Source organism: Deinococcus sp. QL22 (assembly GCF_023370075.1).
GTDB lineage: Bacteria > Deinococcota > Deinococci > Deinococcales > Deinococcaceae > Deinococcus.
The window spans coordinates 2,028,170-2,084,410 of sequence record NZ_CP097149.1 but is presented as its reverse complement, the minus strand read 5'-3'; the positions used below and the strand labels follow the sequence as shown (position 1 = coordinate 2,084,410).

Here is a 56,241-nt window from a genome sequence, read left to right as displayed (position 1 = left end):
CGTCATCAAGGCCGATGTGGGCGTGAAGAATGGGCGTATTAACGCGATTGGCAAGGCAGGCAATCCGGGGACGCAGGACGGCGTCACGGCGGGCTTGACCATCGGGGCCAGCACCGAAATTATTGCGGGTGAGGGCCACATTCTGACGGCGGGCGGCGTGGATACCCATATTCATTTCATTGCGCCGCAGCAGTGTTGGACGGCGCTGGAATCGGGGGTGACCACCATGATCGGTGGCGGCACCGGACCGACGGCGGGTACAAGCGCCACCACCTGCACGCCGGGTGAATGGCACCTGCACCGCATGTTGGAGGCGTTAGACGGCCTGCCGCTTAACTTTGGGCTGCTGGGCAAGGGCAACGCCAGCACGCAGGAACCGCTGGCTGAGCAGATTCGGGCCGGAGCGCTGGGCCTGAAGCTGCACGAGGACTGGGGCACCACGCCCGCCGCCATCCACGCCGCCCTCAGTGTGGCCGAGGAATTTGATGTGCAGGTCGCCATCCACACCGATACCCTGAATGAATCGGGCTTTGTGGAAGACAGCATCCGGGCCTTCGCGGGCCGCACCATTCACACCTTTCATACCGAGGGTGCAGGCGGCGGCCACGCGCCCGACATCATCCGGGTGGCGGGCCTGCCCAACGTGTTGCCGTCCAGCACGAATCCCACCATGCCGTTTACGGTCAATACCATCCACGAGCATCTGGATATGCTGATGGTCTGTCACCACCTCAGCCCGCGCATTCCCGAAGACGTGAGCTTTGCCGAGAGCCGGATTCGGCCCGAAACCATTGCCGCCGAAGACGTGCTGCACGACCTGGGCGTTTTTTCGATGATGAGCAGCGATTCTCAGGCGATGGGGCGGGTGGGCGAGGTGATTACCCGGACGTGGCAGACAGCGCACAAGATGAAGCTTCAGCGCGGCGCACTCGCTCCAGACGGGCGGGCCGACAACTTCCGCGCCCGGCGCTATATCGCCAAATACACCATCAATCCAGCCATTGCACACGGCATCGCCCACGAAGTCGGCAGCATCGAAGTGGGCAAACTGGCCGATCTGGTGCTGTGGAACCCGGCCTTTTTCGGCGCAAAAACGGCCATGATCATCAAGGGCGGTCTGGTGGTGGCCGCGCAGATGGGCGACGCCAACGCCAGTATTCCCACGCCGCAGCCCGTGTATCCGCGCCCCATGTTTGCCGCGCACGGGGGCGGAATGGACGCCACCTGCCTGCATTTCGTGTCGGGCATCAGTCTGGAACTAGGCAATCTGCCGGATGTGGGCCGCCGCTACAGCGCCGTAGCCAACACGCGCACCATCGGCAAAAAAGACATGATTCTGAATGCTGGAACGCCGCAGATAGACGTGAATCCCGAAACCTATGAAGTGCGCGTAGACGGCGAACTGGCAACGTGTGAACCGCTGGACGAACTGCCGCTGGCGCAGAAGTATTTCCTGTTCTGAGGTAAACAAACACATGTCTATTTTTACTGAGCAAGAATTAAACCTACTGGCCCACAGTGCCCATCACAGTCCCCGCCTTGTCGAATGGCTGGAGCGAGTCGTTGTGGAAGGGCCGGGAGACTACGACTGGATGCTGACCGCCGAAGGTTTCTATACGAATGACCAGATTCCATTGTTTGAAAACATCCTGGCGGAAATAGAGGATCAGGGAACGATCTATCCGGCGACCTTTGTGGCTGTGCCTGTCCTCTGTCAATTACCGGAGCGTTTTCCTCAGCAAGATCATTCGGTGTTGCTGGAAACACTCGATAGGCTTGAAGAGGCAAGGGCCGTCGGGAATTTTCATGGAGCGGCTGTTCCTGACACCATTCTCGATAAGTACGTCCAGGCTCTGGCTGATCTCAAGGAGAGTGCGGCTGACCCTGAATCTCCCCTCTCTGGCAGCCTGACCTGAGCCCATGCACGAAGCTTCCATCGCCCTTTCCCTGATTGCCGTTGCGACCGAAACCATGCTGGAACACGGCGGCGGGCGCGTTTCGGCGCTGACGGTGCGGATCGGGCAATGGTCGGCAGTGGTGCCGGAGGCGTTGCAGGCCGCCTTTCCCGCCGCTGCCGAGGGGACGCCACTAGAGGGCGCATGCCTGAGCATCGTGTTTGTGCCGGGTGTCGGAGACTGCCCCACGCACGGCCCCGTCGAATTGGAGTTGCGGCGCGGCCTGCGCTGCCCGGTCTGCGATTTGCCCACGCCCACGCTGCTTCAGGGCGATGAACTGGAGTTGGACGAGCTGGAACTGGACTGACTGGAATTGGACTGAAGGAGAACTATGACTGTGATGACTCCCCGAATCGTGGCCGTGCGCCAGAACATCCTGAAGGACAATGACCGTGTGGCCGCCGAAAACCGCCGCACCTTTGCCGAGGCTGGCGTGCGGGCCATCAACCTGGTGTCCAGCCCCGGCGCGGGCAAAACGGCGCTGCTGGAGCGGACGTTGCAAGACCTGCGGAGGCAAATCGGGATGGCAGTGGCAGTAGGCGACCTCGCCACCGACAACGACGCGGCCCGGCTGAGGCAGTGGGGCGCACAGGCCGAACAGATCGTTACCGGAACCATTTGCCACCTTGACGCCAGCATGGTGCAGACCATCCTCCCGCACTTCGATTTGGCCGCGCTGGACGTACTGTTCCTGGAAAACGTGGGCAATCTGGTTTGCCCCAGCTCCTACGATCTGGGCGAGGCGGCAAGAGTGGTGTTGATTTCGACCACCGAGGGCGAGGACAAGCCGCTGAAATATCCGACCATGTTCAATACCGCCGACGTGGTGGTGATCACCAAAATGGACATTGCCGAGGCGGTGGAATTTGACCTGAGCCTCTGCCGCGAGAACATAGACCGCGCCCGGCCCGGCGTGCGGGTGATCGAGCTGAGCAGCAAACGGGGCGTGGGGCTGGAGCCCTGGTTTGAGTTTGTGCGGGGCGAGCAGCCCTGACCCGCCTGACCGGATTACGCCGCAAGGTGTTGGCGAGCGAGGAAGCCGAATTGGCGGCAGCTTCAGTTCACACCGTTGCCGTGCCGATGACTGCCCTGGACCGCCGCCGGGTGCGCCGCCGCCTGACCGCCCCAGACGGCGTGGAACTGAAACTGGCTTTTGCTACAGGCACCATTTTGGTTCCCGGAAGCGTACTGGACAGCATCGGCGGCGTAACCTACGTGGTGGCCGCCGCGCCGGAAGAGGTGGCCGCCGTTGCCCCGCGCAGCATGGCCGAGGCCGCCAGAGTCGCGCACGCGGTGGGCAACTTGCACCGCGATTTCGTAGAGGCTGAGTTGGAAGACCAGGTGGTGTTTCTGGTGCTGTGGGACGCGCCGATAGAACTGCTGCTGACCCGGTTGGGCGTGCCGTTTTTCCGCCAGACCCGGCCCTTCTTGGGGCGCAGCAGTTGGGAGCATGAAGCGTGAGTCTGCTGAGGCTCCTGCAACTCTCCGATTCAGCCTTTCCCACCGGAGCGTATGCCTTCAGCGACGGCCTGGAAACCCTGACGGTGCGAGGCGAGATTCGCACAGCCACAGACCTCAACGCCTTCCTGTGCGGGCAATTGGCACACGGCTGGGGAAGGCAGGACGCGCCCGCCTGCGCCCTGGCCTGGGCCGCCACGCCCGCTGAACTGGTCGATCTGGACGCGCTCTTGACCCATCTGAAGCTGGTACAGGGGCCGCGTGAAGCCAGCCTGCGCGTCGGGGCCAACTTGCGCCGCGCCGCGCTGCACCTCTGGCCGCAGGAGTTGGCTGACTTGCCCGTTACGCGCCACCACGCCACCAGTTTTGGGGTCATTTCCGCCGCGCTGGGTGTGACTCAGGCCGATGCGGTGGCCGCGTATGTCAGTGCGTGGCTCCTGGGGCGCGTGACTTCGGCCACCCGGCTGATGAAACTGGGCGGGCTGGACGCGCAACGGGCCGCACGGCTGGCAGAGGACGCAGCGCAGGCCTGCATTGAGGCCGCGCTGCACGCCACGCCTGATGATCTGGGCGGCTTCTCTCCGCTTCTCGATATTGCCGCCAGTGAGCAGGCAGGGCTAGAGAGTCGGCTGTTTCAGACGTAAGTTTCAGCGCACGGTAACTCAGCGCACGTAGAACGGTGGCGGCTCGATTCCCAACGCCCGCAGATACACGTAGCCCTGCCCCCGGTGATGCACCTCGTTGTCGATCATGTAAAAAGCGGCAGCGGTGGCTGTCTGGCGGCCAAAAGGCAAGTCTTTTTCGGTGGTCAGAAGCACGGACGACGTGCCGGGAAGCTCGGCATCCAGGCGGGCGGTCAGTGCGTCCCACTCGGCCAGCAGCGCCGTGCGTTCCTGCGGCTTTGGCTCGCGGCTCATGGTTTCCGCGCCCCATTGATCGGTGTGCAGCGCATTCATCAGGTAAGTAGAGATCGTCACCACTTCCCACGCCAGCACGCCAAACGGACGCATTCCGCCCACGCTAAAGCTAAACAGTTGATCTTCGGGGAACGCCTCGATGACGCGGCGGGTGAGACGGCGGTGGCCCTGCCAGTGGGCCAGTAAGGTTGTGGGCGTCAGCAACGTGGGAGCAGATTCGGTCTGGGTCATAGAGCCTCCTGAGGGGAACAGCTTCGGTCAAACGTGTCTTTGGTCACAGGGTAGACCATCAACCACAGTTTGTCTACAGATGAATTTTGAGCGTGATTACGTTCCTATCAAACCAGAACAGCGCCGCCAGAATGCGCCAAACTGGGCGGTGTGACCCTCTCCCCTGCTCCCCTCAAAATTGGTGTCGGTGGCCCGGTGGGTTCGGGCAAAACGGCGCTGCTGGAAGTGCTGTGCCGCACGTTGCGGGAGCGTTATGCCCTGGCCGTGATCACCAACGACATCTACACCTTCGAGGATCAGCGCATCCTGACCGCTGCCGCCGCGCTGCCCGCCGAACGCATCCGGGGCGTGCAGACGGGCGGCTGCCCCCACACCGCCATCCGCGAGGACACGTCGCTGAATCAGGAGGCGGTGGAGTCACTGGAAACCGATTTTCCGGGCGTAGAACTGATTTTTATAGAGTCGGGCGGCGACAATCTGGCGTCCAGTTTTTCACCGGAACTGGTGGACGCCTGGCTGTTCGTGTTAGACGTATCGGGCGGAGAGAAAGTGCCGCGCAAGGGTGGCCCCGGCGTCCGGCATTCCGACTTGCTCGTTATCAATAAAATTGACCTCGCGCCGTATGTGGGGGCCGATTTGCGCGTGATGGACGCCGATGCACGCGCGCAGAGAACGGTTGGCGATGCAGTGAGGCCGTATGTGTTTACCGACCTGAAACGCGGGCTGGGTGTGGCCGAAGTCATCGCGTGGATCGAACACGATCTGCTGTTCAAAGATGTTGCGCCTCCCAGGATTGGCCTACAGGTCAGCCGCTCAGAATGACTCTCGGCCAACGCACCCGCACCGGCCTGCTGCACCTGACTTTTGAAGAACGGCGGGGCAAAACCGTGCTGACCCGCGACCTGCAAAAAGCGCCGCTGATGATTATTCGGCCCTTCGAACTCCCATGCGGCACGCTGATGGTGTTTGTGGTCAACCCCACCGGGGGCGTTCTGGGCGGCGACCACAGCGAAATCGTGGCCGAGGTGGGCGCAGGCGCACAGACTTTGATCCTGACGCAGTCGGCCACACGGCTTCAGCCTTCGCCGTCTGGGGCGGTGGCGACGCAGCACATCCGATTTACGGTGGCGGCAGGTGGGCGGCTGGAATACTACCCGGAGCGTACCTTGCCCTTCGCGGGCAGCGCCTTTCATCAGACTGTGCGGGCCGACCTGGAAGACGGCGCAGAGTTGGGCCTGAGCGAAACACTGTCCTCTGGGCGCGTGCACATGGGCGAGCGGTTGGCCTTTGCCGAATACCGCAGCCGTGTAGAAGTGTGGCGCGGCGGCGAGCGGCTGTATCTGGATCAGGTGAAGGTGGAACCGGGCCAACACACCCGCGCCCCCGGCATCTGGAGTGAGTGGGACTACGCGGCCAGCGGCGTGTGGGTGGGCAGTGGAGAAGTGAGCGACTGGCCCGCCCTGCCCGGTCAACTGGCCTGCGGATACACGGCAGGCGGCGCAGTGTGGCTCCGTGCGGCAGCGGCGCGGGGGCCAGAGCTTGACCGGGCGCTGAGTACGGCGCGGGAAGGTCTGAGGGCGCAACTGTTCGGGGCGCGGCCTTTACAGATACGGCGCTGAATTGGGGGCAGCCACTTCAGGGCGTCTGCGGGTCTAGGACTGAGGATATGAGCAATCTAGCACCCCTACAACAACGTCGGCCCACCGAGTTCATCGGCCAGCCAGACCCGCCCCTTTTCGCGCTTTTTGCCCCTCAGCAGGGCAGTATCGGCACGCAAGAGCAGCAGGTGAGACGCCTCTTCGATCTCTTCTAACTTGGAGGGGGCGGCCACAGTCTGATCATAAAAGACCAGTCCCGCCGTCGCGCCCAATTGATGCGGGACATCGTTGACCGTCATGGGCCGCCGCACGATAGCCTGCATGATTCCCTCGACGCGCAACCGCACGGCCTCGCGGGTCGCGCCGTGCACGATCAGGGCAAATTCGTCGCCGCCCAGCCGCCCAAGGGTATCTCCTACCCGCGCCGCACTCAGCAGACTGGCGCCTACAGCATGCAGCACCTCGTCGCCCACCGCATGACCATACGTGTCGTTCACAGCCTTAAATCCGTCCAGATCAAGGATGACGACCCCCAATTCTCCGGCGTGGGGATTGGTGGCCTTGCGGCGCAAATCCTCGCTGAGTTGGGCCAATAAACTGGCGCGGTTACGAAGACCGGTCAGGGCGTCGGTGGTGGCCTGGCGCTGCAGGGCGGCAAACGGCTGGGTGGCGCTAAAGGCCAGCGGCCACGCGATCAGGGCGCTCAGCACGGCCATCACCGCGATAATGATCAGGTGTTGTTGGAACACGCCGTTCAGTTCTCCGGTAAAGTCGGACTCGGGCGCGTAGACGCCGACCACCCAACTGATGCCCGGCTGCACCTCCACGCGGCGCAGTACGGCAGCGTAAGGTTCTGTGCCCACCAGATAGCGCCGCGTCACCTCGCTGCTGAGGCCTTCTTCTCCCTCTAAGCGCGGCAGACCGCCGCCGTCCAGCAGGGCATGCAGGGCTGGATCGCCCACTTCGGTAAGGGCAGGCACCCGCCCCTGAATTTTGCGCGGCCACGCCCGAGACGCGGCGATAGCGTTCCCATCTGTATCGGTAATAAAGGCCCGGCCACGCGGCGTAAATTTCACCTGCTCCAACATGTGCGTCAGGCCACTGAGCTGCATATCGACCCCGACCACCATCAGGCGGCCATCTAGTCCTTGCTGGGCCGCCGCAACCGTAATGCCGGGCAGCTGCGAGGAGGCAAAGACGTAAGGTGCAGTCCAGACCATTTGACCGGGGCGCGAAGTCGCCAGCATGTACCAAGGCCGCGTACGGGGGTCATAGGAGTCGGCGGGCGTGGTCTGAGAAGTGACGCGGCCCGCCGCATCGAGGTAGGTGATGGTGGTACAGCGTTGCGGCACAGGCTCAATGACCTTGAAGTAGCGCCCCGTTCCGTCCCGGCGCACAAACACAAATCGGCCATCCGGCTGCCCCAACAGCACCGCGTCAAGCTGCGGGGTGGCCTCCAGCAAAGTGCCGAAGGTCAGGCCCAGTGCGCCGGAATCGGCGGTATTGGTCTGGCCGGAAGCGATCATCGTGGTGGTAATCCGCACGATCTGAACTGCCGTTTGCAGGTAAGCGCGGGCATTGTCCCCGGTTACACGCACCAGTTGTTGCAGGCTTTGGCGGGCCTGTGCCTGCACGACGGCCTCACCGCCGCGCCGATTGGCCCAAAGCACTCCCGTGACCGTACCAACCTGGATCAGCAACAAGGCCAGCAAAATGAGAAAGCGAGTCCATGAAAAAGCGCGTGACGCTTGGGCAGGCGTCAGAACAGTCGTGCTGCGATCAGGTTTGGAAACGGTGAATGCCATACGAATGTAGAAAACCTCACGCCATTTTAGATACTCCAACAACACAAACAACTCACAAAATTTCTGTTCGGAGACTCGTCTAGCCTGCTGTAAGCGAAAAAATTAGACTTCTCTCGTTCATTTATCCTCATTCGCTGCCAACATCTGCCAAGCTCCTACATCCAGCAGGCCGCGTGGCGTGAGTTTCAGGGCCGGAATAACGGTCAGGCCCAGAAAGCTGAGGGTGGTGACCGGGTACGGCAAGGTGCAGCCCAGAGCCTGAGCCGCCGCCGTGATCTGGCCCAGCCCTGCTGCTGCCGCGTGAGGATCGGCGTCGGTCATCAGGCCTGCATAGGGCAACGGCAACGAGGCCTGCACCTGCCCGCCCGATACCACGACCACGCCGCCGCCCAACGCCTCCAGCGCCGCGCCCGCTGCACGAATGTCGGCGTCGGTGCCTCCCAAAAAAGCGGCGTTGTGGGCGTCGTGCAAGACACTGATTCCCAACGTCCCCCCGGTTAATCCCGTGCCGGACGTCCAGCAGGTGCTGTGTGCGGTCTGACCGGGCTGGGCGCGTCCGTAGCGGTCAGCCACCACCAGCCGGGTGTCGCCGCTGCCGGGTGCGCCCATGCCCGTCGTGATCTGATCGGGCCGCACCTGCATGACCGGCCAGTGGCCAGGAACCTCGAAGGTGGCGGTGCTCCAGCCTGCGCCCAGATTCACGCCTCCGCCCGGCAACGGCGGCGTTCCCGTTCCGGCCCGCGCCTCCTGCCCGCCCACAAAGGTGTCCAGTACCTCAAAGCCTGCTAAGTCTTTGAGCAACACAAAGTCGGCGTGGTAGCCCGGCGCGACTAGGCCGGAGTCGTGCAGGCCCCAGTATTCGGCGGGGTTGCAGGTGACCAGGGCCACCGCGTCGGCGGGATGCAGGCCGCCTGTCACGCACATTCGCAGCAGGCGATCCAGGTGACCCAGTTCCAGCAGCTCGTCCACGCTCACATCGTCGCTGACCAACATGACGCGGCGCGGGCCTTCCTTCAGCACGGGCAGCAGAGCCGCCAGATTGCGGGCCGCCGAACCCTCGCGCACCATCAGCCACAGGCCCGCCCGCAGGCGCTCGCGGGCTTCTTCCGGGGTGGTGGCCTCGTGGTCGGAGTGCAGGCCCGCCGCCGCGTAGGCGTGCAGGTCGCGCCCCCCCACCCCCGATGCGTGGCCGTCCATGCGCCGCCCCGTCCTATGCCCCGCTTCCAGTACGTCCCACACGCCCGGATCGGCATTCAGTACGCCCGGATAGTTCATCATTTCGGCCAGCCCCAGCACGCCGGGCAGGGCCAGCATCTCGGCAATCTGGGCGGCCCCTACCACCGCTCCGCCCTGTTCGAATTCGCTGGCAGGCACGCACGACGGTGCAGAGGCCCACACGCGCAGGCCAGAGCTTCGGCCCGCCTCCAGCATCCAGCCCAACCCCGCCGCGCCCACCACGTTCACCAGTTCGTGTGGCTCGGCCACGATGCCTGTCGTGCCGCGTGGCAGCACCGCCCGCGCAAAGCCCGCCGGGGTCAGCAGGCTGGATTCGATATGAACGTGGCCGTCTATGAAACCGGGGGCCAGATATGCCCCGCGTGCCTCAATGACCCGCGCCGCGCCGTACCCCGGCCCAAAGGCGGCGATTCGGCCCTCTGCGATCACCACATCGGCCCCGAAGACTTCGCGTGTGGCGGGCTGCACCACCGACGCGCCGCGAATGACCAGATCGCCGTCTTCCTGGCCGCGTGCCACCCGCACCAGCCGTTGCCTCTGCTCTACCGTCAGCGCCGCCGCAATCATGGGGCAGTGTACTGACTCTGGAACCCAGCCGGGGCACACCGAACTCGGTCACCTTGTCAACCCAAGCGCGGCTTCCAAAGAAAGGCGGCGTACAATTCTGGGCGTGACTCTGACTGCGGTTCTGGCTGTCCTGATTTCTTACGCGCTCGGTTCGCTTCCGGCAGCGGCTTGGTTGGCCCGCGCACGCGGCATAGACATTCGCACGGTAGGCAGCGGCAACAGCGGCGCAACCAACATGATGCGGGCGGCAGGCAAAGGCCCAGCAGTGGCCGTGGCGACGTTTGACGTCCTGAAGGGCGTACTGGTGATCTGGATAGCGCGTTGGCTGGGACTCGGTGAAAACGTGGCGGCCCTGTGCGGGATCGCTGCCGTCATCGGCCACAATTTCAGCCCGTTTTTGCAGTTCCGGGGCGGCAAGGGCGCGGCCACCACCTTCGGCGTGATGGTGTCGCTGGTTCCGGTGGTGGGCATCGGCACAGCAGTTATTTTTCTGACGACGGTGTGGCTCACGCGCCTGGTATCGGCAGGGAGCATTCTGGGCGTCATCGCGGGAACCTTGGTGGCTGTGGTCACGGGCCAAAGTGTGTGGCTGTGCCTGGCCATAGCTGCGCTGTCGGCCCTGCTGATCTACCAACACCGCGACAACATCGGGCGGCTGACGAGCGGGAACGAGCGGCGGTTGGGGGAAAAATAGGGCTGTGTGGGCAGGCGAACCCCCAGTTCATCTCCCTCACTGACCCGTTGCGCTATTCTGTAGGGGTCACACAACTGACATATTGCCCGGACGGTGGTCAGCCCGCCCGGCCCGGAGTGGTTCATGCCCGCCAGAATCCGCATTTACGGCAAGGAAGCGACCTTTACGCAGGGCCACTGGTCTTGCGAAGACGACAGCCTGCTCGCCATGTTAGAAGCCCTTGCAGACCCCCGCGCCAACACCGAGGAACAGGAGCAGTTGCACGCGCTGTACGCCGCTGGGCGCTTTGGCGGGGCGGTGGCGACTGCCGAGGGCCAGTGGAAAACTGCCCCGCACCCCGAAGCCGAGATCAAGCTGGAAGATTTTGCACCCGCCACGCCGCGCAGTACGCCGGAAAGCCTGGCAAACAAGGCCGGATGGCTGGGATTTTTAAAGCGCAAGAAATAGCGATTCAGCGTTCTGAGTCAGTCACCAACGCAGCAAGTTGATCCGCGATCTGCTGCACGCTCAGGTCAGAGGTCTTGATTTCTAGCGTGGCCCGCGCCCTCAACAGCGGCTCTACCCAGTTCAGGTGCTGCACAATCTGTTCCCGCTCGGCTTCCGTTTTGCCATACGGATTGTTGGTGCGGGCCGCAATCCGCTCCAGCATGACTTCTGGGGGTGCACTCAGCAGCACGATCTGGTCGAAGTATGGGTAGAACTGGCCCTGATTGGACTTGCAGCCCGACAAGAACAGTGCGGTACCGTGTGGGGCGCTGAGCAACTCCTCTATTCGGTCTGCCCGCCAAATCCAGTCGGTTTCCGCCGCTTCGCCCTCTGTCTGCCATTCGCACCACTCATCGGAATCGGTGTCTATGGCGGCAAATCCACGCGCCGCCAATGCCTCTATCACCGACGATTTGCCCGTGCCCGACATGCCCGTAATCAGGATGCGCCTCATGGGATGCACTTTATGGGGATGCACCGCATGGCGCGAGTGTACCGACCCACCCCCCTAGCCCGCCCGCTTGACCTGCACCCGCCGGGCCGCTACCGTTGAACCATGCGTTGCCCCACCCCTCAGACCATCAGCACTCCGGGAACTCCTACCCCCTGAGCGGCGGTCTGCTGGATTGTTCAAGCCAACAGCACCGCCCCGCGAAGAGTCGTCGGGCGGTTTTTTTTGGAGAGCGAGAAGACGTGTGCAAGACTTTTTTTCTGGGAGGATAGACCTATGAGCGGACTGAAAGTAGCGATCGTTGGAGCCACGGGCGCAGTTGGACACGAGTTGATGAAGGTGCTGGAGAACAGCACGCTGGACTTTAGCGAGTTGCAACTGTACGCCTCGCCCCGTTCGGCGGGCCTGAAATTGCCCTTTAAGGGCCAGGAATTGACGGTGCAGGCCACTCCGGAGGGCGCAATCGACGCCGATGTGATTCTGGCTTCGGCGGGCGGCAGCATCAGCAAGGCGTTGGCCCCGGCGTGGGTGGCGGGCGGCGCACTGGTCATCGACAACTCCAGCGCCTTTCGCTACGACGCAGACGTGCCTCTGGTCGTGCCCGAGGTGAATGGGGAAGCCGCGCTGGGGCACAAGGGCATCATCGCCAACCCGAACTGCACCACCGCCATTGCTGTGGTCGCCGTTGCGCCGCTACACCGCAAGTACGGCGTCAAGCGCATGATCGTTTCTACGTATCAGGCCACCAGCGGGGCAGGCCAGAAGGGAATGGAAGAACTGCTGGAGCAGACGCATATGCAGCTGCACGGCAAGGAAGCCACCGCCAGCGTGTTTGCCCACCCGATTCCTTTCAACGTGATTCCGCACATCGACGCCTTTCAGGACAACGGCTACACCAAAGAGGAAATGAAGGTGGCCTGGGAAACCCGCAAGATTCTGGGCGACGAGAGCCTGATCATCTCCTGTACTGCTGTGCGGATTCCCACGCTCCGCACGCATAGTGAGGCCATTACGCTGGAGCTGGAGCGCCCCGCCACGCCCGACGAAGCCCGCGAACTGTTGCGGAGCGCCGCCGGAGTGGAAGTGCGCGACGACCCCGAAGCCAAGCTGTACCCCATGCCCCTCACCGCCAGCGGCAAATACGACGTGGAAGTGGGCCGAATCCGCGCAAGCCTCGTGTTTGAAGGCGGCCTGGAATTGTTCGTGGCAGGCGACCAATTGCTGAAGGGAGCGGCTCTGAACGCCGTGCAGATCGCGGAGTATTTGCAGGAGCAGGGAGCGCTGAAGCCGAGAGCAGGCGCAGTGTAAGGCCTAGGCAGTGGCTAGACTTGTTCTTCTCGCCTCAGCCCAAAGAACCAAATACAAAGTGCCCCCGACATCATCTGTCAGGGGCACTTTGCTTCCAATGCTGGACTTCTTTTGGCGAAGAGGGTGGGATTCGAACCCACGATACAGTTGCCCGTACTTCAGTTTTCGAGACTGACCCATTCAACCACTCTGGCACCTCTCCGCACTGCCGCCGGGACACATGGCCCCACAAGCAAGAGGGAGTTTACCACAGCTTTTGGCAGGGTGCGAGAGGGCAGGCACGCGGCAAGGCGCTACAGTTGACCGTGTGACCGTCCCGCCTTCTGACCCTCAAAACACTCCCCCAGTCATTCAAATCGACTTTCAGGACGGTACGCCCTCCGATGTTGGGGGGCCAAAAAATGCAGCTCCCCAGAAACCAACCCAGAAGTCGGTGGGCCGAAATACCCTGATTGTGATGGCCGGAACGCTGGGTTCCCGGCTGTCGGGCATAGTGCGGCAGCAGATCATCAATTTGTTTGGCAACACGCTGCTGGACGCCTTTACGGTGGCGGTCAAGATTCCCAACCTCTTGCGCGAACTGCTGGCCGAAGGCGCGCTAGTCAACTCGTTTATCCCGGTATACAAGACGCTAGACGCCGCCGAGCGTAAGGCATTGGCCGCCGCCTTCTCGGGCGTGCTGATCGCCGTGAACCTGCTGCTGATGGCGGCGGGCATCCTGGCCGCACCGTGGATCGTAGACCTGCTGCTGGCCGCCAATTCCAACGTAGACCGGGCGCTGGCCGTGTACATGACGCAACTGGTCATGCCCTTCCTGATGCTGATCAGCCTGTCCAGCATTGCGATGGGCCTGCTGAACGCCGACGAACATTTCCGCGAATCCAGCTTTGCTCCGGTGGCCTTCAATATCGCCAGTATCGTGGCGCTGCTGTTGCTGCCCGATACGGCCACCTGGCTGGCGTTCGGGTGGCTGATTGGCGGCGTGGCGCAGTTGGTGGTGCAGTTGCCTGCGCTGCGGCGTTTTGGGCTGCTGCCCACGCCCGCGCTGAGGCGGCATCCGGCGCTGGGGCGGGTGCTGCGGCAGATGGCTCCGTTTACCCTGACGGCGGGCGCTCGGCAAATTTTGAATGTGTACGTGACCCGCCTGCTCAGCGACGGCACGCTGTTTCGGCCCGGCACACAGAGCGGCTATTCCAACGCCGAGGCCCTGTTTACGATGGTGAACGGACTGTTCGTGGTGTCGCCCGCGCTGGCGCTGTTGCCCCGGTTTTCTCAGCACGCCGCCGAAAAAGACTGGACTGCTTTTCGGGCGCTGACGGTGCAGGCCGTTCGCACCACCACCTTTCTGGCCGCGCCCATGAGCGCCCTGTTGGTCGTTCTTGCGCCCTACGCGGTCAGCCTGTTCAACTTGACTGCCACCATAGATGTGCCCCGCTTCGAGGCCGGAACTGGAATCCTGACCGGCTGGGCGCTGGCGCTGGTGCCCTGGGCCATCGTCACCATTTTGCTGCGAACCTTCTATGCCCGCGAGCGCACCCGCGAAGCCGTGATCATCAGCGCCATCGGCTTCGTGCTGGAAGTGGGGCTGTACCGCCTGCTGGTGCCGCCACTGGGACTCTTGGGCTTTGGTGTCAGCACCACCCTCAGCGGCATTCTGATGGCGGGGGCGTTGGCTCTACTCTACCGCCGCGCTCTGGGCTTTCCGTCGCGCCAGATCGCCTCGCATCTGGCCCGTATCCTGCCGATGGCGGCGGTGGCAGGTGCGTTGGCATGGTTCATCTCCCGCCTGATGCCCGAACCCGGATTCATTTTGCCGGGCATGCTGGGGCTGGCGGTGGCGGGCGGCGCAGGCTTGACGGCTTATCTGCTGCTAGCCGTGGCCCTCAAGATGCCGGAAGTGGCAGGCGTGATGAGGCGATTGAAACGGTCATAGGCTCCAGGCTACAAAAACCAAATGACTACCCGCACCGCCGCGCCCGCGTCCTCATACACGCGGGCGAAGGCTTGCCATGCAGGGAGCGTGATGGGGTCATCGTCTGCTGCGGCCAGCGCCGCCAGCTCCGGCTCCGTGATGAACGTCGCTCCGAAGGCCCCGGCTTCTTGCTGCCCAGCACGTGCACTCATCCCCGACTCTGGTGGCCAGCCGCGCCCAGACAGCATTCCTTCATCCAAGAGGGCAAGCAGATGACGGCCTGAGCCATGCTCAAAGCTTGCCACCTCGTACCAACTGTCCCCCATTCGGGCCTCACAGACGGCGAAGACGAGGGCACTCATAAAAAATTGCCTTGTGTCGAAGACGAATCCGATTGGAAGCAGAAGCAAAAAGGACGGGTGAACGAAGATGGATGAACATGTGGTGGCGTTGCGGATGTTCGGGAATCGTAGATCGCCCGTCTCATTCGATCTGCCACACGATCAGCCTCGCGGGGCGGGCCATCCCCTCAAATGCACGGGTCAGGGCGTGCCATGCCCGGAATTGGGCGGCGAGTTCGGGCGGCGCGTGGCCCAGCAACCGGCCCAGTTCAGAGGCGGCAAAGTAGGTCGGCGCGGCAATCACTTCCTCTTCGAACAGGAGTTCGGCCTCCAGCGAGACGCTGAGGTCGGGGGGATGGCCGCGCCCAGCGATGCCCGCCGAAGCCAGCACAATCAGAAAGTCCTGCACTGCCGCGAGGTGAAAATGCGCTTCCAGACGCCATGCACCCTTGCCGTAGCTTTCACAGGCGACAAAGACGAGGGGCGACATAAACTCTATTGTGACTGCAAGTTAGGTGTCAAAGGACTGAAAGGCTAGAGCAGAGGCTTGAGGAATCTCAAGTTGTTCAGTCTGAAGCGCCTACAGCCCGCGCCGCTTCCGGGTTGGCGTCGGCGCGGTTCAGCACGGCGGCCACATCAGGCCAATCGATGATCTGAAAGCGGCTGTTGCGAATGGCGGGGTCGAACCCAGCGTCTACAGCGATGCGGATCAGTTCGCGCACGGTGGCATGGTGCCGCCCGTGCCCACCCGCCGCGCTGACTACATTTTCTTCCAGCATGGTGGAACCGAGGTCGTTTGCGCCGTAATACAGGGCCGCCTGCGCCACTTTAAAGCCCTGCGCGGGCCACGACGCCTGAATATTCACGATGTTGTCGAGCGCGATTCGGGCGATGGCAAGTTGCTGCAAATACTCGTGCGCCGTAGCCCCCGGAGCCTTGCCGTGCAGCCGGGTATGCTCGGTTTGCAGCGTCCACATGGCAAACCCGCTGAAACCGTTGCCGCCGTAGGCCGCCTGCGCCTTGTCCTGCTGGTCGCGGATTTTAAGCAGGTGGCGGGTGCGCTGGGCATAGGTTTCGCCAAAGCCGATGACCATCGTGGAAATCGTGTACAGGCCTTTTTGCTGCGCCGCGTCCAGAATGCGGAACCAATCGGCGCTGCGAATCCGGGCAGGCGCGGCTTTGGCCCGCACTTCATCTTCCAGAATTTCGCCGCCTGCACCGGGCAAGCCATCCAGTCCAGCCTCGATCAGCGTATTCAGCAACGTATTCAGATCAAGTCCGAAGTTTTTCTCCATAAACAGCACTTCTTCGGGCGAAAAGGCGTCTATACGGATGCTGGGGTGGTGGGCCTTGACGTGGCGCAACAGGCCCAGGTAATAGTCCAATCCCAATTCCGGGTTCACGCCGCCTTGCAGCAAAATGCGCGTGCCGTTCACCGCTTCCAGTTCCCGAATCTTGGCACTGATGGCCTCGTAATCCAGTGTATAGCTGTCTTTCTGGCGGCCCGTTCGGTAAAAGGCGCAGAAGTTGCAGCCCACGTTGCAGATGTTGGTGTAGTTGATATTCCGGTCGATCAGGAACGTGACCGTGTCGGGGTCGCGGCGGGTCAGGCGCAATTCGTGGGCCACCGCCGCCACATCGGGCAGGGGTAGGTGGTACAACGACTCGATTTCTTCGGCGTTCAGGCGCTCGCCCCGTGCGGCCTTGTCCAGCACCGCAAACCGGGCCGCGTCAGGGGTGGGCGCAGTGAGGATGGATGGAGTGGAGACAACTGGGGCCGTCATAGCCCTACGCTAGCACCGGGCGGGGGCTGTGAATGTCCCTTGGGCGGACGTAGAGAGTGCGATGTGGTCGGAAATATGCTTGCGTCTCTAGCGCCCGCTCTCGTCCGGTACCAGCATCAGCACCGTTGCGGCCTTGACGGGCAGGGCTTCCCAGTCATCTGCGGGCGTCAGGCGGTGGGCTTCACTGGCCCGCAGACGCACAAAATCGCCTTCCGAGAGGTCGATCAGAGCTTCTCCGGTCAGGCAGACCAGCCAACCCGACGCTCGGAGGCCAGTTTGCTTGGCGTCCAGTGCCAGCACGCGCACCTCGGCCCCCGGCAGCGTGACCCAGGTTCCGGGCGCACCCGCTGCAAGTCGGGCCAGATTCAGCGGCGGCGGCGCTTCGGGGTGGGCGCGGGACGGCACTCAGCAGCCTGCCTTACTCGGCCCGCGCCGCCTGATTCAGCTTCTTGCTGGCCTGAAGCGCCATGCCTTTAGCCTTCTTCACATCCAGCCCCAGCGTGGGCGCAATGTCCTCTACCTTTTCGCCGCGCTCACGGGTTGCCGTGACCAGTTGGCGTTCCTGTTCGCTGAGAACTGCCAAATGGGGCTTGAGCTCGGCCCAAGTGAGCGGAGTTTTGGTGGGTGCTTTGGCCGCAGCAGCTTTTGAAGCAGGCTTCTTGGCTGGCGCTTTTTTGGTGGCCGCCGTCTTGATTGCACTGGCCTTAGTCGGAGCTTTTTTGGGAGCCGAAGCTGCCTTTTTCGCTCCCGCTTTGGCCGTTCCAGCCGCCCTTTTAGCAGGTTTGGCGGGCTTGCCTTTCGGCTCCTTGCCCCGTTCTTCCAGGATTTCCAGGGCGCGTTCGGCGGTCAGGGTATCCTCTTCTTCCCCTTTGCGGAGCGTGGCGTTGCGCTCGCCATCGGTCAGGTACGGCCCAAAGCGGCCCGACTTGAGCAAGATGGGGGCGCGGCCCTCGAATTCAAAGGTTTGCAGCGGCGCGGCAGCCACCCCACGCGCCCGGAAACGCGGCTGCATAAACAGCGCCTCGGCTTCCATGATGCCCACCGTAAACAGTTGCTCGTGGTTGGTGAGGCTGCGGCTGTCGTTGTCGCGCTTCAGGTACGGGCCGTATTTGCCGTTGAAGGCCCAGACTTCCTCGCCCTCGGATGTGCCCACCAGGCGGGGCAGGCTGAGCAGCCTCAGCGCCCGCTCCAGCGTCAATTCGGCTAAATCGTCGCCGGGAAACAGGCTGGCCGTGCGAACGGGTGGATTGCCCTCACCCAGCGTGACATACGGGCCGTAGCGCCCAGCGCGGGCCACCACCGGATGCCCGCTGGCCTCGTCGGTGCCGATCACGCGGTCTCCACTGGGGCGGCTCAGGATGTCGGCGGCCAGTTCGGCGGTCAGTTCATCGGGGGCCATACCTTCGGGCAGGTTGGCCTTCTGCTCGCCCAGTTGCATGTAAGCGCCGTAGCGCCCCACGCGCACCTCTATGCCCGTGCCTTCCAGTTTGGGAATGCGGATGGTGGCAATGCCGCGTGCATCAATCTCGCCCATCTGCTGCTCGATCAGGGGCCGCAGCGCCATGCCTTCGCCATTGTCGCCTAAAAAGAAGCGGCGCAGGTAGGGCACGCGCTGTGCCCGCCCACCCGCGATGTCGTCCAGATCTTCTTCCATGCGGGCGGTAAAGTCGTAATCCACCAGCTTGCCAAAGTGATGTTCCAGCAGCGCAGACGTGGCAAAAGCCGTCCAGGAGGGCACGAGCGCCTGACCCTTTTTGGCCGCGTAGCCCCGATCTTGAATGGTGCCCAGAATGCTGGCATACGTACTCGGACGCCCGATGCCTGCACCCTCCAGCGACTGCACGAGGCTGGCTTCGGTGTACCGGGCGGGGGGCTGGGTGTCGTGGCCTTCGGGCTTGGCGGCTTGCCCGGTCACGGTTTGCCCGGCCTTCAGCGGGGGCAGGGGCGTTTCGCGGTCTTCGAGGGCGGCGGCGGGGTCATCGCTGCCTTCCACGTAGGCCCGCAGGAAGCCGGGGAAATCGATGGTGCGGCCCGATGCACTCAGGGTTACGTCATCGCCTAAAGCCTGCCCAATCAGGCGCACACGCAGGCCCCGGCCCCGTGCATCAGCCATCTGACAGGCCACCGTGCGCTTCCAGATTAGGTCGTACAAGCGCCATTCGTCGCCGCTCAGTTCCGTCCTCAGTTGGTCGGGCGTACGGAAGGTGCTTCCGGCGGGCCGCACCGCTTCATGGGCTTCTTGCGCGTTTTTGGCCTTCTTGGAATACACGCGGGGCTGAGGACTCAGGTAGTCCGGGCCGTACATTTCCTTCACCTGTGCGCGGGCCGCCGACACTGCCTCACCCGACAGGTTGGTGGAATCGGTACGCATATAGGTGATGTAGCCGCCCTCATACAGGCGTTGCGCGGCCCGCATGGTGCGCGTGGCGGCAAAGCCCAGCTTGCGGCTGCCTTCCTGCTGCAAAGTGGAAGTAATAAATGGCGGGTAAGGTTTTTGCGTAAACGGTTTTTCGTCGGCAGAGGCGACGGTGAGGGTCTGGCCCTTCAGGGCATCGGCCAACGCTACGGCGCGGGCTTCATCCAGTTGCAGTACGCCGGAATCGGGCTTCAACTTGCCTGTCAACGGGTCGAAGTCTTTGCCGGTAGCGAGGCGCACGCCGCCCACATCGGTCAGGCGGGCGGGAAAGGTCGCGCCGTCAGCGGTCTGGGCCGTGACCAACAAATCCCACCACGACGCACTCACGAAACGCATCCGCTCCCGCTCCCGCTCTACCAACATCCGGGTCGCCACCGACTGGACGCGGCCCGCGCTGAGCTTGGGGGCCACCTTTTTCCACAGTACCGGCGAGACTTCGTAGCCGTACAGGCGATCCAGGGCGCGGCGTGTTTCCTGGGCTTCTACCAGATTGGTATCTATAGAGCGTGGGTTGGCAATGGCCGCCAGAATCGCCTCTTTGGTGATCTCGTGAAAGACCATGCGCTTGACCGGCACCTTAGGCTTCAGTTCCTGAAACAGGTGCCACGCGATGCTTTCGCCCTCGCGGTCATCGTCTGTGGCCAGAATAATCTCGTCGGCCTCGCTCGCCATCTTGCGCAGCTTGGCCACATGCGCCCGCTTGTCCGGCGACACCACATAGAGGGGCCGGAAGTCGTCTTCTATGTCCAGTCCCAGTCTGGCCCACGCCTTGCCCTTGTACTTTTCGGGAATGTCGGCGGCGCTTTTGGGCAGATCACGAATATGACCGATGCTCGACTCCACCGAGTATCCCTTGCCGAGATACTTTTCGATGGTGCGGGCCTTGGCGGGCGATTCGACGATCACCAGAGTGTTGGTTGCTGGGGTTTTGGGCATGTTGGTTTGGGGGCGCTCCCTGAGGAAATGATGGGAACTTGCGGGCGAGCCTAGCACAGCGGCGAGGCGTGTAAAGAGGCCGCACTCCGCTTGTCAAGCCCCGGCTCAGCGCCTTTTTCACGTGTACCCCGCCCACTCCCTTATGTTTTCCTTCATGCTAGGCTGCGGCCCTATGCGCTCGCGTGGCTCCACTCTGACCCTTCTGCCGCTGGCTGTCGTCAGTTTGCTGGCATTGGGGTTTTTGTTGCTGCCGGGGCCGCGTGTACCGCACCCACAGCAGCCTTACGCGGCGGTAGTGGTGCTTGGGGCCGCACAATATGCAGGCAAACCCAGCCCCGCCTTTCAGCGCAGGCTCGATCATGCCCTCGCGCTGTACCGGGCGGGCGGCGTGCAAACCATCGTGGTCACGGGTGGCAGGCGTCCGGGCGATCCCCACACCGAGGGCGAAGTAGGCCGCAGCTACCTGACCCGCCTGGGCATTCCGGCGGCACGGGTTCTGGCCGAAACGCGCAGCCGCACAACAATAGAAAATTTGCGTAACGCCCGCGTATATTTGCCGCCTCACACGCCCATTACTCTCGTCACCGATGAGGCCCACGCGCCCCGTGCTTTGGCCCTTGCCCGCGCGCTGGGCTTCCAAGCCAATGCCAGTGCCAGCCCGCTAAGCGCCAACGTCAGCACCAGCTATCTGCTCCGCGAAAAATTGGCGCTGGCGGCGTATGCACTGATCGGGATTCGGGGCTAAGAAGCTGCTGATCCTTTCGATTTCCAAGCCAAAAAGAGTGAAATCAGATTGTCGTGGTGGGGCGAGTCCAATCTGTTTCCTAAATCGGGATCATTTATTACTTCTATCACTCCGCTCTCCAGCATATCGGCGTAGAGAGTTAAGAATTCGCCTAAGCTGTCGGCCAAGACGTACATCACCTGATCGTCTCGCCCGCAGTTGATGACTTGCCCAGAGATTCCCTTGGATGCTGGAGCTAAATCTACGGCCAAATAGGTTCCACCCGGCCCGGCAAAGGCGATCCTGCCGGGATGAGGGAAGACTTTAACGATCTTGTCTCCCTCAAACGATTGAACGTAAAGATCCATCGTTTTATCTGATGAAAAATCTGTGGCCATCGTATGCTCTTGAATGATGAGCCAGCAATCCATGAACTCATAGCCGCCGAAGATGCTACTTGTCTTCCCGGCCTGCCCGTTGTGCAGTCGGTACAGTTGCAACAACTCGGCAGAAAGTACGATGCCTTCTTCCACTAAAAATTCATTCTCTTGATCGGTCAATGGTGGATTCAGATCTTCCAGCATTTCTGGGACTTCGCTCTGCAACCAAGTTTTTATTCGAGTCATCGCAGACTCTATGCTTGATTGTGGGGGTGTAGGCATCGCTAACTGTACGGCAACTTATTAAGAGCGATGATTCTGGGTTCAGTCTCGCCCACCAGATCCCGTACCCAATACCCCCTCGCCGTCAGCCTCAGCTCCGGCCTCCCGGTTGGGCCTGTGCTGCCTTTTCGCCGCCGTCCTTCTCCGATCTACCCGACTCCCCGCCCCCACCCGACGCCAGCGGGTCAAGCGTAGCGGGCGTCCAGCCTTTGCTTTGGGCGCTGTCTTGGTGACTCCGGAGCATAGTTTGGGCCATGCCAATGTCTATACAGGCCGGGCAGATGGGCAGCGGGCCAGACACCTCTAGCGTATGGCCGCAGCGCAGGCAGGCCACAACCCCGCTGTAGGGCAAACCAACATCCAGCGTCAGGGGCCACTGCAAATCCCAGGGCGGCACCACCTGAAGACCGGGGGGCGGGTTGTGTTTGTGGGTAAACACCGTCAGGTTACCGTCCTGCTCAAAGTAGGCCCGCTGCACTTCTCCGAGTTGGCGCACCCCCTGACCCCGCAGGCGCTCGAACAGGTCTTCGCGGCTCAGATTGGCGCGGCCCAACGCGTGTGGCACGACCACGCCGTCCCGCACCAGTTCCACAGGTAAACCCTCTACGAAGGTTTCGACCCGCTCGCTGCGAATGACCAGAAAGGTGAGCAGTCGCTGCAATCCCACCACCAACGCCAGAGTGAGCATGGCGTGCAGCAGCGGCACTTCGGGATAAAACATAGGATCGCCCGCCGCCGACCCCAGCCCGATCACGATGGCGAGTTCCAGCGGGCTGAGTTGCGCCAGACCACGTTTGCCCGTGATGCGGAGCAGCAGCATCAGCCACACGAACATCAGGGTGGTGCGGAAGACGATTTCCAGTAAAAACAGTGGAGGCACGTCGCCCAGAAACATCCGGCCCCAGTCGAAGGGCACGATTTCGGCGCTCATAGTTGGGGGCCAGCATCAGTTCTAGCGTCAGGCACATCTTGTTCTGACAAATCCTGTTCTGATAGGCCCAGCCCAGCCAGAATGCGGGCACGGTTCCAGCCGATTAGGGCCGACAGTTCGGCGAGTGCCTCCTCAAACGCCACTCCTGGCTCTAGCGCCCGCAAGATTGCCCACAGCGCATTGCGCCGCACCAGAAATTCTCGGCCCACAAGCTCCCGGCCTTCCGCAGATTGACCTGACATGATGCCCAGAGTGTAGCCACTTGGCGGCCCAGCGGCGCTTTCAGGCCTGCTCGGTACCCCTGAACCCTAAGCGAGACCTCAACCCCAGCGCTCACGCCACAAAATCAGACGCAGCCACCAAACATGGTTGTCCAACCCAAACACAGTTGTCCAAACAGAGCCGTCAAAACGCAATTTTTAAGCAAGAAAAAGCTAACATGGGGTGAGGAGATGCAGTGAGGACAGAGAGCGCATTGGCCTGAATTGAGCCTGTATAGCTCCCTGATCCCCCCCAAGGTGGGTAGCAGACCGCAGAGCCATTTGCACGAATGCGGTAAGAACTGGCGTGCAAAGATGCACCTACAGAAGCGGGTTTCCTGATCGGTTTCTTTTGGCTGGATACTCTTGGTACAAGTTGATGCTGTTGCCCCGGCTGTGTCCGAGTCACTGCGCCAATCTGCCCGCTTCTTCCAGCCTGTTCTGCCACCACAGCGGTTCTCAGTCTGCCCTAGGCTGCGCCCCTTATTCTCACCCTTTTCCAGAGGTATTGCCCAACGTGACTCTTTCGACTTCTGCCCTCTATACCGCCCTGCGTGACCTGCTGCGTGTGCATGCGCCGGAAGCGACTTTGCTTGCCTCTGTGGGCAAGCAGGTGCTGAGCGTGCGTGCCGACGCCGCGCCCTTCGAGACACCCAGTGGCGAACTGATTCCACCCGACGCCTGGTTAGACCGAGGCCAGTTGTCCTGGCTGACGCGGGACGGGGCGCTGTTGGGCCTGCTGTGGAGCGAAGAAACGGCAGTACCAGAAGGGGCAGTAGAAGTCTTGACGCTGCTGCTGTCGGCGGCCAGTGCCGAGGGAGCCAACCGCGAGGCCGACATGCTGATCACGCAGCTCCCCGCGCCCACCGCGTGGCTGAATGCCGATCTGGTGTTCCGTCAGGTCAGCCGTACCTTTCTGGAACTGTTCGGCTTTCATGGGCCAGACGTGGTGGGGCAACCGCTCCAGACGGTGTTTCCGGGCCGAGAAGACCTGGTGCAGAGCCTCACCCTTGCCGCGTCGGGGCGGGCCAGCCATTTGGCCGACGAATACGCAGTCGTGCCTGACCGGAGCGGCGCCGCAGCAGGCAGCACAGGTGGCGTTCCTACAGCCTCAGGTTCTACAGCGAGTACGGCCACAGGCGTGTGGCTGCGCGGCGAGGCCCGGCCCTATTTTGGCGGCGCATCGGCAGGCGTGCTGTGGACAGTGCAGGACGTGAGCGGCGAGCGCCAGGAAGCGGCCCGGATGACGGCATTGCTGGACGGCCTGGAAACGCCGTTAGCCCTCCTCACCGACACAGGAACGGTCTTGGCGGCCAGCACGGGCCTGTCTGATCTGGCTCCGGCCACCGCGCCCGCCATCCTAGGAACCCCGCTGTGGACTTGGCCCTGTTTTGCCGACTTGCCCTCGGAACTGGTGCGCGATCTGGTGCGCGTGGCAGCCAGTGGCGGCGCGGCCAACGGCGACGTTCCCCTCGTGTCGGGCGGGACTTTACCCCTTGCTCTGCGGCGCAGCACGGCACCGGGGTTGTTGGTGGCGGCGGGCCTCAGCGGGCGTGGAGCGGGCCTGCAGGCGTCCTCTGGCGTGGTGGCGCAGGTCTTGGCGCTCAGCGACGCGGCCACCATTTTGCTCGATCATGCGGGCCGCGCCCAACTGGTCAGCGAGCAGGCCGCCCAACTGGTGGGCCTGGACGCCGCCAAGCTGCTGAACCTGAGCCTGTCGCGGGTACTGGGAGAACTGGGAGTGCGTCTGCACACGCCGGAAGGCGATCCCATTTCTATTCCCGACCTGCGAACACTGAACCTACCCCTGATCCGCGAACTGCTGGTGGTGCGCCCAGACGGGGTGGCCCGCCATATGGAAGTGCGGGCCACGCGGGTCGAAGAAGGCAGCAAACCCGGCACACTGCTGGTGCTGCGCGACCTGACCGCCCTGCGCCGCGCCCAGGCCAAAATGAAGCACGACGCCCGCCACGACGCCCTGACCGGACTGCCCAACCGTCCCGGCTTACGCGAACACCTCGCGGCGGCAGCTACTCCCAAAACGGGCGCTGTGGTGTGCCTCGATGCCGACGGATTCGGCGCACTGAACGCCGCGCTGGGCCGCACCGCCTGCGATCATCTGCTGATTCAGTTGGCCGCCCGCCTGAACGACCTTGCGGGGTTGCACGGCGGACTGGCCGCCCGCCTGGCCGACGATACTTTTGCCGCCCACCTGCCCGACCTCAGTGCCGAGGGAGCGGTGCAGGCGATTCAGGCGACGTTGCAACTGCCGCTCAGGTCGGGCCGCCGCGACGTCTCGCTGACTTTTGCGCTGGGTGTAGCGCACCTGCCCGCCGACATGACCGCTGACGCCGCCCTGGCCGATGCCGAAATTGCCATGCAGCACGCCAAACGGCAGGGCCGCGCCCAGACCAGCGCCTTTCATCCGGGCTTGCGGGCCAGCGTGGCCGAGGCCTACGAACTGGAAGACGCCCTGCGCGGCGCGATTGCGGGCGAGCAGTTTACGCTGCTGTATCAGCCCGCTGTGCGCCTGGAAGACGGACAGCCGTTCAGCGCCGAAGCCCTCCTGCGCTGGCAGCACCCCACCCTGGGCACACTGGCCCCCAGCCGCTTTTTGCCGCTGGCAAGCCGCAGCGACCTGATCATGCAGGTGGGCGACTGGGTGGTTCAGGAAGCCCTGCGGGGACGCGCTGCTATCCGGGCCAGTGTGCCCAAGCACATAGACTGGCGCGTCAGTGTGAACCTGAGCCTTGAAGAACTCCGGCGCAGCGCGGGCCTGGAGCACCTGATGCCCTTACTGGCCCAACAAGGCGCACCCGACATAGAAGTGTCGGCGGGCAGCCTGCTCGATCACAGTCAGGACACCCTGGGCCTGCTGGAGCAACTTCGGACGCACGGCGCACGCCTGATCGTAGACGACTTTGGCGACGGAGCCAGCAGCCTCACCGCTCTGACCCGTTTTCCCCTCAGCGGCCTGAAACTGCACCCGACCCTCACCGCCCGCCTGCCCAACGACGAACGCAGCCTGACACTGGTGCAGGCCACCATTGATCTGGCGCACCGACTGAACCTGCACGTGACGGCAGTAGGTGTAGAAACGCAGGAACAACTGAGCGTGCTGCGCGAACTCGGCTGCGACGCGGCACAGGGCTACGCCATCACCCCGCCCCTGTCGGCTGACGATCTGGGCGTGTGGCTGGCCGAACGGTAAGGGACAACTCATCTGGCAGAGGAGCGAACTGGCCTGACCGGGACACTCCTCTGCTCCTGCTTGTTCATTCGGACACCACAGACCCGTATGCTGCGGCCCGCACCGTGTGTTTCAAACACGATCATCCCCAGGAGCTTCCATGACCCTCAAAGACAGCAACGGCATCACCCTGCAAGACGGCGACAGCGTCATGGTCATCAAAGACCTGAAAGGTGGCACCGACCTCAAACGCGGCAAGACCTTTAAAGGCATTCGTGTCACTGACAGTGAAGACAGCATAGAAGTGAAAGATGGGCGCGGCACGCTGGTGCTGAAGGCCGCATTTTTGAAAAAGGTCTAGCCTCTGCTCCGACCCGTAATCATGCAGAGAGCAACGTCAAGATTTACGACGTTGCTCTCTGGCAGGCAATAACTGTGTGAAAGGGCGTTCAGGGGTACAGGTCGAACCCGCTGTCGTTGAGCAGCTGCTCTAGCTTTTTCTTGGCGTCCTGAATCTGGGACATCTCTTCTGCCTCGAAATACACCTTGGTAGGGCGTCCTGGTCGGCTGCGGGCCAGATCCCACGTGACGCCGGACAGGTCGGCCTCTAGGTCAAACTGTTTGAGGGCAGCCTTGATGGCCTTTTCTGGAACTCCGGCATGAATAGCCATGTCGTCTTTGATCACCCTAACAACGTAGCAGAGACGCCGGCCCTGATTGCGAAGACAACGTTACACCCGTGCGGGCATCGGCAGGATGTTTCAGCCATTTTATTCGTACCAGACACCAAAATCGCACACCTTAACCCCTGATCGGGGAAGGTCGGTGACCTGCCGTAGGTGGGCCTCTGTTCTCTCCTACACACTTGTCATCCCACGGTAAAGCCGAGTTCTTACACTGGAGGTATGTCTCTGACCACTGGCGACCTCGTACCCGACTTCACCGCCCAAACCGATCAAGACCGGCCCTACCAGTTTGCCCAGAACAGCAGCGGCTGGCGCGTGATCTTCTTTTTTCCCCGCGCCAACACAACCCACTGCCAGATGCAGGCGCGGCGGTATCAGGCACTCAGCGGCGAATTTGCAGCGCACGGCGTGTCTGTGTTGGGTATCAGCAGCGATACCCGCAAGCAGCAACTCATCTTCCGGGATATCTGCAAGGTGGATTTCCCCTGATTTCAGACAGCGACCATGCGGTGAGCCGCCGATTTGGCGTACTAGACGACCTCGTGCCCGGTGAGGAAGTGCAGGTCGCCCGGCGCGAAACGTTTCTGATTGACCCGCAAGGCCGGATTGCCCAGCACTGGCAAGGCGTTGATCCGGCGACTGACGCGGCGCTGGTGCTGGAGGAAGTGAAGCAAAGAGGAGCATAGACACTGTGCAGGAGCAGGCCACACAGGACTAGACCACAACACAGAGACAGCGCAAAATGACTGTCTCTGTGTTGTGGTCTACTCGGTTACACCTCTTGAGTGACCAAGCCTTACTTCTCAACCGAAAGCGAAAGCAATTGGCTGTCGTCCACGCCGTTGCCCGTAAAATTCAGTTCCGCCACGTTGCGGCCTAACTCTGCGCCCGGTTCCGCCGTAACTTTCAGAACCACGCGCACGACCTCGGCGTAGCTGACTTCAACGCTAACCGAGTTGTCCTTAGTCCGGCGAATATCTTTGAGCAGGTACGCCTGAGTCAACTCCACATTCACGCCCTTGGGCAAGTCGGAGGCGGTCATTTTCAGCCAGTCCGCGCGGGCTTCAGGAGAAGAAACATCCCCGCCGACAGTCCGCTGATCGAAGCTGATGGTAACGGCATCAAAGAGGTTGTCGTTGACCCCGAGCATGGCGCGGGGGTACTTGATTTGCACGAACACAGTTTGGCCGGGCGCAACCCGCACCGTCGAAAAGGGGGTTTCCAGTGCGACAGGGTTATAGGCCTGACTGCCCATCATGCTGGGAGCGCAGGATGCGAGCAAGGCGGGCAGGGCCAGAGCGAATAGGAACTTTTTCACGCCCAAGAGTTTATCTGAGAATGAGCTTTGCGTGGGGAAGATATGAGGAAAGCCAGCCAAAGTACTTAGACGGGCAGGCTGTCTGGGGCATCGGGCAGGAACGGCGCGGCGGCTTCAAATCCCTCCAGTGCGCCGGGAACCAGCGCCCAGTCGTCGTCGTCCTTGCGGGTCAGGTCTTGCAGCACCATGCGGTTCAGTTCGGCTTCCACCCGTTGGCCCACCCGCCGCAGGGGCATCTCGGCCACTCCCTCCACACCGCGCCAGGCCAGAAACGCCCGGTGGAAGTCGGGCAAGGAGTCCAGACCCACGCGAGTTTCCAGGGTGCGCCAGCGCAATTCGGGGGGAGTCATGCTGTTTGTTTTAGCCCACCCGCACTCCGGCTGCAATGGGGCGCGCGTTAGGGAGAGGTTTGTGCGGTTCATATTGGGCCGGGCGCTTTACAATGGGCCTATGACGGACGCGCCTGACCCGCCCATTCCCGCAGACCTCACCCGGCATCTGGAGTCGCTGGGTGGGCAACTGGTGTGGCGCATGGGCAAGGATGACGTGAGCGACGAGATCGTGGTACGCCTCGGTTTCGCTTCGGCCACGCCGCGTTTTGCCCATCTGCCGCGCCTGCGCAGTGCCAACGACACCGAGCTGCAAGACGCCATGCAAGCGGGCCGCGTGGTGATCGAGTGGGTGGATTGAGCCTGCCTACCGCTCTTGACAAGGCCCCAGCATGATTCTGGAAGCCCAGCAAAGCTTCAGCCTCAGCCACCCGCACGGGCAGGCGGCGGCTTTGGCTTTTGTGCGCGATCCGGCGTTGGCCCTCTCGCGGGTGCGCTTCCTGCGCGGCTTGGCGGGCAATGCCGAAGGGGTACGCGGTGAATTGATCGTGCCTGTGCCCGTGCTGGGAGAGGTGGATTTGCCGTTTTTCAGTCTGCTGCAAGTGCGGCCAGACGGTGCAGCGCTGACGCCCCAGCCCATTGCAGGCGAGCGGGCCTGGGTAGAAGTCAGCGGCACAGCCTCGGCAGACGGCGCGGGCCTGATCGGGTTCCATTTTCACTTTGTGGCCCACCTTGCCACACCAGAAGCCGAGGGTTGGGGCGGCGCGGCCTTCGAGAAAATGGTGCGGGCAGCGGCGGGGCGCACACTGGAACGGGTCGCGCGGGAGTTACCGCAGGGGATTGGAGCGGCGGTAGCAGCGCAGGCCGAAGCCAGGTAGGAAGAGAATCGAGTCAGCCTCAGCAATTGCCCCACTTAGACCCTATGCCCTTAGACGCCCTCCCACCGTCCCGCATTCCTGACCCGCACCGTTCCCCCGAAATTCGTCCCTGTTCTGACCCCTGACCTTGCGTTACCCTGCAAGGCGTCTGGGCTGCCACCGTGCAGGCCGGGCCGGGCGGGGCCGCAGGCGACATCCTCTCCAGGTAGTTTCCTCAGTTCTGTGAGACGCACCCCCGCCCCGTCAGGAGAACGTATGCGGAAGTTTTACACGTCGGAGTCGGTATCGGAAGGACACCCGGACAAGTTGGCAGACTTTATTTCAGACTCGATTCTGGATGAGTTCCTGCGGATGGAGCCGGAAAGTCGCGTGGCTGTGGAAACGCTGGTGACCACAGGCATGGCCGTCGTTGCGGGCGAGGTGCGGGCCACCACCGCGCACGTCGACATTCAAAAAACGGTGCGGGAAGCCGTGAAGCAGGTGGGCTACACCCGCGCCAACTACGGTTTTGATGCCGAGTACAGCGCCGTGCTGGTGGCTATTCATGAACAGTCGCCCGAAATCGCGGAAGGTGTCGATACCTCTGAGGAATGGCGGGCCATGACGCCAGACGAGCGCGAGTTGCCCCAGAACGCTTTTTCTAAGGTTGGGGCCGGGGATCAGGGTCTGATGTTCGGCTACGCCACCGACGAAACGCCGGAGCTGATGCCGCTGCCGATTTCCTTGGCGCACAAGCTGACGCGCCGTTTGGCCGAGTTGCGGAAGGCGGCGATTGCGGCCCAGACCCGTCAGGCCGAACTACAAGAGGGCCAGAGCCTCAGCGACGCCGACACCGCCGCCCTGCACTTTGGCTACCTGCGTCCCGACGCCAAAGCACAGGTAACCGTGGTGCGCGACGGCGAACCGCACGACGCCACCGAAACGCTGGTGGATACGGTTGTCATCAGCACGCAGCACGATGAACACGTGTCGCAGGAGCAGATTCGCGCCGATATGATCGAACAGGTCATTCGCGCCGTGATTCCTGCCGGGTTGCTGAGCGCCGACACCAAGTTTTTCATCAATCCCAGTGGACGTTTTGTGATCGGCGGGCCGCACGGCGATACCGGACTCACGGGCCGCAAAATTATCGTGGATACCTACGGCGGGGCTGTGCCACACGGCGGCGGCGCATTCAGCGGCAAAGACCCCACCAAAGTAGACCGGAGTGCGGCCTATTACGCCCGCTATATCGCCAAAAACATCGTGGCGGCGGGGCTGGCACGGCGGGCTTTGGTGGAGGTGGCCTACGCGATTGGCCGCGCCCACCCGGTCAGCCTGCGCGTGGATACCTACGGCACGGGTACAGTATCTGACGAAACCCTGGCCGCGCTGGTGGCTGCCCACTTTGACGCCCGCCCGCAGGCCATCATTGCCGAACTGGACTTGCGCCGCCCCATCTACGCGCAGACCGCCGCCTACGGTCACTTTGGCCGCGACGGTTTCCCGTGGGAGGCTACTGACAAAGCTGGAAAGCTCAAAGCTGCGGCTGGGGCTGAAGTCGTGCTGGGCTAAGCCCGAAGAAGAAGGGGGCCAGAAACTGGGGAATGCCCGGTGTTCTGGCCCTTTTTTTGGTTTGTTATGAAGCTGTTCTGCTTCTCCCCTACCCCCGCCCCTCCGCCGCCTCATCCACCCGCAACTGAGTCTCCAGCTTCTCGGCCTCGCGTTCAGCGTACACGTCGGCGTGGATGCGGCGCAGGGCGTTGGCACTGGCACGCGGCACCATCTCGCTGATGTCTGCGCCGTAGCTGGCAATTTCGCGCACCATGCTGCTGCTGACAAAGCTCCAGCGGGTCGCGGCCATGATGAACACGGTTTCCACCTCGCCGATCTGACGGTTCAGGTGCGCGATCTGGAGTTCGTATTCGTAGTCGGACACGGCCCGCAGCCCGCGAATGATGATGCCTTTTTGCTGCTGGCGCATGTAATCCACCAACAGGCCGCCAAAACTGTCCACACTGACGTTGCCAAAGTGGGCGGTGGCCTCGCGCAAAATCTCCAACCGTTCTTCGAGCGTAAACAGGTGGCGTCCGGTTTTGCGGGCATTGTGCATCACGGTCACGGTGACATGGTCGAAGATTTTGGCGGCCCGCGTCAGCACGTCCATATGGCCGCTGGTGATGGGGTCGAATGATCCGGGGAACACGGCGTTCATGTGGATTGGATGCTAGCGGGTTTTGAAGCTTCGGTGCTCTCTTCTTGCCCGTCTGCTTCTTGGTCGTTTGCCACTTCTTCCAACTCCCGCCGCTCGTAGATGGTCAGCGAGTTGCTGCCGTACTCGCGCAGTTCCCGCTCAAAGTCGGTGTGTTCGGGCAGATTCAGGGCCACGCGCTCCCAGCGATCCGGGTGCTGGCAGATCAGCAGGCCGCCGCGAGCCACAATTTGGCCCTTCAGGAGCGAGGCAGCGAGGCGCGGAATGTCCTGGGCATAGGGTGGGTCGCTGAAGACCACGTCAAAGCTTCCCAGCGCGGGCAGGAGGCTTTCGGCGTCGCCCTTCAGGATTCGCACCTTCAGTTGGGCCGCACGGGCGTTCTCGTCCAGTGTACGCACGCCGCGCGGGTTCATTTCTATCAGCGTGACCGAGTAGCCCCGGCTGGCGGCTTCCAGTCCAATCGCGCCGCTGCCGCCGTGCAAATCCAGAAAGCGCAGGCCGGGAGGCGGGCCAGCAGGCAAGCGCGACGCCAGCATGTCGAACAGGCTTTTGCGAATGCGGACGTTGGAGGGCCGCGCTCCTTCCGGCACATGTAGTTCTCGGCCTTTGGCGGTGCCGCCCAGAATACGCAGGCTCATAGGTGTGACCTGACAGGCAAGCCGGGGGCTGAAAACGTGAAGTTCATCCGTGCAGGGTAACGCAGCGGGGGCAACGGAACAGGAATAGCCGGAAATCCAGGGCAGAAGTAGGGCAGCCCCCACTTGGAAGGCTGCCCCGGCTGGTGATGGAATCAGAGGAAAACTTAGAGTCGGACGCCCGTGCAGGCCACGCCCGCGTCGGCTGGCGTGCCGTCTGCACCCGTTGCGGTGTGAATGTTGAAATAGGTGGCCGCCGTGACCACGCTGGTCGCCACTTCGCCGTTAAGGGCGAGGTAACCGCTGCTGTCGGTCTTGCCCACGATCTTGCTGGCCATAATCGGTGCGCCGCCGCTCTTGCAAGGATCGGCGCTGGCCGTGCCCTGCACGTGGTAGTGGGCGACGTAGTAGGTATCGGCCTTCAGGCCAGTCACGCGGGCCGCGGTCATGACCATGTCGCCGCGCCGCACGTTCACACCGCCCACCGGGGTCAGCTCGGCGGCGGCGGGCTGCTTGCCCAGCGTGTAGTTGGTGCCCACGCTTCTATCGATCAGGCTGCAAGAAGAAAGGGCGACGGCGGCAGCAGCAGAAAGCATCAGGATTCGTTTCATGGGTAAAACCTCCAGACCGAACCACAACGCGGGGCGCTCTTTGGGTTGGTCTTTAGAATGTGACCCTATGCTGCACTACTGCCGAGTTAGGGAAGAGTAGTCGCGCCTGCAAACTCAAGGGCACGCCAACTAGTTCTAAAGATTGAAACAAGAGAAAGGTTCAACCGAACGCGCCGCCTGCACAGGAGCAAGCGGCGCGACCTCTTCCAGATGCGCGGTTAAGAATTACTCCTCGTCTAAGCTTTCCTCGAAGGTGCTGACATCATCGAGGTACTCGGTCATCCATGCTTTCAGGGCCGTTTTGGTGTAACCGCCCGCAATGACCATAGTCGTATCGAGGTAATAGCTGCCCTCGTAGATGTAGGCCTGGGTGTAGTAGTTGCCGTTCCACTCGTTGGTCAGTTCTACATCCAGGGCGTCTTCATCGTCGCTGTAGTCCCAGTAGGAACTAGCGGTAACACGGGTGCAGACGTTGCCTTTGCAGTTGCTGAACCAGACGTCGATCTCGTAGTCGCCCGCCGTGACGCTCAGGCTAGGGTCTTCGTCTGGGTTGGCCGGATTTACGGTGACCTTGTAACCTGCTTCGCGCAGCGCGGCGGCCACACTGTTAGGCGTCGCGGCCTGAATTTGACCAGTGCTGCCGCCTACGGTGGGTGCGGCAGCTCCCCCGGCAGAGGCCACACCAAGTGCGGAGGTCAGCAGAAGGGCGGCAGAAAGAAGCACCTTATTCACTGGTTTTGTCTTCATAAGGTCACATTACGTCATTTTTGCTGCACCGTTGCTGCACATATTGGGGGAGATGGGGGCAAGACCTTCGGCTTTTCTTACCGTTCAACTCACGCCACTCATTCTTCACATGATAGAGGCTGTGCATTGTGAGGCATGGTGCCCCTCCCAACCGAGTCTGCTGCTGCTCTCGCCCGCGAATCTGCGTCTCCCAGCCGCACCCGCAAACGTACGTTTGGCGTATATATTGGCAGATTCGAACCGCCACATATGGCCCACCTGCTGGTAATGCAAGAAGCGCTGGAAAGCGTGCAAAAGCTGATCGTGGTGATCGGCAGCGCTGAGGCCGCCCGCAACACCAAAAACCCCTTTACAGCCTCGGAGCGGGAAGCGGTACTGACGGCCATGTTGGAAGGCGTGGGCATTAAGAAATCACGCCTCTTGTTCGTGCATGTCCGCGACTATTTTTATAATGAGGGACTGTGGCTGGGGGCCGTACAGCGCGGCGTGCAGGCGCACACGCACGGCAGCAGCGATGTGGCCCTGATCGGCCACGTCAAGGATGAAAGCAGCTACTATCTGCGTTCCTTTCCGGCGTGGGAATTTATTCCGACGCATGTGGTCAGCCCCTTAAGTGCCACCGATGTCCGCAAAGCCTACTTTGAAGACCGTCTGGACGATGTGCGCGGCATGGTTCCGCCCGCCGTCCATGCCTTCCTAGATGCCTTCCGCGCCCTGCCCGAATACACCGAACTGCGTGAGGAATACCAGTATTTGCAGGCCTACCGCGCTGCCTGGAAAGACGCCCCCTTTGCGCCCGTGTTCGTGACCACCGACGCTGTGATTACCCGCAGCGGGCATGTGCTGCTAGTGCGGCGGGCGGGACTACCGGGCCGGGGCCGCCTTGCCATGCCGGGGGGCTTTCTGGAACCCGGAGAAACCCTGCTGCACTGCGCTGTACGCGAGGCCCACGAGGAAACCGGCCTCAGCGAGGGCGTGAATCTGGCCGGAGCCTTACGCGCTCAGGCGGTGTTCGATTACCCAGACCGCAGCCAACGCGGGCGCACGATCACGCACGCCTACCACTTTGATCTAGGAATAGGCCAGTTGCCTGTGTTGCGGGCCGCCAGCGACGCCGCCGAAGCCTTCTGGCTGCCGCTGAGCGAAGCGTTGGCGCACCCGGAACTCTTTTTTGAGGATCACCACGCCATCATCGAACACTTTTTGATGCGGGGATAGGGCAGGAAGTCTGACCAAGAACGGGGCAGCTTGCAGCTCGGTTGCCGTTCTCAAGGGTGAACATGACCAATCCTATGATCTGGCAGCTCAGTCTGGATTCCATCAGCATCAGCGAAATCCGGCGCTGGCCCGAGCGGTCTGGGCCGCACTATCCGCACCGATTGTTGCTGAAGACCAGAGGGCAGGCGTGCGCTGCGGTGGTTCTCAGCGAGTTTATAAATGCCAGCTGGCTGCAAGACCCCGACCTTCAGTTTTTACCCGAACTCCTGAATCTGGCTCCAGACGGCGGCGGTGTGAATCTGCGCGAGGAGGGCACGGCTGTCCGGCAGGGCGAGCGGGTGCACATCTACCCCATGTCGGCGCAGACGCCCGGCGCAGATGCCAGCTACGCAGAGTTGTGCGAGGTGGTGCGGCTTAACCTGCTGTATCTACACCTGCGGCGATTCTGGATGGATGAACCGCTGTCCCAGGCCCTGAACGTGCGTGGCCTGCCCTACTACGAATCTGGGCGGGGCTTCCGGGTTCGCCAGAGCTAATGCGGAGTGGCCCCCCTTACTCACTTTTCTAATAATCGAAGATATAGATTGTGAGACAGCAAACACCGCCTCTCCCCTGCTGAAAAGGAGCCTGACCATGAGCACCCCCCTGCACCTGCTGGCCGACGACAACCTGATTCTGGATACCGACAGCTACAAAAGCAGCCACTTTCTTCAGTACCCAGCGGGCACGACGCGGCTGTTTTCTTACCTCGAATCTCGCGGCGGGCGGTATCCGGTCACGCGCTTTTTTGGGCTGCAATACCTGCTCGACCGCTACCTGACGCGCCGCATTACGGCCGACATGGTGGACGAAGCCCGCGACCTGATCGAAGCGCACGGCGAACCGTTTCCCTATGACGGCTGGATGCGCGTGGTCAACGTACACGGCGGGCGGCTGCCGCTGGAAATTCGCGCCGTGCCCGAAGGAACTTTGGTTCCGATTCATAACGTGCTGATGAGTGTAACCAACACCGACCCGGAGTTGCCTTGGCTGGTGGGCTGGTTTGAAACCATGCTGATGCGGGTCTGGTACCCCACCACCGTCGCCACCCAGAGCTACCACATCCGCGAAATTATCCGCGCCGTTCTGGAAGAAACCAGTGACCGCGCTGCCGAGGAACTGCCCTTCAAGCTGCACGATTTTGGCAGCAGGGGCGTCAGCAGCCGCGAAAGTGCCGGGCTGGGCGGCCTCGCGCACCTGATCAACTTTCAGGGCAGCGATACGCTGGAAGCCCTGCGGGTGGCCCGCAACCACTACGGCGCAGACATTGCCGGCTTCAGCATTCCCGCATCCGAACACAGCACCATTACCAGTTGGGGCAAAGAGCATGAGGTGGACGCCTACCGCAACATGATTCGGCAGTTCGGCAAACCCGGCGGGCTGTACGCCGTCGTCAGCGACAGCTACGACCTGAAATACGCCATCAATGTGCACTGGGGCGAAACGCTGCGCCAGGAGGTCATCGACTGTGGCGCAACCCTCGTCGTACGCCCCGACAGCGGCGAACCGCCCGCCATGGTGCGCCTCGCCGTGAACGCGCTGGCCGCCAAATTCGGCACCACCACCAACTCCAAGGGCTTTATGGTGCTGAACCATGTGCGCGTGCTTCAGGGCGACGGCATAGACGAAACCACCATCCGCCAAATTTTGCAAAACCTGGTCGTAGACGGCTACAGCGCCGAAAACGTGGCCTTTGGCATGGGCGGCGCACTCCTGCAAAAAGTAGACCGCGACACCCAACGCTTTGCCTACAAAGCCAGCGCGGGCCTGATCGACGGCGAATACCGTGGCATCTACAAAGACCCCGTGACCGATCCCGGCAAACGCAGCAAAGACGGCGTGCTGGACTTGGTGCAGGAGGGCGGGCGCATGATCACGAAGGCCTATAAGACCTTCGACACCGACTTTCCCGGCTCTTTGATGCGGACGGTGTACAGGGACGGGGAGATGTTGGTGCGGGATACGTTGGATGAGGTTCGGGGACGGGCGTAAGCCATGAGCCGTTCAGATGCTTGGCTGCAAAACCTGTTCCCAGACAACGCCGAACGCACTTTGCCGTGGCCGGAAGTAGGCCAAACGGTCACGCTTTGGCGGCCTGTGGGAGAGTATGAATTGGCCCTGATTGCTGCAAGCCAGTGGGCCGCATTTTCGCCCCGCCTCCCCGATCAGCCAATTTTCTATCCGGTGCTGAACCGTCCGTATGCTGAGGAAATCGCCCGCGACTGGAACGCGAAACGCAATAGTCCGCCCGTTGGCTACGTCACCGAATTTGAGGTGCGGACAGAAGTGGTGACAAGCTACGAAATTCAGATCGTGGGTTCAGAGGGCATTCATCAGGAACTCTGGGTTCCAGCAGAGGAACTGGACGCCTTCAAGGCCGCCATTCTTGGGCCAATTCGCGTAGTGGCGCACTTTGCGGGCGAGGGGTACGTGGGACGAATTGATTCGGTGACGCATCTGCCTCAAGGAGTCCAATGACCCTCTTCACCCTCCCCATTCCCCCCCTTGCCCTAGACCTCGCGGGCGGCCTGTGCGTCCTGATCAGTCTGTATTACCTCTGGAGCAAAGCAAGCACGTACTGGCACTGGTCTAATGCGTCGCTGCTGCCGTATTTCCTGCTATTCGTGGGCGGCGGGCAATGGCTGCTGGCGGGCTTGCAGGTCACGTACCTGATTTTTGGCATTCACGGCCTGTACCTGTGGCACCTGGAGGCGCGGCGCAACCGGGGCGAAGTCCGATTTAACGAGCCTGTCTGGTACGGCGTCACGTGGGCCGCCAGCCTGCTGATTTTTGCCTACACAGTGGCCGTCACTGACTTTTCGGCGGCGTGGAACTGGGTGCAGTTTGCGGCGGTGTCGCTGGCCCTGATCGCCAACTTTGCCACCACGCGGCGCTGGGCCTGGTCATGGCCCGTGTGGATCGCCGTGAATGCGGTGCAGGCAGTGTATTTCTGGCACGCCGAATACTGGGTGCTGTTTGGGCTGCAATTCGTGCTGGCGGCCATGAGCATGTACGGCTGGCAGGCGTGGCGGCGCGATGAGGCACGGACGGTGGCCCTTGCTTGAGCCGGGGCAGAAGCGCTTCTTACACGGCCTGATCATAGGCAAATTCGCCCCGTTTCATCTGGGTCACCGATTGCTGATCGAACGGGCGCTGGAGCAGTGCGAACGGGTCGGCGTGTGGGTCTATTCCCGACCCGACTTTGCCCAGATGCCCTCGCCCCTGCGCCGCAACTGGATTCGGGAAGCGTTTCCGGCGCAGCTGTTTCCGGGGCTACACCTTCTGCCAGATGCCCCGCTTCCCCCACTGAACACCGAACCCGACGCCACCCACCGCGCCTATGTGCGGGCCGTACTGGACAGTTGGGCAGTACAACTTAATTGGAATGGCAGACCCGATGCCGTGTTTACCTCGGAAGCCTACGGCGACGCGCTGGCCGCCGAACTGGGCGCAGTGCATGTGTGCGTGGACGCGGCGCGGGCAGCGGTTCCGGTGTCGGGAACGCAGCTTCGGGCCGATGTGCATGGGGGGCGGGCGTACCTGGAGCCGCATGTGTACGCACATTTTGTACAGCGGGTGGCCGTGCTGGGCGCAGAAAGCACCGGCAAAAGCACGCTGACTCGGGCACTGGGCGAGAGCTTAGGCACAAGCTGGGTGCGCGAATACGGGCGCGACGTGTACGAGCGGGAGAATGGAGCGCTGACGCCGGAGCATTTTCTGGAAATCGCCCTCGGCCACCGCGCCCTGGAGGATGAGGCCGCCCGCGCTCCCGGCGTACACCGCTGGGTGTTTTGCGATACGGACACCGCCACCACGCTGATGTGGTCATATCTGCTGACGGGCACGGCCTTGCCCGAACTGCACGCGCTGGCCGATGCCTGCCGCACCCGCTACGCTCACACCCTGCTGTGCGCCCCCGACCTCCCCCACGAGCAGGACGGCTGGCGGGCCAATACCGAAGTCCGTACCGTGCAGCAGGGCTTTATCCGGCAGGATTTAGGCACGCGGGGCATAGCATTCACAGAGGTAACGGGGAGTGTAGAAACGCGGGTGTTGCAGGTTCGCGCCGTACTGGAACAGTGAAGTTTCGTAACAACTTGCAAGCCGTCCAGTCATCATTCAAGGTAACCGCAGGAGGCCCAATTGTGACGAACGATCCGAACAACCCCGGCCCGAAACCCGACGCTCCCGCTGCCTCATCCGGCTGCACATCTGGCAACGCGCCGCACTGGGCCGACACATTTGATACTAAGACTGCTGATCCGAAGGCCGCGCCCGCTGAACCCGCACGTCAGGCCAGCGTAGATCTCGGCAAGCACGCGGAAGCTGCACCCAGCGGCCCAACCGGTCACACTCCCACCCACACGCCCTACCGCAGCGACGATCCGTTTGGGCAGGTCACGGGCGGCAAAAGTACGCCCGCGCCGACGGCTTATGCGCCCGCGCCCCAGCCTGCGCCGATGGGCCAGCCGATGCCGCCACCCACGTCCTCACAGCTCTGGAACGATGCTCAAAGTTCCGTCCAATCTTCGGTGCAGGGCGGCCTGAATCAGCTCGCGTCTGCCGACACCAGCACCAGAAAACTGATCGCGGGCCTGCTGGCGATTTTTCTGGGCAGCCTCGGCATCCACAAGTTCTATCTGGGCATCACCAAGCCGGGCATCCTCATGCTGGCCCTCACGCTCGGCGGCTACCTGATGTTTGGCCTGCTGTGGTGGATCGGCATCGGCTTCCTGTTCCTCCTGCTGCCGTTTGCCATGAGCATTGTGGGTCTGATCGAAGGCATCCTGTACCTCACCAAATCCGACGCCGACTTTGACGCGAAGTATGTGCGCGGCAAGCAGGAATGGCTGTAGAGGCGAGGCTTTGAGCCCTCAGCTTTAAGCCATGAACATCCAAAAGATAGGACGCTGGAGCAGTTGCCCAAGCGTCCTTTTTTGGTTGAGATTGGATTGAGCGAGTGCAAGGAGTTCAGGTGCAGCCGGAATCTCTTTTTCGACTCTATACCCTTAGACGCCCTCCCACACAGCGCTAATAGCCCCTCTCCCTCACCGCAACTGCTCCAGAATTGTCGGGTCTTGAATCTCGCGGTCACGGGCAAACAGCAGCACCTTGGACACCACTTCGGCGGTGCGCGGGTCAGGATCGGCAAACGGCAGGAAGATTCGGCCCTGCTGCTGGTTATGCACGGGCACCACACACAGCGCCCCGCCTGGCAGCAGATGCACGTTGCCCGATCCCAGATGCACGCTGTAGCGGGCAAACGCGCCGTCAATGAGGGCGTGCTGATCTTGCAGGCGCACGTTGTCCAGCTTCAGCAGACGCACGGTTTCGCCCACGAGCGCCGCGCGCATCTCGGTGGTGCTCTGGCTGGCTTCGGGGTCTACGCCGCCCACGTGCGCCACGCTGACCACCAGATCGAGGTCGCGCATGGTCTCGCTGAACAGGCGCGGCGGAATGGTCGCCAGCGGCATGAGTTCACCCGTCTCGCGGGACGTGAAATAGGCTCCGTCCAGCGGCGTGCCCTCCACCTCTCCGGGTGTGGTGTACGCCAGCGACGTATCCAGCCACACGTTGATGCCCTCGGCGTGGAAGGTTTTGCGGATGCCTTCCTCGTGCACCGCCACCCAGCCGCGAGCTTTCAGGAGGGCCAGCGCCTGAGAGGGCTGCACATGGTGTCCGGTGTAGCGGGCCGAGCGTTTGGCACCCTGCTCGGCGGGCGTGAGGGGGTAATACTCGCGGAACACCTGCTTGAAAGGCTGCCCAATCTCATGTTCGATGACCTGCGCCTGCCATTCCCGCCACTGACCGGAGGCAAACAGGTCGTGTGGGTGGGCAATTCTGAGGGCGAGGTCGGCAGTCGGCACAGGCTCAGCCAGCGTTTGCAATTGCCCACCCTGCCACCAGCCCAGCGCCGCTTCGTTTTGCACCCACACCAGCGCCCGCAGGAGGGGCGAAATTACTGGATGCAGGGCCAATTGCGCCAATTCCTGGGGTGTAAACAGGTCGCCGCGCACCATCGCTTCTTCCAGAGCGGCCCGCATTCGGCCCCGTGTGGCCCCCAGTTCGGTCAGGGTTTCGCGGATCGCCACGATTTCAGGGTGCTTTTTGACGGCAGCGGGCAGATTTTTCAGCGGTTTCTCGCCGCGCCGCACCCACAGGCTGGCTTCACCCTGCGCGGTCAGGGTCAGGCCCACCTGCACGCCTTCCACATCGGCCTGCCGCGTCCAGTCGGGGGCCAGCCGCGCTTCCATGGCCCAGCGCAGGCGTTGTGGGTCGGCGTATCCGGCAGTGCGGGCCAGGTTCTGCATCCCGATATCGGCGGCAAGGCGTTCGCTGACCTGCCGCTGCGCCCCGAATTGCCGCGCCGAGTGCCGGAAGTCCGAGAGGACGCGGTATCGGCCTTCCAGTTGCGCCGCACCCTTCTGTTTACCCTTGCTGAGCGGCAGCAGCCCCAGCGCCCGCACGCTGTCCTGCTGGCGTTTGGTGGCAATGGCTCCGGTCAGTTCCTCTTCGGGCAACTCGCCCAGCAGCGCCCGTGCAAAGCGTTCGGCGCGTTTATGCCCGCCACTGCTGGAAGCGTATTTGGCCGCGTCCAGCAAGCGGGCAAAGTGTGCTGCGCCCAGATCGGCGTACATCTGCCGGAACCATCCCACGTCCACCGCGCCGTCCAGCAACTCCTGCGGCGTCAGCGGGGTGCGCTCGCTGATCTCGGCCTCCCACGCCTCCCTTACGTCCTGCGCCACCGACCAACTGGTGTCGCGGGTATGGGCGTGCAGCCAGTACACGCCGCTTTCCAGCCCCTTCCAGCCCAGCGTGGCCGCCACCAATCTGGCCCACTGGGGCGCGAACATGGCGAGATCGAGCAATCGACTTTCGGGGATGCCGTGCATTTTCACGGCTTCCGCAAAGGTTTCGGGCGTATCGGCAATGTTAGGAAAAGACACCCGGATCAGGTGACTGAGGACATTGGGGCGGCTCTCATTGCTGCCCGTGTAGCCGCGCCGCAGGGGTTCTTTACCCAGCGCGGCCAGTGCCCGTAGCGCATACGCCGCCCCGTCTACCCAGGCCAGCGCCAGAGCGGGCGTGCTGGCCGCCGTTTCCAGATCGCCGCGCTCCAGTTCTACGGCCAGCACCCGCTCCCGCACAGTGTTCACGGCAGCCACCCAGTCGGGATGGGTCGGCAGGCGTTCGTCGGGTTTGCGGCCCGAATAGCGGCGCAGTTCCGAGAAATTGTTGTAGCTGGAATAGCCCTCACGCTCGCCCGGAGCGCCGATCAGCGCGTCCAGCAGGTCGGTGCGGTTGGCCCAGCCCTGCGCGTAGGCTTCCAGCAGCAGGGACGTGTCGGGCCGCCGCCGCGCCAGCTTGGAAAACGCCTGGTTCTGGTACAGGCTGAGCCACCACAGCCGCTCGCGTTGGGCCAGCGTCCAACGATCAGCAGGCAAAAAGTTGGGCGAATGCAGCCCGTCGCGGGGATCGTCGCCGCGCCAGCCGTAGCGGTTGGGTTGCACTTCACAGTCTTGCGGCAGCGCCGCCAACTGCGTTTCCCACACATCCAGCGCCAGATCCACGTCGGCGGGGGTGGCCTGCCGCGCCAGCAGCGGCAACAGGCGGAAAATCAGCGAGGCGTAGCGCAGGGGCGCGGGCAACATCACGGGAGGCCCGAACATCTTTTCCAGAATCTGATCGGTCAGCGCCAGCTTCTCGGTTTCGCCGTCTTCAAACTCGTTTTCCTCTTCATCATCTTCGTCGTCCACATCATCCGCGTCAGCGTCTTCGGCCTCGTTCAGCAGGGCGTCCAGATCAATGTCGTCTTCCTCATCCGGCGCGGCGGCCCCGGCGGGCGTCTTGTGGCGGCGTGTGGCCCACGTCAGGGCGGTAAAATCATCGTCCTGTGGGTTCTCGCGGTTTTGCCAGAAGGTCAGCCACAAGTCGGGCAGCGGGAACTGCTCGCCGTACCAGTAGCCCAGATTGCCCAGTAGCCGCACTTCCTCGCCGTCCCAGCCCTCGCCCTCCACCGGGGTTTCGCGGTGGGTGTGGGCCAGTTCGTCCAGCGCGGTCAGCAAAGTCGCGCCGCGTGCCAACACAGCTGTATAGGGGCGAACTTGGGCGGCGACTGGGCGCGGCGGGGTCAGCTCAGCCGGGTCAAACAGGCCCAGACCGTCCTTCAACGTCATCGCCGCATCGGGCGTGAGCAGGGCGGCGTGCAGCGATTCTTCGGCCTGCCCACGTGGCACGAAGTCGGCGGGCAGATCGGCGGCGTGCCCGTACAGCAGCAGGAGTTGCAGGCCCGCCTGCCGCTGCTCCCCGGTGCGCGAGGCCAGCAGGCGCAGCGCACTGGCTTTGGCCTGCGCAGGGTCGCGGCCCAGCAGTTTCAGCACGCCCCGGCGCAGGTCGGCCCCCTTGCGCTTCAGCAGGGCGTTCAGTTCCAGCGTTTCGCCCTCTTCCAGGGTCAGCCCGTGCGTCAGCAGGCGGTCTATCAGGTTCACGGCCTGCTGAGACAGCGCCGACGAACGGTCTTGCAGCAGCGTAAAAATGGCAGCCCGGCTGTGGGAATCGAGCGTCACAGGCGTCGTTGCCACGATTTTCCCGTCGACTTCCCGCCCTTCCAGTGCGCGTTCCTGTATGGCCCCCAGCACCGCCGCCCGTCCGGAACCGCTCATCGCGGGCAGATGGGCCAGCAGCACGCCAATAGGCCGCGTTCCCAGATGACGGGGCAGGTTGTCCAGCACGTCCACCCGGCTGGGCAAGTGGCCCAACCAAGGAAATAGTAGCGGCGTATGCGTGGCGTCGCCGTTGGTGGCTTTAGGTGCAGTAGACAGGCGCAGCGCATAGGCCTCAATTCGCTCAAATTTGCTGTCTACGGGGTCGGTGCTGTACCCATGCTGATTCAGGTACATCGCGCCGATTCGCAGTTCAGGGTCGTCCAACAGGAACAGCAGGTCGCCGGACGTGTACAGGTCGCTGTCCAGCAGGAAGCGGGCGGCGGCCATGCGGCGTTCCGGGTCGGCGTCGGGCATGGGCTGAAGCAGGCCGAGGGCCAGGGCAGCAGCTTCGGGCGCGTCGCGCATGGCAAGCGTGTAGAACGCCAAGAACGCTTCTTGCCCGCTTCCAGTTTGCACGGCGGCCCGCGCCTGTGCCGGATCGTCAAGGAAGCCACTGGCCTGACTCAGCAGCGGGCGCAGACGCTTCAGGTCAGTCACGTCGTAATTCAGGCCGAACCACACGTCGGCGGCCCGCACGGTGGCGGCAAACCGCAACAGGTCTTCCTTCAGAATCAGGCGCAACATGCGGGCAAAGGCGTCGGGGTGGGCCTCGTCTATGCTTTCCAGAATGACCTGCCGCAGCCCTTCCTGACGCTGTGCGGCCAGCAGCAATCCCTCGGCCAACGCCCAAGCATCGGGCCGCGCCGACACCAGCCACGCCCGCGTGACATGCCGCCCCATGCGGGCCACCGGGTGCTGTGTGGCGGCAGTCTGCGCCAGCACGTCGAATACAGCCTCGTTGCCGTCGTCTATGGCCTGCGCCAGCAGCCAGCCCAAATCGTCGGAGCGCCAGCCCAGGAGTCCAGCGTGAACCGCGAACCACTCCAGATCCTGCGGGTACTCGCGGGTCAGTTCCCACAGCGCCCACACCCACGCGGCGGCCCGCTCTGCTTGCTGCGGCTTTCCGGGCGCACGAAACGCCCGCCGCGAATAGCCCTGCGGATAGGTATGACGCGTGAGGAAGGTGTCTACGGCGCGTTCCACGGTGTCGGCAATCTGGGGAAACAGCACACCTAACAGGGCCGTGCGCTCTGGACTGGGGGCGGCCAGAGTCTCTTGCAGATAGGTCAGGCGCTCGGCCAGATGGTTGGGGTTGTAGCCCGTGCCCGTATCGGCCCGCAGGAAGGCCAGTTTCTCGGCTTGAGGGGCGGGCAGGGCGGCGGCGCGGCGGTCATAGGCAGGCTTCCACGCCTTGCGAAAGGTGCCGAGGTAGACATCCAGCGTTTGGCCGTTCAGAGCAGGACTGGTCATGCTTAACCGCCCGCCAGAGGGGTGAGACGCAGGAGCATCAGCGTGCTGTCGGGGCGCAGGGTCAGGGGGTCATCCAGCGTCATGATCTGCACATCGTCTACGAACACGAAATACATGCCGTCGTTGTAGGCCAGCAGAGCCACTTTCACGGCTTCATCCGGCTCGGCCAGCCGCGCACTTTCTTGCGGCCCCACGCTCAGTTTGCCTGCCGCCGCGCCTGCATCCATCTCACGCTCAGTCAGCACCCGCAGCAGGCCCGCGCCGGCCTGCCGTCCGTTGTAGCCGTCCACCTCGGCCCTCACCAGCTGTTCCAGCAGCCCCCGCAGGGTCGCCACCTCGCTCAGCAGTTCCAGCGGACGGCGTTCTAGGGGGGTGCGGCGGCCAACAATCTTGGTCTCGACAATCATGGGAACCTCGGTGAGATGAATTGGATTATGATGCTCAATTACGTTTATAGCAGAATAAATACAGCAGGGCAAACCTGCTCCAGCGTTTGCCCAAGCTTCATTTACGTTTTTTCGGAACCAGAGGGCGGTCAGGCCCCGCAGGTGGTCAGGCCAACGCCTGCGCGATATCCGCCTGCAAATCGGCCAATGCCTCTACGCCCACGCTCATGCGGATGGTCAGCGGTGTGACCCCGGCCGCGTGGCGGGCAGGCTCGGCAATGCGGCCATGCGTGGTCGTCCACGGGTGTACCACCAGCGTGCGCGTATCGCCCAGATTGGGGGCAATTCTCAGCACTTTCAGGCGGGGCAGGAAGGCCGAGGGGTCAGGCACCTCGAAGGTCAGGACTGCGCCGAAGCCGTGCCGCAGCACCCGAACAGCGTTGGCGTGCGAGGGGTGACCCGGCAGGCCCACGTAGCTGACGCGGCCCACGGCGGGATGCGCTTCCAACCAGTGTGCCAGCGCCAGAGCTGTGGCCGATTCACGCTCCAGCCGCAGCGCCAGCGTTTCCAGGCCCTGCGCGATCTGGTGGGCATTCTGGGGGGCCAGATTCATGCCCAGTTGGTGCGCCCCGAACCAGCGCTGCCGCCAGGCCAGGGCCGCATCGCCGCGCACGTTCAGTACGCTGTTGGCTCCGCCCTCGGTGTAAATGGGATTGCGCGCCAGGTCGTGCTGTGTGCCCACGGTGACGCTGCCGCCCAAGACCCCGCCGTGTCCGCCCGCCCACTTGGTCAGCGACTGGGACACGATATCTGCGCCGTGTTCCAGCGGACGGCACAGGAAGCCCACGCCCGCGCAGGTGTTGTCTATGCCCAGCAGCGCCCCGTGTGCGTGCGCGATGTCGGCAAAGGCCGCGATGTCGGGCACGTCTCCGGCGGGATTGCTGAGGGTTTCGCCCCAGACCAGCCGGGTGTTGGGCTGCAGGGCGGCCCTCACCGCGTCGGGCGTATTGGCCGTCAGGGTCGCCGAAATGCCCATCAGCGGCAGGATGTTGTTCAGCATGCCCGACGTGCCCCCAAACAAACTGGCCGTAGACACCACATGATCCCCGGCGCGGCACACGCTCATGATGGTGGTGAGGGTGGCCGCCTGTCCGCTGGACAGCGCGATGGTGGCTGCGCCGCCTTCCAGCGCGGTCAGACGTTCTTCCAGCGCCCGCACGGTAGGGTTTTGCAGCCGGGCGTAGCTGAGACCCGTATTCAGTTGAAATTCTTCCTGTGCCTGCTCCAGTGTCTCGAATTGGAAGGCGGCGGCGTGATGCACCGGAATGCCGATAGTGACGCCCAGGCCGCGCCCAATGCCAGTTTGTACGGCGGTGGTTTCGTAGCTCCAATCGGCGGCGGCTTGCTCAGTCGTATCAGGAATGGGAAGTCGGGCGGGCGCGTCGGTCATGGGTTCATGGTAGGCGAAAGGGCCGCCGCAAATGGGGCGCAAGCAGGACAACTTGCTCGGCATCTCGCCTTCCTCCCGCTACACTCGCCCGCATGGGGTACTTGTCAGAGTTGCGGGCCGTCTGGGGCCACGCGCCGCTATTTGCAGTCGGCATCGGCGTGATGATTTTGGATGAACGGGGCCGGATTTTGCTCCAGCAGCGTGGGGATGACGGGTTGTGGGGCACACCGGGGGGCGCAGTGGAACCCGGTGAGGATTTCTTGACTGCTGCCCGCCGCGAATTACTGGAAGAAACAGGGCTGGTGTGCCCCGATCTGCACCTGCTGGACTTGCCCGATGGCCTGGTGGACGGGCCAGAGCTGTACCACTGCTACCCCAACGGCCATCAGGTGTACATGGTGGGCATGCGGGCGCAGGGCACGCTGCCCGCCGCCGCGCTAGACCACGCCGCCCCCGACGACAGCGGCGAAACCCTGGTCCTAAAGTGGTTCGACCTGAACAATTTGCCGCCCATCAGCGCGAACGCCAACATCGTCAAAATGAATCTGCTGCGGGCGCGGGTGGGCCTGCCGCCGCTGCCGCTGTTGCCTGTGCCCGCGCCCCCGCCGGTAACTGGCAATTTTGCGCGGGCGTTGCGTGCAGCAGCGGGAAAGCGGCCCCTTCTCTTGCCCGGTGCCAGTGTTCAGGTCTTGGATGAATCAGGGCGTTTGCTGCTGCTTCGGCACGCCAAAACTGGCCTCTGGGCATTGCCGGGCGGCAGCATGGAACCCGGCGAAAGCTTTGAAGCCTGCGCCGCCCGCAAGCTACGGGAAGAAACGGGCCTCAAGGCGGCGCGGCTGATTCCGGTACAGATGCAGGCCGGGCCGATGTTCCGGGCGCAGGATGCGGCGGGCAATATCGCTGACACCATCGGCGTGATCTTCCGTGCGAAGGGCGTCAGCGAAAGCCTGCACCTTTCCGATCTACGCCTGCCTGCCGGGGAAATCACGGAAGCACGGTGGGCCGGGCCGGATGACTTGCCGGGGGAAGGGCAATGGGCGGGGGCGTATGTCCGGGAAGGAGTGCGGGGGGCATTTGGAAAGGAGTTGAGTAGCTGACGTTCCTACCCCAGACACAAAACAGGGGCCAAAGCATCCCGCCTCAGCCCCCGTCCTCTCACTCCTGCTTACTTGTCCCGAATCCCCCACCCCTGCGCCCGAATGGCCCCGATCAGGCGTTCCATCACCGGGTCGACCTCGGCGTCGGTGAGAGTCTTTTCGCCCCGGAACACGAGGCGCACGGCCACGCTGCGCTCTCCTTCGGGAATAGGCGTGCCGACGTACACGTCGAAGGGTTCCACAGTTTCCAGCAAGGCTCCGGCTTCGGCCTTCAGGAGCGCGGCCAGTTCCCCGTAAGAGACGGCATTGGGCGCAATGATCGCCAAGTCGCGCCACGCAGCGGGAGCGCGGCTGGGGTCGCGGAAGGCCCAGGCGCGGCCCGGTAGCGGCAGGGCGGCTTCCAGCAAAAATGTCTCCCCCTTCAGGCCAAATTCGGCGGCCACAGCGGGATGCAGCGCCCCGATCCAGCCCACGCCCTGCCCGTTCCAGACCAACTCGCCCGCGATACCGGGATGCAGCGCAGAAGGCACCGCGTCGCCGCGCAACTGGCGCACCTCTACGCCCGCGCCGAGGCTGGCGGCGAGGCTTTCCAGCAGGCCCTTGAAGACACCAAACGTTCCGGCCATCCCCGGCTGATGCGTTTTGGGGGCGAGGTCACCGCGCATCAGCAGGCCCACGCGCTCGGCCTCTCCGCTGGCCGGGAAGATGCGCCCGATTTCGAAGATCAGCACGCGCTCGCCTTTGGGGTGGGCGCCCGCCGCCTTGAGCAGCGACGGATACAGGGCGGTTCGCATAGCGGTACGGTCAGCGGTCAGCGGATTTTGCAGGCGCACGGTGGGCGCTTCGGCGCGGGCTTTTGCCGCTTCCTCGTCGCTGGTAAACGTGTAAGTCACGACTTCCTGTGCGCCCAGTCCGGCCAGGGCGCGGCGCAGGTTGGCGCGGGCCAAGCCTTCTTTTTCCGCGCCGATGTTGCTGGTATGAATCCGCAGCGTGGGCAGCGTTTCGGGCAGATGGATGAACCCGTGCAGGCGGGCCACTTCCTCGGCCAGATCCTGCCAGATCGCCATGTCGATGCGCCATGAGGGAGGCGTGACGGTCAGTTGGTCGTCGGCGGTCACGACTTCGCAGCCCAGCCGGGTCAGGATTTCGCTCATCTCGGTGGTGGAAATGTCCATGCCCAAGAGGGCGCGAATCTGGCTGCCGGTGGCCCCGATGACGCCGGGAACGTCGGGCGTGCCCACCAAGGTCAGGCCGGGATGGGCCGTGCCGCCGCCCGCCGCCGCCAGCAGTCCGGCCACCCGGTTCGCGCCGCGTGGGGCCAGCAACGGGTCTACGCCGCGCTCATAACGGTACACGGCGTCGGTTTTCAGGCCGAGGCGCGTGCTGGTGCGCCGCAACAACACGGGGTCGAAGTGCGCCGATTCGATCACCACATCACTGGTATCAACCCGCACGCGCCCATGCTCGCCGCCCATGATGCCCGCAATACCCAGCACGCCCTGACCGGCTTTGACCTCGCCAGCGGTGGCAAAAGCGTCGGCCACCGAGGAAATCGGCACGGGGCGGCCATCCAGGATCAGCAGATCTTCCGGCCCCGTCCCATGCTCGCCGCCCATCAGGTCGCGCACCGTTTCGCCCTGCCGCAACCCGAAGGACACGATGATCTGATCGTCGGTCACGTCGCGGCGGTCATACAGGGCGGTGGGCTGACCGAGTTCCAGCATCACGTAATTGCTGGCGTCCACGATCAGGTCAATCGGGCGCATTCCGGCCAGCGTCAGGCGGCGCTGCATCCACAGTGGGCTGGGGCCGTTCTGAATGCCAGACACGGTGCGGGCAGCAAAATGGTCGCAGCCGAAGCGCAATTTGCGGGAAGGATCGCGCTCGATAACGAGACCACGTGGGGGCAGCGACACCCGAATTGCTCCGTTTCCAGTCGGTTGCGGGCCTGCGTCAGGCATCATCAGTTCCAGCTTCAGGAAGGCAGCGAGGTCACGGGCCAACCCCACAGCACTCAGCACATCGGCGCGGTTGGGAGTCACTTCCACGTCCAGCACGCTATCGGCGGCCCAGACGGTGTGCATGGGCGTGCCGGGGGCCGCCGTGCCTGCCGGGAACAGCATCAGCCCCGCCGCCGATTCACCGAGACTCAGTTCTTTGGCGCTGGCGGCCATCCCCCACGATTCCACGCCCTGCAACATCCGCACGCCGTATTCCATGCCGCCCAGCGTGGTTCCGGGAGTCACGAGGGCCACCATCGTTCCGGCCCGCAGGCCCACCGCATTCGGCGCACCGCTGGCAATGGTTTTGGCTCCGTATGGGCCGACATCCAGCGCCAGGCGGGTCAGTTGCGTGCCGTCTATGGGCGCGGCCTCGGTCACGGCGGCCAGCACCACGCCTGCAATGGGCGCGGGCACGTCTTCAATGCCTTCTAGGGGCAAGCCCAACTGGGCCAGAATCGGCTCCAGGTCGGCGGCGGGGGGAAGGTCAGGCAGGAGTTCTTTAAGCCAGGTGTAGGGAAGTTTCATAACTGCTCCAGAAGGCCATGAGCTATGGGCTATGGGCTTTGATTGATGGGGTTAATTTGATTAGAGTTGAGCTGAACCACCTAGGGCATTCCCAAAAACACACTCAGCGCGTTGATGTGCAGGGGTAGAAAGCTTCCGGCTGTAGCCTCAGCAGTTCCCGGCAGTCCTTGTAGGTCATCCAGCGGATGTTCGTCGTCTCGCCCGTTGCTTCTAACAAAATGCCTTCCGCTTCACAGATGAAGGTGTGCAGGATGATGGAATAGCCGCCCGATAAATTCTGAGTCGTCAGGAAAGGCGTGAAGCTCATGACTTCATAGCCGTTGACCGTACGAATGATTGAAGATTCTTCGCCCAAGATTCGGCTGAGGCTCAGGCCCGTTTCTTCTCTGACTTCCCGGCGCAACGCCTCAAAGACATTTTCGTATTCGCGCACTTTGCCCGCCGCCACTTCCAACATGCCGTTCTCTATTCCGCCGCCGGGCTTCTGGCGAACTTGAATGAGTAGGGCGTCTTGACCATCCTTCTGACCGCCAATGATGGCCCCGACGCAGGGAATGGCGAAAGCTTCCACAGAACCTGCTTCCACTGGCCCTACCCCAACTCACCCCTAAACTGCCCGATCACTTTCGGGTCATTCGCGTAGAAGTAGCGGATGTCGGGGATGCCGTACTTCAGCATGGCAATGCGCTCTGGCCCCAGCCCGAAGGCGAATCCGGTTTTGCCCTCGTACACGCGCTCCCGGCCCTCGGCTTCGCGCAGGTCGTCTACGGCCTTGAACACGTTGGGATGGATCATGCCGCAGCCGCCCAGCTCCAGCCATTTGCTCTCGCCACGCGGGTTTTCCCACCACACGGCAAAGTCGGCCCCCGGTTCCACGAAGGGGTAATAGCTGGGCTGAAAGCGCACTTTGGCAGTGGGGCCGTACAGCCCACGCGCCATCTCGGCAATCGTGCCTTTCAGGTCGGTCATGGAGATGCCGTCGCCCACCACCAGCCCTTCCAGTTGGTGAAACATGGCTTCGTGGGTGGCGTCGGTGGCCTCGTAGCGGTAGACCTTGCCGCGCACCACGACTTTCAGGGCAGGTTCGTGGTTCACCATGTAGCGAATCTGCATGGGGCTGGTGTGCGTCCGCAGCAGGCGGCCATCTTCCAGCCAGAAGGTGTCTTGCAGGTCGCGGGCGGGGTGATACCACGGCACGTTCAGGGCCTCGAAGTTGTGGTGCTCGTCCTCCACTTCCGGCCCTTCTATGACCGCGTAGCCCATGCGCTCGTAAATAGCAGTCAGGTCGTCGTACACACGGTTGATGGGGTGCAGACCCCCCACCGGAAGGGGCAGGCCCGGCAGCGTCACGTCTATGGCTTCGCTGGCAAGTTTGGCGTCCAGCGCGGCCTGTTTCAGCACGGCTTCGCGCTCGGTCAGGGCGGCTTCCAGCGCGGCCCGCACGGCATTGATCTCTGCGCCGCGTGCCTTGCGTTCTTCGGGGGGCAGCTTGCCCAGTGTGCCCAGTTCTTTGGTCACGAGGCCGCTTTTGCCCACGTAGCGGGTCTTCACCGTTTGTAGGGTCTCGAGGTCGGGGGCGGCGGCGATGTCGTTCAGGGCTTGGGTTTGTAGGGTCTGATCGGTCATGAACTCTCCTAGAAGAACAAAAAAACACCCGCCGCGTGGGGTGCGGCGGGACGAGACGCGTGACCGGTCTTCTCAGGTCAGCGTCTTCCCGCTCCGAATAAACGGCGAAGGTATACCGGGGCGGGCAGTCATGGGTTCAGGGTAGCGGGCGCGTGAGGCCGGGTCAAGTCGCCTCTGCTCTGTCAGAGTCGGCCCGCGAAGTTGCCCCGGACAGTTGCCCAGCTTGCGCCCCTGTTCTGTGAAGCACGTATGCCACCATAGACCATGAACCTGACCCAGCGCACAACCCGTTCGCAGGCCCAGACCGATAGCGCCTGTGCAACCGCTCCGGGCAGCGGCCTCTTCGGAGACACGTTGTATGGGTGAAGCCCATGCCGAGCTGTACCTGTTGGCCGCAGGCGTGTTGCTGCTGGCAAGCCTGCTGCTCAGCCGGATTGGGGGGCGCCTGGGCATTCCGGGCCTGCTGCTGTTTTTGGGCGTAGGCATGTTGGCCGGGTCAGACGGGCTGGGCATTCAGTTTCAGGACTACCGCGTGGCCCAGATTCTCGGCGTGGTGGCGCTGGCTTTCATCCTGTTTCAGGGCGGCCTGGACACCAACTGGACACTGACCAAACCCGTGGTGCGGCGCGGGATCAGTCTGGCGACCATCGGCGTATTGGTCACGGCGGGCCTGATGGCGGTGTTTTCCCATTACGTGTTTGGCTTTCCGTGGCTGGTGGCGTGGTTGCTGGGCGCGGTGGTCAGTTCTACCGATGCCAGCGCCGTGTTCAGTGTGCTGAAGGAACGGGCGCTGGGGCTGAAGGGCGACGTGGCCCCGCTATTGGAATTTGAATCGGGCGGCAACGACCCGATGGCCGTGTTCCTGACCATCGGCCTGCTGGAACTGATCGCCCAGCCTGAATTGGGCGTGCTGAGCATCGTGCCACTGTTCCTCAAGCAGATGATCATCGGCGGCGTGCTGGGCTACGGGCTGGGACGCGCCGCGCTGTGGATCATCAACCGCGTGCAGCTTCAGTTCGAGGGGCTGTATTCGGTGCTGACCATCGCGCTGGCCCTCACCATCTTCAGTGCCACAGCTCTGGCAGGCGGCAGCGGGTTTCTGGCGATCTACATTGCGGGCGTCATTCTGGGCAACGCCGAATTCATTCACAAGCGAAGCCTGATCAACTTTCACGATGGGCTGGCCTGGCTGATGCAGGTGGGCATGTTCCTGACGCTGGGCCTGCTGGTCAATCCGCGTGAGTTGTGGCCCACAGCAGGGTTGGCGCTGGCCTGCTCCCTGTTTTTGGTATTCGTGGCGCGGCCCGTCAGTGTGTACCTCAGCCTGTCGCGGGCCAAGATGCCGCTGAACGAAAAAAGCATGGTGGCCTGGGTGGGCCTGCGCGGGGCCGTGCCCATCGTGCTGGCGACATTTCCGCTGCTGGCGGGTGTGCCGCAGGCCCAAATCCTCTTTAACGTGGTGTTTTTTATTGTGCTGACCAGCGTATTGCTGCAGGGCACCACCCTGACGCTGGTGGCCCGTGCGCTGGGCGTGCGTGAAGCCCTACCCAGCCGCACCGATTACCCGATTACCTACACGCCCACCGGACACAACAAGAACGAGATGGTGGAAGTGGACGTGCTGCAAGACAGTGCCGCCGATGGAACCAGAATCGTGGACTTGCACCTGCCGCCCGCTGCCCTCGTGATCCTGATTCACCGCGCCGGAGAATTTCTAATTCCCAAGGGAGCCACCGAACTGGAGGCGGGCGACAGCGTTCTGGTGCTGGCAGACGGCGAAGATTTGCGCGAAGTTCAGCGGCGACTGGGGCACAAGCCCATCGATTTCATTCCTATCGCGCCTTAATGAAGCCGATTCTATCTGATTCACATCCAGCCTTGTAAGAAGGACGGGAGGGGCGGCTCATTAAACTTAGTCCATATGCGGCCCCTCTCCTCTTCCCTTTCTCAACAATCTAAATGGGGATTAGGCACAGTTGTAGCGATCTACTTCATTCATCTGAGCCGGGTTATAGGATTGTGGACTCTGCCTGAACTGGCTTCTACCCTCAATGGCTTTTTGTACGTTCCCGTGGTATTGGGTGCGGCAGCCATCATCTGGGGAGTCGCCCCGCGCACCACCCAGCCGGGGGTCTGGCGGTTGTTGGCACTGGGAACGCTGCTATGGGGCGTCGGGCAAATCATTTTTGCGTCGCTGCAACTGTTCACGGGGATGTTCTCGCTGGCCGATCCATTTTTCTTGGCGCTTCCGGTTTGCTTCTGGCTGGGTTTTTTGGCCCTGGAGCGCCAGCAGCCCGCGTTGGTGGGGCGGGCGGCGTGGCTGGATGTGGCCGCGCTGGTGGTCAGTGTGGGCGCGTACCTGTGGTATTTCCTGCTGGCCGCGCAACTGCTGAATTCCAGCAATTCTCTGCTGTCCAACATCGTCACAGCGGCCTATCCGCTCTCTGACCTGTTGCTGCTGACCTTGCTGCTGGCGCGGGCGTGGCGCGGCGCAACGCGGAATTCGGCACAGGCCGAACGCCAAGCCAATAGGGGCCGACTGGACTGGAGCACACTGAATTGGGGCAAACTGGACTGGGGCTGGACACTGGCGCTGGGCATGGGCTGCTTTATCGCCGCCGATCTGGGCTACAGCTTTCTGACCCTCAACGATGCTTACACCGGGCAGCAGTGGCCCGACACCCTCTGGCCGCTGGCGACGCTGCTGTTTGCGGGCGCGGCGGTGCAGGCCAGCGTGTCTTCCAGAACCACCCCACAGCCCGCGCCGACTCCCCCCTCGCGCATGGGCCTGCGCACCCTGATTGCCCCTTACGCCGCGCTGGGCGCTAGTTTTGCGCTGCTACTGACACTGCAAGAATTGCGTTCGGCTCAGGCTCAGGGCGTGTTGGTGGCCACCTTTGTGGTGGCGCTGCTGGTGGCCGCCCGCCAAACGCTGGCCCTGCGGGAACTGCAAAGCCAGCAGGCCAAATTAGAAGAAAGCCGCACGCTGCTGCACTATCAGGCATACCACGACCCCCTGACCGGACTGGGCAACCGCGCCCAATTTGAAGTGGTGTTGCCCCAACTGCTGGCTGGGGGCCACCCGGTCGGCGTGCTGTTCATAGACTTGGACGACTTTAAATTTGTGAACGATGCGCTGGGGCACCGTATGGGCGACCAGTTGCTAAAGGAAGTCACGGGGCGGCTGCAACTTGCGGCGGGGCCGAATACGGAGCATACCCAGACGCACTGCATCCGCTTTGGCGGCGATGAATTTTTGGTGCTGACTACGCCTGCCAGCACCGAACACCTGCACGCACTGGGAGCGCGGCTACTGGACACCCTACGCGACCCGGTCATGTTGGCGGGCCAAACGCTGCAAGTGACGGCCTGCTTGGGCGCCGTGCTGTCGGGGCCGGAAGCACAGAGCGCCGAAACCCTGTTGCGCCGTGCCGATCTGGCGATGTACGCGGCCAAACGCAGCGGCAAGAACGCGGTGCGCCTGTACTCGCCCGGACGCTACGACCACCTTGCGGCGCGGCGGGTGCTGCTGGAAACGCGCCTGCGGGGCGCACTGGAACGCGGGGAATTCCGGCTGTTCTATCAGCCACAGCAGGAGCGGGGCGGGCAGATCCGGCGTTTCGAGGCCTTGCTGCGCTGGAACGACGCCGAACTGGGCAGCGTGTCGCCATCCGAATTTATTCCGGTGGCCGAAGACGCGGGTCTGATGATCGATATCGGGCAATGGGTCGTAGAAGAAGCCTGCCGCCAACTGGCCGAATGGCGGCAGACCCAGCCCGAACGCCGAGTGGCGATCAATATTGACCCGCCGCACCTGATGCGTCCGGACTTTTTGCCCCGCCTTCAGGCGACGCTGGCCCGCTACGCCCTGCCCGCTACGGCGCTGGAACTGGAAGTGACCGAGCGCCTCTTGATTACCGACGAGGATCAGGCCAGAGAAACCCTGCGGGCGTTGCTGGAACTGGGCGTAGATGTGGCCGTGGACGACTTTGGCGTGGGCCAGTCCTCGCTGGCGGCCCTGCTGCGCCTGCCGATCACCACCCTCAAAATCGACCGCGCCTTCATCTCGGAACTGGGGTTAGCTGAACTGGGGCCAACTGCACTGGGAGAAGAGCGGGCAGACGGTCTGCACCATCAGGCGGCGGCCTACAAAGTGGTGCAGGCGGTGGTGGCCCTCGGCGCGGCTCTGGGTTTGCGTGTGGTAGCCGAGGGTGTGGAAACCCCGGCACAGGCGCGGGCCGTGTGGGTGCTGGGCTGCGACGCCATTCAGGGCTATCTGGTGGGCCGCGCCGTGCCGCCCGAACAGGTTCCCACCCCGCTTGGGATGCAGCCCAGTGCGCTGGAGCCGTTGCCGCTGCTGCCGGGGAATCGTTGGGGGAAATTGGGGTAGATGGTTGAGTGAAGGGCGGTCTAAGGGTCTAGGGTCTGAGGAAGGGTCAAGGGCAATCGCTGCGCTCCCTCACCCCCTCCCAGCCCTCTGCTTCGCAGTTCTGCGAGTCCCCTCAAGGGTGAGGGAGCAAAAACCACCACACCGCCGCCCAAAATCGTTTCCGCCTCTCTCCGTGTGAGGCCGTCGTGCGTGAAACGCGCGGGCCAATTACAGCTATAAGACGACTGGCAATTC

Annotated in this window: 53 protein-coding genes, 1 tRNA gene and 1 pseudogene (1 of these 55 running past the window's edge); 29 read left to right on the top strand and 26 right to left on the bottom strand. The window is 63.0% G+C overall.

Annotated features, from left to right (window positions below):
* The 6 genes from ureC to M1R55_RS10420 form a co-directional block, all read left to right on the top strand.
* On the top strand, positions 1-1,462 hold the 3' portion of the coding sequence (ureC, locus tag M1R55_RS10445; protein ID WP_249391709.1) for an urease subunit alpha. The gene continues 245 nt to the left of window position 1, outside the view; the window shows 1,462 of its 1,707 coding nt (coding positions 246-1,707); its start codon lies beyond the left edge, outside the window; it ends in the stop codon at positions 1,460-1,462.
* Between the two features lie 13 nt (positions 1,463-1,475).
* The gene (locus M1R55_RS10440) at positions 1,476-1,916 is read left to right on the top strand and encodes a hypothetical protein (protein ID WP_249391708.1); all 441 of its coding nucleotides are present in this window, start codon (positions 1,476-1,478) and stop codon (positions 1,914-1,916) included.
* 4 nt (positions 1,917-1,920) lie between these two features.
* The gene (locus tag M1R55_RS10435) at positions 1,921-2,262 is read left to right on the top strand and encodes a hydrogenase maturation nickel metallochaperone HypA (protein ID WP_249391707.1); all 342 of its coding nucleotides are present in this window, start codon (positions 1,921-1,923) and stop codon (positions 2,260-2,262) included.
* Between the two features lie 24 nt (positions 2,263-2,286).
* Positions 2,287-2,949: a hydrogenase nickel incorporation protein HypB gene (gene hypB, locus M1R55_RS10430; RefSeq protein WP_249391706.1), complete on the top strand. Its 663-nt coding sequence runs from the start codon at positions 2,287-2,289 to the stop codon at positions 2,947-2,949.
* Between the two features lie 86 nt (positions 2,950-3,035).
* A complete protein-coding gene (locus M1R55_RS10425) occupies positions 3,036-3,416 on the top strand; it encodes an urease accessory protein UreE (protein ID WP_249391705.1) in 381 nt (126 codons plus the stop codon).
* Complete coding sequence (locus M1R55_RS10420) at positions 3,413-4,057, top strand: urease accessory protein UreF (RefSeq protein ID WP_249391704.1); 645 nt, start codon at positions 3,413-3,415, stop codon at positions 4,055-4,057. Before M1R55_RS10425 ends, M1R55_RS10420 begins: the two co-directional genes overlap by 4 nt.
* 18 nt (positions 4,058-4,075) lie before the next feature.
* Here the strand turns inward: M1R55_RS10420 and M1R55_RS10415 are convergent, their stop codons facing one another.
* A complete protein-coding gene (locus M1R55_RS10415) occupies positions 4,076-4,561 on the bottom strand; it encodes a DinB family protein (RefSeq protein ID WP_249391703.1) in 486 nt (161 codons plus the stop codon).
* Positions 4,562-4,711: 150 nt separating this feature from the next.
* On the opposite strand from M1R55_RS10415, the gene ureG reads away from it, so the two are divergent.
* Both ureG and M1R55_RS10405 read left to right on the top strand, forming a co-directional pair.
* Positions 4,712-5,383, top strand: a complete 672-nt coding sequence (gene ureG / locus M1R55_RS10410; protein ID WP_249391702.1) for an urease accessory protein UreG — start codon at positions 4,712-4,714, stop codon at positions 5,381-5,383.
* On the top strand, positions 5,380-6,180 hold the full coding sequence (locus M1R55_RS10405) for an urease accessory protein UreD (RefSeq protein ID WP_249391701.1): 801 nt from the start codon (positions 5,380-5,382) through the stop codon (positions 6,178-6,180). The genes ureG and M1R55_RS10405 overlap by 4 nt, the downstream gene beginning before the upstream one ends.
* Before the next feature lie 65 nt (positions 6,181-6,245).
* Here the strand turns inward: M1R55_RS10405 and M1R55_RS10400 are convergent, their stop codons facing one another.
* Both M1R55_RS10400 and M1R55_RS10395 read right to left on the bottom strand, forming a co-directional pair.
* The gene (locus tag M1R55_RS10400) at positions 6,246-7,964 is read right to left on the bottom strand and encodes a diguanylate cyclase (RefSeq protein WP_249391700.1); all 1,719 of its coding nucleotides are present in this window, start codon (positions 7,962-7,964) and stop codon (positions 6,246-6,248) included.
* Between the two features lie 117 nt (positions 7,965-8,081).
* Positions 8,082-9,767: an adenine deaminase C-terminal domain-containing protein gene (locus M1R55_RS10395; protein WP_249391699.1), complete on the bottom strand. Its 1,686-nt coding sequence runs from the start codon at positions 9,765-9,767 to the stop codon at positions 8,082-8,084.
* A 103-nt stretch (positions 9,768-9,870) separates the two neighbouring features.
* Between M1R55_RS10395 and plsY the strand changes: the two genes are divergently transcribed.
* Together plsY and M1R55_RS10385 are read left to right on the top strand one after the other, a co-directional pair.
* Positions 9,871-10,461: a glycerol-3-phosphate 1-O-acyltransferase PlsY gene (gene plsY / locus M1R55_RS10390; RefSeq protein WP_249391698.1), complete on the top strand. Its 591-nt coding sequence runs from the start codon at positions 9,871-9,873 to the stop codon at positions 10,459-10,461.
* A 123-nt stretch (positions 10,462-10,584) separates the two neighbouring features.
* On the top strand, positions 10,585-10,908 hold the full coding sequence (locus M1R55_RS10385) for a hypothetical protein (RefSeq protein ID WP_249391697.1): 324 nt from the start codon (positions 10,585-10,587) through the stop codon (positions 10,906-10,908).
* Positions 10,909-10,912: 4 nt separating this feature from the next.
* On the opposite strand, the gene M1R55_RS10380 is transcribed toward M1R55_RS10385, so the two are convergent.
* On the bottom strand, positions 10,913-11,401 hold the full coding sequence (locus M1R55_RS10380; RefSeq protein WP_249391696.1) for an AAA family ATPase: 489 nt from the start codon (positions 11,399-11,401) through the stop codon (positions 10,913-10,915).
* A gap of 282 nt (positions 11,402-11,683) precedes the next feature.
* Between M1R55_RS10380 and M1R55_RS10375 the strand changes: the two genes are divergently transcribed.
* Entirely contained in the window at positions 11,684-12,706 is a 1,023-nt protein-coding gene (locus M1R55_RS10375) for an aspartate-semialdehyde dehydrogenase (RefSeq protein WP_249394191.1), read from the top strand.
* A 112-nt stretch (positions 12,707-12,818) separates the two neighbouring features.
* Here the strand turns inward: M1R55_RS10375 and M1R55_RS10370 are convergent.
* Positions 12,819-12,908, bottom strand: a tRNA-Ser gene (locus tag M1R55_RS10370).
* Between the two features lie 255 nt (positions 12,909-13,163).
* Between M1R55_RS10370 and murJ the strand changes: the two genes are divergently transcribed.
* Positions 13,164-14,639, top strand: coding sequence for a murein biosynthesis integral membrane protein MurJ (gene murJ, locus M1R55_RS10365; RefSeq protein ID WP_249394190.1), 1,476 nt, complete (start codon positions 13,164-13,166; stop codon positions 14,637-14,639).
* 8 nt (positions 14,640-14,647) lie between these two features.
* On the opposite strand, the gene M1R55_RS10360 is transcribed toward murJ, so the two are convergent.
* From M1R55_RS10360 to topA, 5 genes are all read right to left on the bottom strand, one after another.
* Positions 14,648-14,980, bottom strand: a complete 333-nt coding sequence (locus M1R55_RS10360) for a hypothetical protein (protein WP_249391695.1) — start codon at positions 14,978-14,980, stop codon at positions 14,648-14,650.
* Between the two features lie 121 nt (positions 14,981-15,101).
* A complete protein-coding gene (locus M1R55_RS10355; protein ID WP_249391694.1) occupies positions 15,102-15,449 on the bottom strand; it encodes a hypothetical protein in 348 nt (115 codons plus the stop codon).
* A 76-nt stretch (positions 15,450-15,525) separates the two neighbouring features.
* The gene (mqnC, locus tag M1R55_RS10350) at positions 15,526-16,743 is read right to left on the bottom strand and encodes a cyclic dehypoxanthinyl futalosine synthase (protein ID WP_249391693.1); all 1,218 of its coding nucleotides are present in this window, start codon (positions 16,741-16,743) and stop codon (positions 15,526-15,528) included.
* Positions 16,744-16,830: 87 nt separating this feature from the next.
* A complete protein-coding gene (locus M1R55_RS10345) occupies positions 16,831-17,148 on the bottom strand; it encodes a hypothetical protein (RefSeq protein WP_249391692.1) in 318 nt (105 codons plus the stop codon).
* Between the two features lie 13 nt (positions 17,149-17,161).
* Positions 17,162-20,095, bottom strand: a complete 2,934-nt coding sequence (topA, locus tag M1R55_RS10340) for a type I DNA topoisomerase (protein ID WP_249391691.1) — start codon at positions 20,093-20,095, stop codon at positions 17,162-17,164.
* Positions 20,096-20,267: 172 nt separating this feature from the next.
* On the opposite strand from topA, the gene M1R55_RS10335 reads away from it, so the two are divergent.
* Positions 20,268-20,840 carry a YdcF family protein gene (locus tag M1R55_RS10335; RefSeq protein ID WP_249391690.1) on the top strand — a complete coding sequence of 191 codons (573 nt, stop codon included), beginning with the start codon at positions 20,268-20,270 and terminating at the stop codon, positions 20,838-20,840.
* Here the strand turns inward: M1R55_RS10335 and M1R55_RS10330 are convergent.
* The 3 genes from M1R55_RS10330 to M1R55_RS10320 all read right to left on the bottom strand — a co-directional run bounded on the left by M1R55_RS10330 (position 20,837) and on the right by M1R55_RS10320 (position 22,654).
* Positions 20,837-21,445: an SMI1/KNR4 family protein gene (locus M1R55_RS10330; RefSeq protein WP_249391689.1), complete on the bottom strand. Its 609-nt coding sequence runs from the start codon at positions 21,443-21,445 to the stop codon at positions 20,837-20,839. The genes M1R55_RS10335 and M1R55_RS10330 overlap by 4 nt on opposite strands.
* A gap of 127 nt (positions 21,446-21,572) precedes the next feature.
* Positions 21,573-22,412 carry a DUF421 domain-containing protein gene (locus M1R55_RS10325; RefSeq protein WP_249391688.1) on the bottom strand — a complete coding sequence of 280 codons (840 nt, stop codon included), beginning with the start codon at positions 22,410-22,412 and terminating at the stop codon, positions 21,573-21,575.
* Positions 22,409-22,654, bottom strand: a complete 246-nt coding sequence (locus tag M1R55_RS10320; protein WP_249391687.1) for a hypothetical protein — start codon at positions 22,652-22,654, stop codon at positions 22,409-22,411. Before M1R55_RS10320 ends, M1R55_RS10325 begins: the two co-directional genes overlap by 4 nt.
* Before the next feature lie 535 nt (positions 22,655-23,189).
* Between M1R55_RS10320 and M1R55_RS10315 the strand changes: the two genes are divergently transcribed.
* Together M1R55_RS10315 and M1R55_RS10310 are read left to right on the top strand one after the other, a co-directional pair.
* On the top strand, positions 23,190-25,883 hold the full coding sequence (locus M1R55_RS10315) for an EAL domain-containing protein (RefSeq protein ID WP_249391686.1): 2,694 nt from the start codon (positions 23,190-23,192) through the stop codon (positions 25,881-25,883).
* Positions 25,884-26,022: 139 nt separating this feature from the next.
* A complete protein-coding gene (locus M1R55_RS10310) occupies positions 26,023-26,223 on the top strand; it encodes a PhnA domain-containing protein (RefSeq protein WP_249391685.1) in 201 nt (66 codons plus the stop codon).
* An 88-nt stretch (positions 26,224-26,311) separates the two neighbouring features.
* Here the strand turns inward: M1R55_RS10310 and M1R55_RS10305 are convergent, their stop codons facing one another.
* The gene (locus tag M1R55_RS10305) at positions 26,312-26,548 is read right to left on the bottom strand and encodes a hypothetical protein (RefSeq protein WP_019010241.1); all 237 of its coding nucleotides are present in this window, start codon (positions 26,546-26,548) and stop codon (positions 26,312-26,314) included.
* A 219-nt stretch (positions 26,549-26,767) separates the two neighbouring features.
* On the opposite strand from M1R55_RS10305, the pseudogene M1R55_RS32085 reads away from it, so the two are divergent.
* Positions 26,768-27,234, top strand: a pseudogene (locus tag M1R55_RS32085) (peroxiredoxin).
* Positions 27,235-27,344: 110 nt separating this feature from the next.
* Here the strand turns inward: M1R55_RS32085 and M1R55_RS10295 are convergent.
* Positions 27,345-27,866 carry a hypothetical protein gene (locus M1R55_RS10295; RefSeq protein ID WP_249391684.1) on the bottom strand — a complete coding sequence of 174 codons (522 nt, stop codon included), beginning with the start codon at positions 27,864-27,866 and terminating at the stop codon, positions 27,345-27,347.
* Positions 27,867-27,931: 65 nt separating this feature from the next.
* A complete protein-coding gene (locus tag M1R55_RS10290; RefSeq protein ID WP_249391683.1) occupies positions 27,932-28,216 on the bottom strand; it encodes a hypothetical protein in 285 nt (94 codons plus the stop codon).
* 100 nt (positions 28,217-28,316) lie between these two features.
* On the opposite strand from M1R55_RS10290, the gene M1R55_RS10285 reads away from it, so the two are divergent.
* The 3 genes from M1R55_RS10285 to metK all read left to right on the top strand — a co-directional run bounded on the left by M1R55_RS10285 (position 28,317) and on the right by metK (position 30,627).
* Positions 28,317-28,556: a DUF3248 domain-containing protein gene (locus M1R55_RS10285; protein WP_064015273.1), complete on the top strand. Its 240-nt coding sequence runs from the start codon at positions 28,317-28,319 to the stop codon at positions 28,554-28,556.
* 31 nt (positions 28,557-28,587) lie between these two features.
* On the top strand, positions 28,588-29,073 hold the full coding sequence (locus tag M1R55_RS10280; protein WP_249391682.1) for a DUF3809 domain-containing protein: 486 nt from the start codon (positions 28,588-28,590) through the stop codon (positions 29,071-29,073).
* A 255-nt stretch (positions 29,074-29,328) separates the two neighbouring features.
* On the top strand, positions 29,329-30,627 hold the full coding sequence (metK, locus tag M1R55_RS10275; RefSeq protein ID WP_249391681.1) for a methionine adenosyltransferase: 1,299 nt from the start codon (positions 29,329-29,331) through the stop codon (positions 30,625-30,627).
* A gap of 88 nt (positions 30,628-30,715) precedes the next feature.
* Here the strand turns inward: metK and coaD are convergent, their stop codons facing one another.
* The 4 genes from coaD to M1R55_RS10255 all read right to left on the bottom strand — a co-directional run bounded on the left by coaD (position 30,716) and on the right by M1R55_RS10255 (position 33,257).
* Entirely contained in the window at positions 30,716-31,267 is a 552-nt protein-coding gene (gene coaD, locus M1R55_RS10270; RefSeq protein ID WP_249391680.1) for a pantetheine-phosphate adenylyltransferase, read from the bottom strand.
* The gene (locus tag M1R55_RS10265) at positions 31,264-31,902 is read right to left on the bottom strand and encodes an RsmD family RNA methyltransferase (protein WP_249391679.1); all 639 of its coding nucleotides are present in this window, start codon (positions 31,900-31,902) and stop codon (positions 31,264-31,266) included. Before M1R55_RS10265 ends, coaD begins: the two co-directional genes overlap by 4 nt.
* 164 nt (positions 31,903-32,066) lie before the next feature.
* Positions 32,067-32,510 carry a superoxide dismutase gene (locus M1R55_RS10260; RefSeq protein ID WP_249391678.1) on the bottom strand — a complete coding sequence of 148 codons (444 nt, stop codon included), beginning with the start codon at positions 32,508-32,510 and terminating at the stop codon, positions 32,067-32,069.
* A 225-nt stretch (positions 32,511-32,735) separates the two neighbouring features.
* Positions 32,736-33,257: a YbjN domain-containing protein gene (locus tag M1R55_RS10255; RefSeq protein ID WP_249391677.1), complete on the bottom strand. Its 522-nt coding sequence runs from the start codon at positions 33,255-33,257 to the stop codon at positions 32,736-32,738.
* 135 nt (positions 33,258-33,392) lie between these two features.
* Between M1R55_RS10255 and M1R55_RS10250 the strand changes: the two genes are divergently transcribed.
* The 7 genes from M1R55_RS10250 (at position 33,393) to M1R55_RS10220 (ending at position 39,370) form a co-directional block, all read left to right on the top strand.
* Positions 33,393-34,475: a bifunctional nicotinamide-nucleotide adenylyltransferase/Nudix hydroxylase gene (locus M1R55_RS10250; protein ID WP_249391676.1), complete on the top strand. Its 1,083-nt coding sequence runs from the start codon at positions 33,393-33,395 to the stop codon at positions 34,473-34,475.
* Positions 34,476-34,537: 62 nt separating this feature from the next.
* Positions 34,538-35,011 carry a hypothetical protein gene (locus M1R55_RS10245; RefSeq protein ID WP_249391675.1) on the top strand — a complete coding sequence of 158 codons (474 nt, stop codon included), beginning with the start codon at positions 34,538-34,540 and terminating at the stop codon, positions 35,009-35,011.
* Between the two features lie 97 nt (positions 35,012-35,108).
* Positions 35,109-36,506 carry a nicotinate phosphoribosyltransferase gene (locus M1R55_RS10240; RefSeq protein ID WP_249391674.1) on the top strand — a complete coding sequence of 466 codons (1,398 nt, stop codon included), beginning with the start codon at positions 35,109-35,111 and terminating at the stop codon, positions 36,504-36,506.
* 3 nt (positions 36,507-36,509) lie between these two features.
* Positions 36,510-36,992 carry a hypothetical protein gene (locus tag M1R55_RS10235; protein ID WP_249391673.1) on the top strand — a complete coding sequence of 161 codons (483 nt, stop codon included), beginning with the start codon at positions 36,510-36,512 and terminating at the stop codon, positions 36,990-36,992.
* Positions 36,989-37,579 (top strand): nicotinamide mononucleotide transporter family protein, encoded by a 591-nt coding sequence (locus tag M1R55_RS10230; RefSeq protein WP_249391672.1) that lies wholly within the window; start codon positions 36,989-36,991, stop codon positions 37,577-37,579. The genes M1R55_RS10235 and M1R55_RS10230 overlap by 4 nt, the downstream gene beginning before the upstream one ends.
* Positions 37,551-38,597, top strand: coding sequence for an AAA family ATPase (locus M1R55_RS10225; RefSeq protein ID WP_249391671.1), 1,047 nt, complete (start codon positions 37,551-37,553; stop codon positions 38,595-38,597). Before M1R55_RS10230 ends, M1R55_RS10225 begins: the two co-directional genes overlap by 29 nt.
* A 62-nt stretch (positions 38,598-38,659) precedes the next feature.
* Positions 38,660-39,370: a TM2 domain-containing protein gene (locus tag M1R55_RS10220; protein WP_249391670.1), complete on the top strand. Its 711-nt coding sequence runs from the start codon at positions 38,660-38,662 to the stop codon at positions 39,368-39,370.
* A 192-nt stretch (positions 39,371-39,562) separates the two neighbouring features.
* Here M1R55_RS10220 and M1R55_RS10215 read toward each other — a convergent pair whose 3' ends face one another.
* The 3 genes from M1R55_RS10215 to M1R55_RS10205 form a co-directional block, all read right to left on the bottom strand.
* A complete protein-coding gene (locus tag M1R55_RS10215) occupies positions 39,563-44,530 on the bottom strand; it encodes a DUF4132 domain-containing protein (protein WP_249391669.1) in 4,968 nt (1,655 codons plus the stop codon).
* A gap of 2 nt (positions 44,531-44,532) precedes the next feature.
* Positions 44,533-44,937 carry a hypothetical protein gene (locus tag M1R55_RS10210; RefSeq protein ID WP_249391668.1) on the bottom strand — a complete coding sequence of 135 codons (405 nt, stop codon included), beginning with the start codon at positions 44,935-44,937 and terminating at the stop codon, positions 44,533-44,535.
* Between the two features lie 145 nt (positions 44,938-45,082).
* Positions 45,083-46,366, bottom strand: coding sequence for an aminotransferase class I/II-fold pyridoxal phosphate-dependent enzyme (locus M1R55_RS10205; protein WP_249391667.1), 1,284 nt, complete (start codon positions 46,364-46,366; stop codon positions 45,083-45,085).
* Between the two features lie 92 nt (positions 46,367-46,458).
* Here M1R55_RS10205 and M1R55_RS10200 point away from each other — a divergent pair, with 92 nt between their 5' ends.
* The gene (locus M1R55_RS10200; RefSeq protein ID WP_249391666.1) at positions 46,459-47,463 is read left to right on the top strand and encodes an NUDIX domain-containing protein; all 1,005 of its coding nucleotides are present in this window, start codon (positions 46,459-46,461) and stop codon (positions 47,461-47,463) included.
* A gap of 68 nt (positions 47,464-47,531) precedes the next feature.
* Here M1R55_RS10200 and pheT read toward each other — a convergent pair whose 3' ends face one another.
* The 3 genes from pheT to pheS form a co-directional block, all read right to left on the bottom strand.
* The gene (pheT, locus tag M1R55_RS10195; RefSeq protein WP_249391665.1) at positions 47,532-49,991 is read right to left on the bottom strand and encodes a phenylalanine--tRNA ligase subunit beta; all 2,460 of its coding nucleotides are present in this window, start codon (positions 49,989-49,991) and stop codon (positions 47,532-47,534) included.
* A gap of 103 nt (positions 49,992-50,094) precedes the next feature.
* Positions 50,095-50,562, bottom strand: a complete 468-nt coding sequence (locus M1R55_RS10190; protein ID WP_249391664.1) for an NUDIX hydrolase — start codon at positions 50,560-50,562, stop codon at positions 50,095-50,097.
* Positions 50,563-50,582: 20 nt separating this feature from the next.
* Complete coding sequence (gene pheS / locus M1R55_RS10185; protein WP_249391663.1) at positions 50,583-51,617, bottom strand: phenylalanine--tRNA ligase subunit alpha; 1,035 nt, start codon at positions 51,615-51,617, stop codon at positions 50,583-50,585.
* Positions 51,618-51,975: 358 nt separating this feature from the next.
* Here pheS and M1R55_RS10180 point away from each other — a divergent pair, with 358 nt between their 5' ends.
* Both M1R55_RS10180 and M1R55_RS10175 read left to right on the top strand, forming a co-directional pair.
* Complete coding sequence (locus M1R55_RS10180; protein ID WP_249391662.1) at positions 51,976-53,463, top strand: potassium/proton antiporter; 1,488 nt, start codon at positions 51,976-51,978, stop codon at positions 53,461-53,463.
* A gap of 213 nt (positions 53,464-53,676) precedes the next feature.
* Positions 53,677-56,007 (top strand): bifunctional diguanylate cyclase/phosphodiesterase, encoded by a 2,331-nt coding sequence (locus M1R55_RS10175; protein ID WP_249391661.1) that lies wholly within the window; start codon positions 53,677-53,679, stop codon positions 56,005-56,007.
* Positions 56,008-56,241 lie beyond the last annotated feature (234 nt).

Bases quoted from the DNA above. Each gene is read 5' to 3' on its own strand.
- M1R55_RS10385 (WP_249391697.1), top strand. From the start codon at position 10,585: ATGCCCGCCAGAATCCGCATTTACGGCAAGGAAGCGACCTTTACGCAG.
- M1R55_RS10440 (WP_249391708.1), top strand. From the start codon at position 1,476: ATGTCTATTTTTACTGAGCAAGAATTAAACCTACTGGCCCACAGTGCC.
- hypB (WP_249391706.1), top strand. From the start codon at position 2,287: ATGACTGTGATGACTCCCCGAATCGTGGCCGTGCGCCAGAACATCCTG.
- M1R55_RS10335 (WP_249391690.1), top strand. From the start codon at position 20,268: ATGCGCTCGCGTGGCTCCACTCTGACCCTTCTGCCGCTGGCTGTCGTC.
- M1R55_RS10310 (WP_249391685.1), top strand. From the start codon at position 26,023: ATGACCCTCAAAGACAGCAACGGCATCACCCTGCAAGACGGCGACAGC.
- metK (WP_249391681.1), top strand. From the start codon at position 29,329: ATGCGGAAGTTTTACACGTCGGAGTCGGTATCGGAAGGACACCCGGAC.
- M1R55_RS10425 (WP_249391705.1), top strand. From the start codon at position 3,036: ATGACTGCCCTGGACCGCCGCCGGGTGCGCCGCCGCCTGACCGCCCCA.
- M1R55_RS10380 (WP_249391696.1), bottom strand. From the start codon at position 11,401: ATGAGGCGCATCCTGATTACGGGCATGTCGGGCACGGGCAAATCGTCG.
- M1R55_RS10240 (WP_249391674.1), top strand. From the start codon at position 35,109: ATGAGCACCCCCCTGCACCTGCTGGCCGACGACAACCTGATTCTGGAT.
- M1R55_RS10280 (WP_249391682.1), top strand. From the start codon at position 28,588: ATGATTCTGGAAGCCCAGCAAAGCTTCAGCCTCAGCCACCCGCACGGG.
- M1R55_RS10255 (WP_249391677.1), bottom strand. From the start codon at position 33,257: ATGAAGACAAAACCAGTGAATAAGGTGCTTCTTTCTGCCGCCCTTCTG.
- M1R55_RS10250 (WP_249391676.1), top strand. From the start codon at position 33,393: ATGGTGCCCCTCCCAACCGAGTCTGCTGCTGCTCTCGCCCGCGAATCT.
- M1R55_RS10245 (WP_249391675.1), top strand. From the start codon at position 34,538: ATGACCAATCCTATGATCTGGCAGCTCAGTCTGGATTCCATCAGCATC.
- coaD (WP_249391680.1), bottom strand. From the start codon at position 31,267: ATGAACGCCGTGTTCCCCGGATCATTCGACCCCATCACCAGCGGCCAT.
- M1R55_RS10435 (WP_249391707.1), top strand. From the start codon at position 1,921: ATGCACGAAGCTTCCATCGCCCTTTCCCTGATTGCCGTTGCGACCGAA.
- M1R55_RS10225 (WP_249391671.1), top strand. From the start codon at position 37,551: ATGAGGCACGGACGGTGGCCCTTGCTTGAGCCGGGGCAGAAGCGCTTC.
- M1R55_RS10360 (WP_249391695.1), bottom strand. From the start codon at position 14,980: ATGAGTGCCCTCGTCTTCGCCGTCTGTGAGGCCCGAATGGGGGACAGT.
- M1R55_RS10205 (WP_249391667.1), bottom strand. From the start codon at position 46,366: ATGACCGACGCGCCCGCCCGACTTCCCATTCCTGATACGACTGAGCAA.
- M1R55_RS10355 (WP_249391694.1), bottom strand. From the start codon at position 15,449: ATGTCGCCCCTCGTCTTTGTCGCCTGTGAAAGCTACGGCAAGGGTGCA.
- M1R55_RS10285 (WP_064015273.1), top strand. From the start codon at position 28,317: ATGACGGACGCGCCTGACCCGCCCATTCCCGCAGACCTCACCCGGCAT.
- topA (WP_249391691.1), bottom strand. From the start codon at position 20,095: ATGCCCAAAACCCCAGCAACCAACACTCTGGTGATCGTCGAATCGCCC.
- M1R55_RS10235 (WP_249391673.1), top strand. From the start codon at position 36,510: ATGAGCCGTTCAGATGCTTGGCTGCAAAACCTGTTCCCAGACAACGCC.
- M1R55_RS10230 (WP_249391672.1), top strand. From the start codon at position 36,989: ATGACCCTCTTCACCCTCCCCATTCCCCCCCTTGCCCTAGACCTCGCG.
- pheT (WP_249391665.1), bottom strand. From the start codon at position 49,991: ATGAAACTTCCCTACACCTGGCTTAAAGAACTCCTGCCTGACCTTCCC.
- M1R55_RS10415 (WP_249391703.1), bottom strand. From the start codon at position 4,561: ATGACCCAGACCGAATCTGCTCCCACGTTGCTGACGCCCACAACCTTA.
- M1R55_RS10405 (WP_249391701.1), top strand. From the start codon at position 5,380: ATGACTCTCGGCCAACGCACCCGCACCGGCCTGCTGCACCTGACTTTT.
- M1R55_RS10200 (WP_249391666.1), top strand. From the start codon at position 46,459: ATGGGGTACTTGTCAGAGTTGCGGGCCGTCTGGGGCCACGCGCCGCTA.
- M1R55_RS10265 (WP_249391679.1), bottom strand. From the start codon at position 31,902: ATGAGCCTGCGTATTCTGGGCGGCACCGCCAAAGGCCGAGAACTACAT.
- mqnC (WP_249391693.1), bottom strand. From the start codon at position 16,743: ATGACGGCCCCAGTTGTCTCCACTCCATCCATCCTCACTGCGCCCACC.
- M1R55_RS10330 (WP_249391689.1), bottom strand. From the start codon at position 21,445: ATGACTCGAATAAAAACTTGGTTGCAGAGCGAAGTCCCAGAAATGCTG.
- M1R55_RS10325 (WP_249391688.1), bottom strand. From the start codon at position 22,412: ATGAGCGCCGAAATCGTGCCCTTCGACTGGGGCCGGATGTTTCTGGGC.
- M1R55_RS10260 (WP_249391678.1), bottom strand. From the start codon at position 32,510: ATGAAACGAATCCTGATGCTTTCTGCTGCTGCCGCCGTCGCCCTTTCT.
- M1R55_RS10180 (WP_249391662.1), top strand. From the start codon at position 51,976: ATGGGTGAAGCCCATGCCGAGCTGTACCTGTTGGCCGCAGGCGTGTTG.
- M1R55_RS10400 (WP_249391700.1), bottom strand. From the start codon at position 7,964: ATGGCATTCACCGTTTCCAAACCTGATCGCAGCACGACTGTTCTGACG.
- M1R55_RS10395 (WP_249391699.1), bottom strand. From the start codon at position 9,767: ATGATTGCGGCGGCGCTGACGGTAGAGCAGAGGCAACGGCTGGTGCGG.
- murJ (WP_249394190.1), top strand. From the start codon at position 13,164: ATGGCCGGAACGCTGGGTTCCCGGCTGTCGGGCATAGTGCGGCAGCAG.
- M1R55_RS10210 (WP_249391668.1), bottom strand. From the start codon at position 44,937: ATGATTGTCGAGACCAAGATTGTTGGCCGCCGCACCCCCCTAGAACGC.
- M1R55_RS10290 (WP_249391683.1), bottom strand. From the start codon at position 28,216: ATGACTCCCCCCGAATTGCGCTGGCGCACCCTGGAAACTCGCGTGGGT.
- pheS (WP_249391663.1), bottom strand. From the start codon at position 51,617: ATGACCGATCAGACCCTACAAACCCAAGCCCTGAACGACATCGCCGCC.
- M1R55_RS10215 (WP_249391669.1), bottom strand. From the start codon at position 44,530: ATGACCAGTCCTGCTCTGAACGGCCAAACGCTGGATGTCTACCTCGGC.
- M1R55_RS10320 (WP_249391687.1), bottom strand. From the start codon at position 22,654: ATGTCAGGTCAATCTGCGGAAGGCCGGGAGCTTGTGGGCCGAGAATTT.